This is a genomic window from Alkalibacterium psychrotolerans, assembly GCF_054784355.1.
On the sequence record NZ_BAAGPH010000030.1, the window covers coordinates 1 to 57,671 of the forward strand.

The window sequence follows — 57,671 nt, forward strand, 5'->3', positions numbered from 1 at the left end:
TAAAAAAAGCTTCGGCTACGCCTTCGCCCTTTTGGGATAGTGCGTAGCCATTACTTTTTCAGTTCTGAATTATCGTAGACGATACCGTGAATACTCTTATAGTAAACAGGAACCATCTCATTTCCACATCTTTCACAACTAAATTTAGGTGGATCCATTGGGTCTCCACCATCTAGAACATCAAATTGTTTGACTATATCCTTTGGAATCTCCTCTATCTCTTGACACGTGCGACAGATAAATTCAACGTTTTTTATTGCTTTCTTTTTCGAGTTTATCCCAGCTGAACCGATATTTTTCAATAGCTTTTCGCGTTGCTTCTTTTTTCTTATATTCATATGTTTTCGACTCAATGTAATCAATCTCCCGATTAATATAGTTTTTAGCTTGTCTATCATTCGCAAATTGAAGGGTTAGACGCCCATTTTTGCGCACAGCTATCCCTCTAAACTCCATTACATTGCCACATTCCGAACATTCCAATGGATCTTCCCCAAATGATTCTATACGCCGCTTCCGCCAACCTAACGGTTTGATCATTTCCTTCGCATTGATTAACACTTTTTGTGTGTCAAGTTGAAATTGTTTGACCACTATCTTCATGAGTGTCTTAATACGACGAGAATACAAACCATAGTGGCGTACCATTTTAAACTGTTCATCTGGAATATGTCGGACAAGGCGTCCAATGAATTCCGCCACAGGTAGTTCCTCAACTTTCCATTCGCCATCCCGTTTATCTTGATAACTAAAGGCAACGACTTCACCGTCATACATAATGATGCGATGAAGAGCGATAGGTCCTCGCTTCATGTAGCGTCCAATATAACCGAGTAACCCTTTCACATGTGTTTTACTTCTCTTAGGCGCATGGATATAGAAACCATCTGGATTGTTTTTATACGCCGCTTGTAGCAAGGGCTGGACTTGCTTTTTGGCTCGCTCCGAAAGCACCTTTCGGATCAATTTTAAGACGACCGTCTGCCACTGTTTTCTTAGTTTGACGTAAGGAATATAGTCATATTGCTTCCATTTCCCATCCTTTGTCACCCCACCCATTGTCACAAGCATATGGATATGAGGGTTAAATTCTAGTTTAGATCCAAAGGTATGAAGAGCGGAGACAATACCAGGTGTGACACCTAACGATTCGAACCATTCATTCAAAAGCCGTCCGGCTTCGTCCATTAAGCCTTTTAATAGTTTTTTCCGATAATGACTAGTGAAAATGGGACGAAGCCCTTCATCAATGGTTAAAATCACATGGCGGTGAATACTACGGTACATGTCGTTTGATTGAATATCTGCCCATTTCTGTGCTTCTCCAACTGCGCAGGTGGGACAGAATTTCCCTTTACACCGAATCGGAACATGCTTAACATTTGGGCAAGCCTCACACTTATACACGCGGAATCCATTAGACAAATCCCCACAATGCAGAAACTTATCAACTTCTTTTCTAATAACTTGGCGTATCTTTCCTTTGTTATTTTTTAGAAAATTCTCCCAATTATTATTGTCCAGAAATATAGCTTTGAGTTTATTCATTTCTATGCGAATGCTTTTCTCTACCATACGTATAGTGTACCTTTAAATCCCCTCTCTTTTCAAATCAAGTGATAGTGATTAACGTTTGAGGTGATAGGCTTTCTAGCGGGTAAAACTTTATACTTTCCTATTCTACAAAAAAAAATACCACACGAATGTGGTATTTTATCTGTTTAAACTATTAAGATAACTGACAGCCTCGCTGAAATGATTAACCGCTACTATTTCCATATCAGTATCAATCGCTTCTGCAGTCTCTACAGCTGTCTGAAAATTAGATTGTATGGCTGGATAACTTAACAGTAAATCATCTTCAATTATGTCATCAGGCACAAAAAATATGTCTGCTCCTTCACGGTCAGCAGCCACAACTTTCTTGTCTATTCCACCTACTCGACCAACTTCACCCTGATCATTAATCGTGCCTGTTCCGGCTATCCTCAAGTCGTTGACGGGCTGATTAGTAACTTGCGAGTAAACTTCAAGGGCAAAAAGCAAGCCGGCAGACGGGCCACCAATATTGCCTGACTGGATAGATACAGAAGGATCTGTATCTACTTGAGAGCGCGTGACCAAGCTGATACCTATACCTGGTTGACCGGTTTCTTCCAATGTAATTAACTCTTCTTCAACAGACATTTCTTCAGAGTCTCTCTCAACTGTCAGTCGAATCGAATCTCCTTCTGCCTTGCTGCTGATTAAATCGATAAACTCTTCTGTATTCAGGAAAGACTGTCCATTAACTTCATGAATGCTGTCACCCGTTTCAAGTAAGTCTGAAAAGTTAGACTCTTCTGATACATTCATGACAAAGACACCTCGATAATCAATCTCATGAGGCAAGTCAGCTTCACTGAACGCCGCAGCTTTAGCCATATTAATGGAATTTTCCATGTAATAGCGCTGAAGTGTACGGTACTCAGAATAGTTCTCAAACTGTCCCAGCAATTGGTTTTCTCCAACGCCACTATGATAGGGTAAAAACTGAAAAAAAGCAGTAAAAGGTGTGGCTTTAAACAGTTCAATCGTGGTCAGCATCAGTTCTCCGTTACTTTCTTCGCTGACCCCTTCCACTTCTACCATCGGTCCAATCGATACTGCATTACCGGGTCGTTCTATATAGTATGGAAGAGGCAGAAAGAAAAAGGCATAGAGCAGCAACCCTGCCAATAAAATAGAGTAAAACCTCTTTTTAGTCAATTATTCAGGCCACCTTTTCGAGACATAGTCTTTCATCGCTTTCTCGACCGCTTCTGGTACCAGTTCACCGATTTCCCCATGATAAAAAGCAATTTCCTTTACCATAGACGAACTGATTGATCGGTATTTTTCATCGGCTATGAAAAATACTGTCTCAATTGACTGATTCTGGACTTTATTCAATGTAGCCACATCGACTTCGAATTCCATATCCTTGACGGAACGAATCCCTCTGATCAGCACATTGATTCCCAATTTTTCAGCAAGCTTAACCGTCAGACCGTCGTGAGTTAAGATGTTAATATTAGTAATTTTTTCATCTGCTAGAGTCGCCTCAATAAATGAAGCTCTCTCTTCTGCTGAAAACCAGTATTGTTTAGATGTGCTGGCGCTGACCACCACTGTGACTTCATCAAACAGCAGCGAAGCGCGCTTCAGGATATTAATATGTCCTTTTGTTACCGGGTCAAAACTCCCTACATACATCCCTTTATTCATTCAGAACCGTCCTTTCGAACAGGGATAACTTAGTCTGCCCATATATTTTTTCCTTGAACAAAATCAGTTCCGGATGATCACTAAGCACGTCACTGAATTTGTCCGTTTCACAGACAACTACTGCCCTGTCATCTAACAAGTCATTGGCTAACAATGCTTCAATTACTGACGTGAGATTCTGTTCTGCATAGGGTGGATCAAGAAAAACAAGGTCAAACTTAAGTCCTTTGCTGCTCAACTGACTGATAGCCAGCTGGTCTTTGCTTTTCATGACCGTAAATTTACTGTCTTCCTTAGTCATTTTTATGTTTTCAAGAATCACAGCTATCGCCTGAGGGTTTATGTCTATCAGGTAGGCCTCTGCCATTCCTCTGGATACTGCTTCAATTCCTAAAGCGCCACTGCCTGCATACAAATCAAGAGCCCTTCCCCCATCAAAATAAGGACCTATCATCTGAAACAGTGCTTCTTTAATTTTGTCCGTAGTAGGTCGTGTACTGTTACCTTTGACAGATTTTAAAGGTCTGCCGCCATATTCGCCAGATATCACTCTCATACATGCCAGTCCTTCTCTTAAATAATAGTTTCAAAGAAATCCTTTTCTTCTTTTTTCGGATTCAGCTGATCAACTTCATCCAGTACCCCATCAAATGTCTTAGGAATATCACACTGATGTCCCTCTTCAACTTTCCTCACGAAATGAAGCTTCGCGATTGTTTTTACCAGCTCATCTCTTTCTTCTCTATTTACATAGAGAATGACATAATTCATATTTTTTGATACATAATGCATCAGTCCATACCGTTTCAATTTGTTAACATATTTTGTTGTATACAGCCAGATTACTAAACCCGCTCTACCGCTTAACTGCTCTGTCATTTTATCCACCTTCATTTGTTTTTTTCATTATAACAAAAAACCCCCTCAGTGTGAGGGAGTTTTCAAATCAATTAATTATTTTTTAGACGTGTTAAATGCTTCAGAATAGACATCATTTAAGTGTTTTTCCAGCTTGCTTAACATGATTTGTCCTTCTTCTTCATCAATCATGCCCATAGCAGTAGCAAATTCCACTTTTTTAGAAAAGCCGAACATCTGAGTGTCGATTACTTCTTCGAATGCCGGGCAGGACACACAAAGGTGCTGCTGATTTTCAATGAGTGAAGAGATATGTTTGGCATCATCTTCGAGTATATCTTTTGCCAAAGCAACTTGTAACTGATCCATAGGCAATCCAGTCTCCTTTAATTTCGATTCACTATACTTTTATAAGTATATCATATAAAGATTGTGAATGTAACGCAATAGAAAAGAATTAATTACTTGATTTTTTTGCTGCTTTTTCACGCAAGTTTTTATTCAATATTTTCTTTCTCAGACGAATAGACTCTGGTGTTACTTCACAGTATTCGTCGTCTGCCAGAAATTCAAGAGACTCTTCAAGAGTCATGATTCTTGGACGCTTAATAACGTTGGTCTGATCTTTATTCGCAGAACGAATATTGGTCTTCTGTTTTTCTTTAGTCAGGTTAACTGCCAAGTCATTGTCTCTGTTATGCTGACCAACAATCATTCCTTCGTAAATTTCAGTTCCAGGATCAAGGAAAATGACACCACGGTCTTCAAGGTTCATAATACCATAAGTTGTTGCGACACCGTTCTCCATAGAAACAAGTGCACCATTACGTCTTTCACCCATCTGACCACCAATCATCGGTAAATATTGGTCAAATGTGTGGTTTAAGATTCCGTAACCACGCGTCATTGAAAGGAATTCATTGGTGAAACCGATTAGTCCTCTGGCTGGTGCCAGGAAAATCAGTCTAACTTGGCCGTTACCCGTGTGGATCATATCCTGCATTTCAGCTTTACGCGTACCCAGGTTCTCAATAACAGCTCCCATGTATTCTTCAGGAGTATCTATTTGAACTCTTTCAAACGGCTCAAATTTCTGTCCATCAATTTCTTTAATAATTACGACTGGTCTAGATACTTGCATTTCGTATCCTTCTCTTCTCATGTTTTCAATAAGAATAGACAAGTGTAATTCTCCACGACCTGAAACAATCCATTCGTCCGGAGATTCAGTGTTCTCAACTTTTAGTGAAACATCCGTCTGGAGCTGAAGCATCAGTCTTTCCTGAATTTTTCGTGATGTGACCCATTTTCCTTCTCTACCGGCAAAAGGAGAGTTATTAACCAGGAAAGTCATCTGCAGCGTTGGTTCATCAATGTGCAGGATTGGCAATGGATCAATATGGTCCACTGGCGTCACCGTTTCACCGACGAAGATGTCTTCGAAACCGGAAACCGCAATTAATTCACCTGCTTTAGCTGAATCAATTTCTACACGGTCCAATCCAAAGAAACCAAACAGTTTAGTAACTCGGAAGTTTTTAGTTGTGCCGTCAAGCTTACTTAAAGTAACACTGTCTCCGACTTTAATTTCTCCGCGGAAAACACGTCCGATTCCAATACGACCAACATAGTCGTTATAGTCAAGAAGTGAAACTTGAAACTGTAACGGTTCGTCACTATTGTCTATCGGAGCAGGAATTTCTTTCAGGATACTTTCAAATATCGGTTCCATCGTCTGCTGCTGACTTTCAAGGTCAACAGAGTAACTGCTGGTACCATTAATGGCAGAAGCATAAATAACTGGGAATTCCAGTTGCTCTTCGTCTGCATCCAGTTCAATCAACAGGTCCAGAACTTCATCTACTACCTCTTCCGGTCTAGCTGTTGGTTTGTCAATTTTGTTGACAACAACTAGCGGACGAAGCTTCATTTCAAGTGCTTTTTTTAGGACAAAACGTGTTTGAGGCATAGTTCCTTCATACGCATCGACAACCAGGACAACCCCGTCTACCATTTTCATAATACGTTCTACTTCACCACCAAAGTCTGCGTGACCAGGTGTATCCAGAATGTTAATACGGTGTTCTTTATAGTTAACTGCTGTGTTTTTAGCAAGAATGGTAATGCCACGTTCTTTTTCAATATCATTGGAGTCCATGGCACGTTCTCCCAGTTCTCCGTGAGCAGACAATGTATCTGACTGTTTCAACAATTCATCCACCAATGTCGTTTTCCCGTGGTCAACGTGGGCTATTATTGCTATATTTCTAATATCATCTCTTCTATTCATTTAATTCCTCCGTTATTCTTTCCTCTGATTGTTTATATACAATCATCAATGCAATGATTAAGTTTTCATGCTACTTTCATATACTGTCATAAAAAAAACACTTATCCTTAAGTAAAACTCAAAGATAAATGTTCCCCAGATATCCTGTCTTGTTGCAGTAAACATTATATCAGTAATGGACATGCTAGTACAATGTTTTTTTATATTTCTTTGAGTAGTTCCACTATTTTCGCGTGAGCTTTATTAGTTGATAATAACAGGTTGTTGTTTGACAGCAGATCAAGTGAATTGCCATTAAAATCAGTTGCTGTCATTCCCAGTTCGTTCATGAAGATTATTCCAGGCGCAATATCCCACGGCTTCAAATTAGAAGCCAAGTAAGCTACCACGTTTCCTTTTACCACTTCAAGTGTTTCCAGACCAGCAGAACCCAGCATTCTGACACCCATACTAGTATCGGCAATAGCCTTTAAACCGCTCGTATGATTTCTTATCATGAGGGCCGAACTGGAAGCAATTAAACCTTCTGACAAGTCCAAGTCTTGAGGCGATTGAATCTGTTTCCCATTACAACTAACACCTCCGCCTTTGATTGCTGCATACAAATTATTATGTGTTACGTCAAACACATATGCGAGTTGTCCAATGCCGTCTTCATAGACTGCAAGCATGACCGCAAAGTTTTCCTGCTGTTTGACGAAATTAAGAGTGCCGTCTATCGGGTCGATAATCCATACTCTTCCTTCCAGTGATGAAATATCGTCTCCGAATCCCTCTTCACCAACAATCTTATCTTCAGGAAAATACTTTCTAATATTCGCCACTAGACGCTCTTCGATGGTCTTATCCATCTCAGTTACTAAATCATTATCAGCTGTTTTTTGTTCGACATCCAGTGCTTTGTTTTTATTGGCTGAAAGGTATTCTTTAATGTCATAAAGCCATTCTTTAATTAGTTGATCTTGTTCTATTATATTCATTGTTACTCCTCATTTCTTTCCATTACTTATTCTTTATTTTATATAAAGTAAAGAATTAAAGCAAAAATCTATTTTATGTATGAAGAAAGACCTTTAGCTTTCAGACTAAAGGTCTTTCAATAAATTGACTTACATGTGGATTGGTAAACCTAACGCAGCTTCTGCAGCGTCCATTACAACTTCACTTAATGAAGGGTGACCATGAATAGTCAATGCAATATCTTCTGCATTCATGCCACTTTCAACAGCTAGTCCGATTTCTGCAATCACATCAGATGCACTGATTCCGGCTACTTGTCCACCGACAATTACATTATCTTCTTTAGTTGTAACTAAGCGTACAAAACCTTCAGTAGCATTCAAGGATAGTGCACGGCCGTTTCCACCTAGTGGGAACTTAGTGACTTTAACATCCATTCCTTGATCTTTTGCTTCTTTTTCAGTTAACCCGACAGAAGCAATTTCAGGATCTGTAAAGGCTACGGCAGGAAGTGCGCGGTAATCCACGGCTACCTTCTTGCCTGAGATAGCTTCAGCTGCGATTTTAGCTTCATAGCTAGCTTTGTGAGCTAAGGCAGGTCCAGGTACAACATCTCCGATACCCCAGATGCTTGAAACGTTTGTGCGCCCCTGGTTATCTACTTTAATCAAGCCACGTTCGCCCATTTCAACTCCAGCCTGTTCAAGGCCTAGTTCATCAGTATTTGGACGGCGCCCAACTGTTACCAATACATAATCTACATCAAGAGACTGTTCTTCTCCTTTAGCTTCATATTTAACCGTTACACCATTATCATTAACAACAGCTTCTTTAGCCATTGCATCAGTTACAATGTTTACGCCACGTGATTTGAAGCTTTTCTCAACAAGCTTAACCATATCTTTATCGAAACCGTTAAGAATTGAAGGCAAACCTTCAAGAATAGTGATTTCAGTACCTAAGTTAGCATATACACCAGCTAATTCAGAACCGATGTATCCGCCACCTACAATAGCCATTTTCTTAGGAATTTCAGTCAGGTTCAATGCACCCGTTGAATCAAGCACGCGATTGCTGAACTTGAATCCTGGGATTTCAACCGGGCGGCTTCCTGTAGCAACAATAGCATTGTTGAAAGAATACGTTTGAGCATTGTCTTCACCCATAACACGAAGCGTATTTTCATCTACGAAAAATGCTTCTCCATCAAGGATTTCAACTTTATTCTTTTTAAGAAGGCCTTCTACACCTTTAGTCAGTTTAGAAACAACCTGGTTGTTTTTCCATTCCTGAGTTTTAGCAAAGTCAATTGTCACGTTTTCTGTAGAAACTCCAAAAGCTGAAGAATCCAATGAGTCCTGATACTTGTGACCGGCAGCGATTAGCGCTTTAGATGGAATACATCCAACGTTCAAGCATACGCCCCCAATGTGTTCTTTCTCAACAATAGCAACTTTCTGACCCATTTGGGCTGCACGAATTGCTGCAACGTATCCACCAGGGCCAGCACCAATTACTACTGTATCTAATTCAATTGCGAAATCTCCTACTACCATTTAAGATTCACCTTATCCTTCCATTAATAATAATTCAGGATCTGCTAATAGACGTTTAAGTTCGTTCATAGCTTTCTGACCTGTTGCTCCATCGATTACACGGTGGTCGAATACTAGTGACAATGCAAGCATTGGAGCCGCTACAACTTCGCCTTCATCATTTACGATTGCTTTTTTCGCAATACGTCCAACGCCTAAAATAGCAACTTCCGGGTGGTTAATGATTGGTGTGAACCAACCGCCGCCGACAGAACCGATGTTTGAGATAGAAATAGATCCATCTGCCATATCGTTAGATTTCAATTTACCTTCGTGAGCTTTTGCTCCCAGTTCAGAAATTTCTGAAGCAATATCAAACATTGATTTTTTGTCTGCATCTGAAACAACCGGTACATATAGTCCCTGTTCAGTATCTGCAGCAATACCGATATTGAAGTAGTTCTTGTAGACAACTTCATCAGTCGTGTCATCGATAGATGAGTTCAATGCTGGGAATTTCTTCATTACTGAGATAATTGCCTTAACAACGTAAGGTAGGAATGTCAGTTTAACATCCTGCTCTGCAGCAACCGTCTTGAATTTAGTACGGTGAGCCATCAGTTTAGTTACATCAACTTCATCAAACAGTGAAACTGAAGGAATAGTTAATGAACTGTTGACCATAGCTTTAGAGATAGCTTTACGTGTGGTAGACATTTTTTCTCTTGTTTCTTCATCAGAACGACCTGATTTGAATGGTTTAACGTTAGTAGACACTGCAGAAGAAGTACCTGTAGACTCAGAAGCTGCTTTCTCTTCTGTCTTCTCTTCAGATGTTGAAGCAGCACTTTCGCCTCCACCTTGCAGGAAGTTATCGATATCGTCACGAGTTGTGCGGCCACCTTTACCAGTTGCCTCAACTAAGCTGATATCTACATCTTTTTCACGAGCATATTGTCTAACCGACGGCATAGCCAGTACGCGCTTATTCGGATCAGACGTTTGAACGACTTCACCTGAAGCTTTTCCTTCAGAACCAGCCGGGTCTGTTTCATCAGTTCCAGCAGTAGCTGCTTCTTCTGATGACATTTCGGATTCAGATGCTTCTTTTTCAGTGTCAGCTTCCTCTTCCTCAGAACCTGCATCGCCTTCTGCGTCGATTTCCACAATTGGATCTCCTACAGAAGCTACAGTACCTGGTTCAACTAAGAATTTTTTGATTGTTCCATCAACCGGAGAAGCAAGTTCCTCAACTGATTTATCGTTTTGGATTTCTGCTATCGAATCGCCTTCTTCAACTGTGTCTCCCTCAGAAACTAACCAGCTTACGATTTCGCCTTCAGCCATACCTTCCCCAACATCAGGGAGTTTAAATGTAAAAGCCATTATTTTTCTTCCCTTCTATAATGATTTCATTTTAGAAATTAACTTTACTCAATAAGGAACAATCTTTCTATTCTCTTATATCGAGTTAAAAAGAGTGTTCCTTTTGAGTTTATGCTATATTTTTTTTAAAATTCAACTGTTTCTTTGATTACGCCAGTTATATCCTTAGCATTTGGCAACCATTCATTTTCAGCCTGTCCAAATGGATAAACTGTATCTGGTGAAGCCACAAAACCGATTGGTGCTTCAAGAGATAGAATAGCGCGCTGAGATACTTCAGAAATGACAGTGTTACCTACACCAGCCATACGCTGAGCTTCTTGAACCATAACCATACGGCCAGTTTTCTCAACAGACTTGATAACTGTCTCATAGTCAATAGGAGAAACAGTACGCAGGTCAACAACTTCTACAGATACGTTATCTTTTTCAAGTTCTTCAGCTGCTTTCAGTGCTTCACGAACCATGTAACCATAAGCTACAACAGTCACGTCAGAACCTTCTTTAGCAACTGCAGCTTTACCTAGAGGAACAGTGTACTGTTCTTCTGGAACTTCATCACGGAAAGAACGGTAAAGTTTCATGTGCTCTAGGAATACAACCGGATCTTCGTCACGAATAGCTGAAGTCATAAGACCTTTAGCATCATAAGGGTTTGAAGGAATAACTACTTTCAGTCCAGGAGACTGAGCCATTAATCCTTCCAAGCTGTCTGCGTGCATTTCAGGAGTATGAACGCCACCACCAAATGGTGAACGAATAACTGCAGGCAAGTGCATTTTTCCGCCCATACGGTAGCTAGTACGAGCCATTTGGCCAACGATTGAGTCCATTACTTCGAATACAAATCCGAAGAACTGGATTTCCATAACTGGACGGAAACCTTGAACAGCTAAACCGAATGCCATACCACCGATACCAGACTCAGCAAGTGGAGTATCACTGACGCGATCTTCACCATATTTGTCGAAAAGCCCTTGAGTAGCACGGAAAACTCCGCCGTTTTTACCTACGTCTTCACCGAAAATCAAGACTTTTTCGTCACGGGCCATTTCTAAATCAAGTGCTTCCGTGATTGCTTGAATCATTGTAAGATTCGCCATGATTATTTACTCTCCTTTGCTTCGTATTTCTCAATCTGCTCAACAATGTTCTGACCTGGCTCCTGGTACATGTTTTTCAGGAAGTCTGAAATTTTCATTTTAGGTGCCTGGTCTGCTTCTTTAGCAGCTTGTTTGATTTCTTCTTTAGTTTGTTCAATCAGTTCTTCTTCCTGTTCAGTTGTCCATAGTCCTTTTTCTTCAAGGAACTTACGGAAACGAATTAGAGGATCTCTTTGCTCCCAGTAATCAAATGATTCCTGTTCACGGTAACGTGTAGGATCATCACCTGATGTTGAGTGAGGTCCGAAACGGGAAGTAATTGTTTCAATCAATACAGGACCGTTTCCAGCAGCTGCCCACTCACGAGCCTGCTTAGTTACTGCATATACTGCCAATGGATCCATTCCGTCAACCTGGATTCCTGGAATCCCAGCTGCGGCAGCCTTTTGTGCCAATGTTGTAGCTGCAGATTGCTTCTCACGAGGAGTAGAAATCGCATAGCCGTTGTTTTGAATGAAGAAGACAATCGGCGCTTTGTAACGTCCAGCAAAGTTCATACCTTCATAAACATCACCCTGTGAAGATCCACCGTCACCAGTGTAAGTGAATGTTACTTCATCTTCTTTTCCAGCCATTTTCTGGCCTACTGCGTTACCCATTCCCTGGATAAACTGCGCTCCAATGATGATTTGAGGTGGAATTGCGTTTAAATCATCTGGATAGTTGTTACCTTCCACATGTCCACGAGACCATAGGAAAGCCTGTGATACTGGTAAGCCATGTTGAATAAGTTGAGGGACATCTCTATATCCCGGGTATAACCAATCCTGCTTTTTAAATGCAAAATGACTGGCTAATTGAGAAGCTTCCTGCCCCATAGTTGGTGCATAGAAACCTAGTCTTCCTTGACGTGCTAACGCCATAGAACGGTCGTGAAGGACACGTGACCATACCATTCTTCTCATTAATTCTACTAATTCATCGTCAGATAACTCGGGCATGATATCGTTATTAACGACATTCCCGTCTTTATCTAAAATTTGAACCATCGGGAACGAAGCTTCGATAGAGCTTAATAATGCTTCGTAATCAACTGGTTGCTTTGCCATAGAATACCCATTCCTCTCTGTTTTATAATTCATTGCAACAGTTATTTTCTTCTGTTACATTTTACTACATTCCTTTTTAAATTTATCATGATTACTCACTAAATGCAAGCTATACGGCCAGTCTGTTTTGTTAAGAAATACTGATATAGAAGGAATCCAGCCCTATTGTGATGTTTAGAGCAATGACGCTGTATTACTTGTTTATCTCCATTATTTTTAAATCAAGTTCTATTAAAGTAATACAGTGAAAAAAACTGTTATATAAAAGTCTTCTGTCCCCTGATTTTGTACCATTAAGTTTCTTGTCTCTTGAATCTTTGTGAATTACATAACTTTACTTCATGAGAAGACTTTAACCTAATTAAATTTTTAAGATGCGGCTTTCTAAAAAAACTGGTAAAATAGATAGGACCATAACAAGGAGGAATACTATGATTACAATGAAAGATGTTATTAGAGAAGGACATCCTACTTTACGGATGACTGCAGAGGCTCTCACTTTTCCTCTGGAATCTGAAACCATCGAATTAGCCGAAGATATGCTTGAATTTTTGAAAAACAGTCAAAACCCTGACATCGCCGAACAATATGACCTGCGTCCCGGTGTTGGCATTGCTGCTCCCCAGGTAGACCGATCAATACGATTGATTGCAGTACATGTTCCTTCAAGTGACGAAGAAGATGACACCCCCGATTTCAGCTCGGTTTTAGTGAATCCTAAAATTTTGAGTCACTCTGTCCAGCAGACCTGTCTATCTGACGGAGAAGGCTGTCTCTCAGTCGACAGAGAAGTTCCGGGTATCGTTCCCCGTCATAAGCGCATTACTGTTGAGTTTTATGATCTTGAGGGAAACAAGCAGAAAAAAAGACTGAGAGATTTCCCTGCTATCGTTGTGCAGCATGAAATTGATCATTTAAATGGTGTCATGTTCTATGACCGAATAGATAATGATAACCCATTAGCCCTGCCGGACGGTATTGATGTACTGGGAGCAGAGCCTTCAGAAGATTAGTTAAAAAAATACGGTCAATTCAAGCAGGATAGCCTCTTGAACTGACCGTATTTTTTCATTTAAGCTCATAAGCTAGTTAATTAACTGACTTTCGTCAACACTATGACACAAAGACTAACTCAGTATCATACTCTTCAACGTGTTATAGCTATTATTAAAGATAGTACCAGCTTACTGTCTATATATCTTTCAGTTTGGTTAATCTTACGTGGTGATGTTAGCTATACTAAAATAGTGACTCAGTCAAACATAACTAGCTGACCAACACGACTTATATAAAAACACTGGACAGCCGATTGAATAAACTCGGTTGTCCAGTGTTTTTATGTGCTGAGGACTAGATATTTCCCAGTACGTTATTAATCTTCTACTTTGATTACTTCTGCCGGATCGACCGGTTCTCTCATTTCTTTTCTCTTCTGCTGCTGATACTGTACAGCTTCAAGCAGTGGAATCATAATTGCTGCCACAAAACCGCCGGCAAACCCGTTATTATATAAGTTAATTCCGCCATGTAAGTAGCCGGTGTTTGAAACGACACTTAAATGAAGTGCTCCAGCTAAAATCCCTATCAGTGTGCCGTATCTTCCAGCAATAGGTGCAATCGTCGTACCAAACAGTCCGGCGATAACAACTGATGTTGAACTCATATCGTAGCCATTCAAGTAGCCCATCAATGAAACGCCTATCAGAATAGGCAATACATTTCTCACATGTTTACCGAAAGCTCCGAAACCAACCACGGTCAGAATACCACCTATGGCTGGGCCGTTAATCTCGCCTCCATGAAAGAGTACATAAAAAGTCGAAATATAGCCAAGGAACGCCATGTTAATAAGTGTGGCACTAAAGCCATTTGTTTTAAGAAAGTCTGTGGATAGTTGTCCTGAATGCTTTATTAAAGCTCCATAATTATTTAACGTCCAGGAGTTTAAATACAATCCGCCAATCAGCATCAGCGTGAATAGTGTCAGAAAAATAATTGTAAACGCCTGATTGTTTCCACTTGAAATCATGTTTACTGGTTCAATGTTTCTTCCGGTACTTCTTAATAGTGAAGTAAACATAGTACCAACTATCCCACTGGTAAAGCCGACATTGTAAACACTGAATCCTTTCGTAAAGCCGACAAAATGTTTGGCTAAAGGCGGTAGAATAAAGCCGGCAATAAAGCCAAATAGGTAACCGTAAAATACGCCTATTGGAAAAGAAAGGCCAATATTAAATGTTATTTCACTGACAAGGGGCCCTAACGCTGTCCCGAACAGTGCAGCCAATAATGATCGTTCTGCAGGAACCTCAGTAACCTTAGCGTATGCAAATGCGCCAAGAACGATAGGCATTGAATTGTACAAGTTTTTTCCGAAGAAAGAAAAGGCTGCGACTGTGAAGACTGCCGCAATAATTGGACCATTAACTTTAGCCTTGGTCATTCGGATGACGCCTATCGAATGAGCGGTTAATAAAGCTGAATTAAAGAGCGTTGCTCCGACGTTGGAAAGTGCAAAATAGTCTGTCGTAAGATTTGCAGGCGATGTCAGGATGGTTATTTGACCTGAAATGATTTCCTGAGGAGTATTGAAGACAAAAGCAAGAGAGGCAAAGAAAATAGCAATACTCAGCAGAAACCCATACTTTATATTCTGGGAAATGACATTATACTGTGTAATATGCAGTTGATTTTCTGAAATCAAAAATATATCCTCTTTTCTTTTTTTATGTCTGTTAAAATTTTTGTTTTTTATGGAGATAATCGGGCTCGAACCGACGACCTCTTCGCTGCCAGCGAAGCGCTCTCCCAACTGAGCTATATCCCCTTAACGGCACTTATATATTATTACGTATAGTAAGTAAAAAGTCTACCGTTTTCAGCGAAAAATTAAACGACACTCGTTTTTTTCACAGTTTTGACACAATCTTTCTTGCCTATTTTAAATGAAATTCAAGTTTTTCAAGGCAGAGTATATGCCCTCTTCGCCGTTTCTAGCCGTTACAAAATCGGCCACTTTTTTAACTTCTTCCTCGGCGTTCCCCATGGCAACCCCTGTACCGACATGTCTAATCATTTCAATGTCATTGAATCCGTCACCAAATGCAATAATATTCTGATTATCTACACCAATGTGATGGGCCAGTCGCGTAATCGTCTCGTATTTTGAGCCGTCTGCAGGCAGTACATCTACTCCAGCATCATGCCAGCGCACAAACCTGAACTGACTGAATAGATTGTTTTCGTAAAGCTCTGCCTCTTCTCGAGTATAAAACAGTAGACACTGGACCAGAGACTGTTCTTTATAATACTCTCTATCGTAGTCTGGCACAGGAAAACCGACATGGTGCATGCCGTTTATCATTCTATTGTTTGGTTCGCTGCTGCGTCTTCTTAAGTCGTCCACCGTTTCATATATCATCTGATGGCCGTTATCATCCGCCATTTGAATGAGCTGATTCAGTTCTTTCTTATCCAGTGAGTTAGTGTAAATAGAATCATTTTGATAATAAGCAGCTGCTCCATTACATACAATGTAGTTACTGATTCCCAGCTCTTTAATCACTTCCATAGCCATCGAACGGTTTCGACCGGTAGCGATAGCTACTTCATGGTTTTTCATTAAACTGGATACAGCCTCTTTCGTGCTTTCGGCTAAATTCTTATTATCATCCAGTAATGTCCCATCAATATCAAATACAAATAGCTTTTTTTTAGTCATTACATCACTTCCTCATTTATTTTCTTAACCCAGTATATATGAAACTCAGTTTTTCTCAATGAGAATAAGAAGTTCAATTTTAACTAACTACTGATAAATTACCTTTCCTATACTTATTATTTTCATTATGGTAAAATAATTCTATCAGTGGACTGTGCCCACTATAATGATCGGATAACATTACGAAATAAAGTAATTAAGACTAGCACTGGATTTCAAAAATACAAGGAGATAAAACATGAAACCAAATATAAAGAATAACGAAACGGCCGTGTACGCACTCGGCGGTTTAAATGAAGTAGGAAAAAACACATACGCCGTACAGTTTCAGGATGAAATTATCATCATTGATGCCGGCATTAAGTTCCCCGAGGACGATCTGTTAGGAATCGATTATGTTATTCCAGATTACACTTACCTTGTAGAAAACAAGGATAAAATTAAAGGTCTGTTTATTACTCACGGCCACGAAGATCACGTGGGTGGCATACCGTTTCTACTGAAACAAATAAACATTCCGATTTATGCCAACAAACTGGCACTTGCTTTAATCCGCAATAAACTGAACGAACACAATCTGCTTCGTTCAGCTACCTTGCATGAGGTCGGAGAAGATTCCGTCATCAAATTCCGTAAAACTACTATCTCGTTTTTCAGAACGACACACAGTGTTCCGGAATCCTACGGAATCGTTGTTAAAACACCAAATGGTAACATTGTTCAGACTGGCGATTTTAAATTTGACTTCACGCCTGTTGGAGAACCGGCTAATCTTCACAAAATGGCTCAGATTGGAGAAGAAGGCGTTCTTGCACTGTTATCTGACAGTACGAATGCTGAAGTTCCTAATTTCACCAAATCGGAACAAGTAGTCGGAGAATCCATCCGCAACCTTCTGAAAAAGATAGATGGCCGTATCATATTCGCTACTTTCGCTTCCAATATATCCAGAGTTCAGCAAGTAGTAGAAGCTGCAAATAAAACCGGTAGAAAAATAGCTGTTTTTGGACGTAGTATGGTAACTGCCATGGAAACTGGTCAGGAATTAGGTTACATTAGAGCCGAAGAAGGCACATTTATAAAAGCGAATGAATTGAAACGCTATAAGGATAACGAAGTACTCATACTCTGTACAGGTTCTCAAGGAGAGCCTATGGCGGCACTGAGTCGAATTGCTAATGGCACACACCGCCAGATTTCCATTCAACCTGGAGATGCCGTTGTCTTTTCCAGTTCACCAATCCCTGGTAACACAGTGAGTGTGAACCGCGTTATTAACCAGCTGCTTGAAGCCGGTGCTAATGTAATTCACGGTAAAGTAAACAATATACACACTTCCGGTCACGGAGGTCAGGAAGAACAGAAACTGATGCTTCAGTTGATGAAACCTAAATATTTTGTACCCATTCACGGTGAACACCGTATGCAGAGAATTCACTCTGGTCTAGCACAGAAAACAGGTGTGCCGGAAGAAAATTGCTTTGTACTGGATAATGGAGAGATCGTTGCCTTTACTGAAAACAGTGCACGTAGAGCGGGAGAGTTTGATGCTAGAGATGTCTACATTGACGGAAGCGGAATTGGAGACATTGGTAACGTAGTCCTGCGTGATCGTAAAACACTGTCAGACAATGGCCTTGTGGTAGTTGTTGCCACTATCGATACAAATAAACGTGAGGTTCTGGCCGGACCTGACATCATTTCCAGAGGATTTATTTATATGAGAGAGTCTGAAGAGCTCATACAAAATGCTCAGAAAGTTGCCTTCAAGAGTATCCAGAAATCTTTCGGTCACAAGCAAATAAACGAATTCAAAATGAGAAATGACTTGATAGAAGACGTCAAACAGTTCCTCTTTGCAGAAACTGAAAGAAAACCGATTATTCTCCCGGTCATTTTAACTAACTGATTGCAGAACTAAACTATAAACACAAAAGCGATTATCCCCTCAACCAGGGATAATCGCTTTTTATTATGCATGAAACAAAAAACTGTTACTCATCCTCGACTAAATCATGCCGAAATGCGTAGATTGCCACTTGGGTACGGTCCTCTACTTCCAATTTGGACAATATATTTGATACATGTGTTTTAACAGTCTTTAAGGTAATAAACAGTTCGTCCGCTATTTCCTGATTGGTATAGCCTCTCGAAATCAACTGAACCACTTCGTTTTCCCGGCTTGTCAAGCGTTCATGCAGATCATGCCGGTCTTTATTTTCTCTTTTTTCTTCTAATATCGTGCTGACTTCATCTTCAATATAGTTTTTACCATTGAAAGTGCTTCTAACTGCATCGGCAATTTCCTGAGCTGATGAGGTCTTTAGAATATAGCCGCATGCTCCCGCCTGCATAGCTGGGTATACTTTTTCATCATCAATGAAACTGGTGAGAATCATAATTTTTGCTTCAGGCCACTTTTTTATAATTTCTTCGGTTGCCTGAGTCCCGTCCATGACTTCCATCACTAGGTCCATTAAAATAATATCCGGTTTCAGCTCAAGAGCAAGCTCGACACCCTTTTGACCATTTTCAGCTTCTCCGACTACTTCAATATCCTTTTGTACAGAGAAAAAAGATGACAGCCCTAACCTGACCATCTGATGATCATCAACTAACAGTAATTTTATCATAGACTCATCCTCCCGAATTATACGGGACAGATATTTCAATACGTGTCCCTATATCTTTTAACGATATTATTTTGACTTGACCGCCTAGGCCTTCAATTCTTTCTTTGATGTTATGTAACCCATAGCTGCCTGATCTTGACTCTGACGCATCAAATCCTACCCCGTCATCAATTATACTTAACTGTATCAGCTTTTCCTGTTTTCTAAGATACATTTCAAGCTCTTTCGCTTTGGCATGCCTCAATACATTAGATAATAACTCCTGGATGATTCTAAACAAATCGTCTTCAATGCCATGAGAAAGGGTAAGGGCCTCAATCTGATAATGAATACTGATATCAGTTTTTGAAGACAGTTCTTTAAGAAGTTGTTCAATCCCCTGTTTAAGGGATTTTCCATCAAGCTGCACAGGCCGTAAATGAAGAAGCAAGGCACGCATTTCGGTTTGAGAAGCATTGATGGCTTCTTCTACCATATTCAGTTGCCGAACGACATTATCCGGGCAGTCCTGAATCTGATGGTTGGCTGCTGACAGAAGCATTGAAGCAGCAAATAACTGCTGACTGACCGAATCATGCAGTTCACGAGCTATTCGTCGTCTTTCATTTTCAAGAATTTCTTCACGTGATTCACCAGATACACCTTTTGACTCTTGAGCGTACTTTAAAGCCTGGTCTGCCATAAACATTAATTTTTCATGTAACTTTAAAAATTGCCTATCAACATCTTCATTTATCTGAAGAGGCGTATCAAGGGAATACATATCCATAAAGATTGAGGCAGAATAATGCCCTTGACTCATCATCTTGAGTCCTTCTTCAACTTTTCTCAACTTCTTTTTTTCAAATGCTCTCAAATAGGCTACAGTCAGTAGGGCCAGACCAAGCGAAAAAAGCAGCAAATAGAGGATAAGTGAAATTCCGATGAAGTTTACCTGATAAAGGGCAGTAAGCCTTTGATTTTCTGACAACGAAAGAAGAATGAATACTGAAATAAATAGTAAGACAAACAGATATAGGAAAAAATACCGGAAGAAAATGGGTAGTCTCCGCTTCATAGATGTACCACCTCTATCTCTCCCACTAATGTGCTTGTTACAATTTTCAATTTTCTCATAGATGTGGAATAGTCAGATGAATACCATTTAACTGTTTCGTTCTTTAATGTGTATTCTTCCTTGTCAATAACAAGCTTACCTAACCCCATACTGACATCTACTGAAAGGGCTGTGTCTCGGGGCACTATAATTTTCGTGTCACCCAGACCTTTCCGTATCAGGATAATATTTTCTCGCTTTGGCAGGATTGTGTTACCCAAATCAAAAAAAGTATCGCCTAATATTTTTATGAAGTTTTTATCTTCCCACTGAAAGACTTCTTTGCCAACCGAATCGTCCCCGAACCATTTATGTCTTGAAAACTGCAATTCGCTGACATCATAATTATCCCAGTTCACACTGATATATTCTTTTTCCTGCCAGTACTGTCTTTTCTTGAATAAAGGATCTCTGACCGTTCGGGACAGACGACTGTTGCTGTTAAACTCAACTACGAGAAAGACACCGAGTATTGCCCAGAAAGCACTGGTAAAGACTAAAGACAGTAAAAGCAGACCAATTGCAGTCCACAGATAACTAGATGTTTTCTCTTCTTCCTTGCCCGATCCTCTGTAAAGCAGGAAAGAGAAAATAGCACCAATTAAGAGAAGCAGCAGAAACATATTATTGAAAATCTGATAAAACAACCAGACAAACAGGAGTATCATAGCCGTTCGGTAGAGAGATGAATTCATGAGTGACACCTCCTTTAAATATACTACCAGTATAGCTAATTATACGCTTAATAGCACTAGTTCCTATTAAAAATCGGTCTCAGGAACTAGAAAAAGGTTAAAGAAAGAATTACTCTTTCTTTAACCTTTAGCTTTAAAATACGTTTGTAATTTCAACTTCCATGCTTCCGCCTGGTGTGTTGATAGAAACTTTGTCGCCAATTGTCTTGCCGATAAGTGCCTGAGCAATTGGTGATTCATTGGAAATTTTTCCTGAGAAAGGATCTGCTTCCGCTTTTCCAACAATTGTATACTCTTCTTCAATTCCATCGGGCAATTCCTTGAAGATTACTGAGCGACCAAGCGTCACTTCTCCTTCTTTGGAATTAGAGCTGTCAATGATTTGAGCATTTTGAAGCATATTTTCAATCGTGCTGATTCGTCCTTCTACAAAAGCCTGCTCGTCTTTAGCAGATTCGTATTCTGAATTCTCAGATAGATCGCCAAACCCTCGAGCAATCTTAATGCGTTCAACAACTTCCTTACGCTTAACTGATTTCAACTGCTTTAATTCATTTTCCAATTTTTCTTTACCTTCTAAAGTCATTGGATAAACTTTTTCTGTCATCAATATTTCCACCTCATAATTAGTAATCAGTAATATGTTAATAAAGTTAAAAAAAATAAGATTTAGATAATCTCTAAATTCTCAATGGAACAAAGATACCACGAACATTTCATTATGTAAAGCGTTTTTATAAATTAAAGATGACAAATTACAAAGAACGCTCTTCAAAAATTGTGTTAATCTTAGTTGTCATTAGATCAATGGCAACCTGATTTCTGCCGCCTTCTGGAATAATTATATCAGCATATTTTTTTGTTGGTTCAATAAACTGACTATGCATCGGCTTAACTACTTGCAGGTACTGTTCGATGACATTATCTAGCGTACGTCCGCGCTCTTCGATATCTCTTTTAATCCGTCTGATAATTCGAATATCATCATCCGTATCCACGTAGACTTTAATATCCATTAAATCTCTTAACCGCGCATCTTCCAGGATAAGAATGCCTTCCAGAATGATAACGTCTTTAGGCATTTGAGAAATGGTTTCTTCACTTCTCGTGTGTTTTGTATAATCATACACGGGCTTCTCAATGCTTTCGTAATTCAGTAAATCATTCAAATGGGAAATAAGCAATTCTGTATCAAATGCAAAAGGATGGTCATAATTTGTTTTCAGGCGTTCCTCGAAACTTAAATGATCCTGATTCTTGTAATAGGAATCCTGTTCAAGCATCATAATGGATTTCCCTGGGAAGAAATTGTAAATCGACTGGCTGACGCTGGTCTTTCCACTACCGGAACCTCCTGTCACTCCTATAACTATTGGTTTATGTCTTTCGCTCATACTTCATTTTCCTCTCAGATTTATTCATTCAAATTCTTAATAAAAGCACTGAGTCCGGTTATGGACTCAATGCTTCTTTCTAGCGCAGGTATTCATTTTGATATTCTAAGTGCTGTTCGTATGTCTCAGAGAAGTAAATATTTCGTGTAGATAAGTCTGCAAGAAAATACATATAGTCTGTTTCAGCCGGATACATACTTGCTCGAATGGACTCTTCATCAGGATTATTAACTGGACCTGGTCCTAACCCACGATGTTTATAAAGATTATACGGCGAATCGACTTCCAGGTCATCATAAGTAATGCGTTCCTGATGTTCGCCTAGAGCGTATGTCACACTGACATCAGTCTGCAGAGGCATATCTATTGCCAGTCTGTTATAAAAGACGCCCGATATCAACTCTCTGTCTTCATATGTGATGCCTTCTCTTTCAATGAAGGACGCCATAGTTAAAATATTGTGAACAGTCGTGTCCATTTCATCTATTTCATCATAGTAATCATTCATCACAGAATTCATTCTGGAAATCATTTGCGTCACAAGTTCATCTAAGCTCGTATCATCAAAGTACTCATACGTTGCCGGATATAAATAGCCTTCCAGCGTATACAGTGTTTCTTCTCTCAACTCAAATGCTTCTTCCAGAAGTTCGGGAAATTCATCTGCCTTAGCCTCTAGAAACTCTTCGCTTTCAACTAAATCAAAAAACTCTTCAATAGTGTAGTCCGTCTGATTGTCAATGACAATCGCTACCTGTTCAATTGTATAGCCTTCAGGAATCGTTAAACGACCAGTAGACTCCTCAGTAATGGGCGTGCCGCCCTCCTGCAGCATCCATACAATCTCATCGGTGGACATCGAAGGTGAGAACAGATAGTACCCAGCCTGAAAGCCTTCTTCTCCGGTAAACCGCAGATGGTAATTAAATACAAAAGCACTTCTGATAATATCGTTTTCTTCTAAAATCCTGGCTATGTCTGTTCGCGATGATCCAATTGGAATCTCCACAGGCACATCCTCATTACTTTCCGGTTCCAATGGTTCCAGTGAAGTTGTGTAGTAATGATAGCCGGACACTACAAGTATAATGACTAATATAATTAATATAGAAACAATACTCAGAACTATTTTTCTTACGGTTTGAGTCGATTGTCTGTTGGGCATAAACTGTCCATCCTTTTTCCGTTGAAGTTATCTCTATCATTATACACAAATAGCCTTATGTGTGAAAGCACTATTTAACCTGTTAAAAATTCAGCTCACCAGAATTATCTTTAAATACTGACAGTTAGAATCTATCAAGCGCATCGGTGGGCGGCCCATAAAAAAAAGACGGAAAATTGCTCCGTCTTTTTTTAAAAGATTTATTCTTCTTCGCTGATAAAAGTGTTTAAGACTTCTTCAATCATTTCCCATTCTTCATCAGTTTCGATGGCACTCAATGTACCTTCAAGACCGCCATCTGATTCCGTATAAGAAAAGGCAGACAGTTCAACTTCTTCTCCCTCGCTTGTGCCTGAAGGGAAAACCAGTACATAAGACTTATCGAAATCTTCAGAGTCGAAAGTGAAAAGAATTTCGTATAATTCTTCATTACCTTCTTCATCTATGATTGTAATATAGTCGTGTTCGTGCTCTTCCTCATGGTTATGGTCATGATCGTGATTATGGTCTTTTGTCATTATAAAAACTCCTTGTATAAAATATTTATTTGTTTGACTGCTGATCGAGATAATTCTGAAGAATCATAACAGCAGCCAGTTTATCGATTACTTTTTTGCGTTTTTTTCTGGATGTATTGCCTTCTTCTATCAGCATCCGTGTGGCCTGCATAGTGGTCAATCGTTCATCCTGATAGATGACCGGTAATGAGAAGAGCTCCTCAAGCTTTTCACCGTATGAGAGTGAAATTTCAGCCCGGTTGCCAATTGAACCATCCATATTTTTAGGCAGTCCAACAACGATTGATTCAACTTCATACTCCTCAATCAGTTCTCTTAAGCGGTCAAACCCTAGTTCTTCGCGCGCTTCATTGATTTGGATTGTTTCTATACCCTGAGCAGTCCAGCCAAACAAGTCACTGACTGCCACACCTACTGTTTTAGAGCCGACATCCAGCCCCATTATTCGCATACTAACTTTCTCTCTTTAAATAATGAGTAACCAGTTCTTCAAGTACTTCATCACGTTCATGACGTTTGATTAAATTACGGGCATCATTGTGTCTTGGAATATAAGCGGGATCGCCCGACAGTAGATAGCCAACAATCTGATTGATCGGATTGTAGCCCTTCTCTTCCAGGGCTTTGTATACAAGTGTGAGCGTTTCTTCTACATTATGTTCGTCCATGTTTTCTACACTAAAACGAACGGTATGGTCATTTGAAGTCATAAGTCTGTTCCCTCCATACATTTTCCGTCAAAAACTCGCAGTTTCAATGTGCAAGTTCAAGTTAGTTATATTTTACTAGAAATGTAACGAAAGTACAATCTAATCTGAACAGGATTTCCCTTTTATACAACAGGAAGACCATGAGAGCAGTCTATAGCACGTTTTCCAAATATGAACTTACTGCTTCCAGGGCCTGTGGCAGCCCGTCAGGATTTTTCCCGCCGGCCTGAGCAAAGTCAGGACGACCGCCTCCACCGCCTTTGACAAATGGCGAAATGTGTTTAATGACATCGCCTGCCTTAAGTCCTTTTTCGATAGCCTCTTTATTCATTGACACAATCAGGTTCACTTTCTCATCACCCCGAAGTCCCAGCACTAGAATATCAGAGACATTCAGCTGTTTCCATTTATCAGCGAGCTGTCTTAACTGATTCATATCCTTTGCTTTGATTTCTTCGGCAATAAAGGTTACCCCTTTGACTGATTTCACTTGTGTAAATACTTCGTCTGCTTGAGCATTGGCTAATTTTGCATGAAGTGATTCATTGACTTGAGTGATTTCCTTCAATTCTTTCAATAGTCCTTCGACTTTAAGCGGGACTTCGTGAGGAGCCTGCACTTTCATCAACTTGGATGCTTCCTTCAGGATACGCAGCTGGTCTTCCATCCATCGGTATGCTCCTTCGCTTGATCGGGCTGTAATACGTCTCACTCCCGCACCAATTCCAGCTTCAGAAGTGATTTTAAACAAGCCTATTTCAGCCGTACTGTTTACATGGGTTCCCCCGCAGAGCTCTTTGGAGTAATCACCGACCATAACTACACGAACATTCTTGCCATATTTTTCACCAAACAGAGCCATAGCTCCCAGCTTCTTAGCCTCGTCTAGAGTTGTATTCAGCGTTTCCACTCTAAAGTTTTCCTGGATTTTTTCATTGACGCGCTGTTCCATCTCAGCCAGTTCTGTTTCACTAACCTGTCCGAAATGAGTAAAGTCAAAGCGGAGGTGATCTTCTTCAACCAATGAACCGGCCTGATTTGCATGGTCCCCCAGCACATCTTTTAAAGCCTGGTGGAGCAAATGAGTCGCTGTATGATTGCGTTCAATCAGTCTTCTTCTTTTTCTGTCAATAACTAAGGTATAGTCTTTATCTATACTTATCGGCTTTCTTACTAGCGCTTCGTGTATAGACTGACCATCCGGTCCAGGTTTAACGGTCGTCACTTCTGCCATTACTGTCTGGTTCTCATCAAGAATCAAGCCAGTATCACCCGCTTGTCCACCCTTTTCTGCATAAAAAGGTGTTTCTTCGAACAACACCTTTACAGTGTCTCCTTCTGTTGCTTCCTGTACAAATTCCTCATCTTTAATTATTTTTGCTAGTGTGCTGACTGTTTCATCTTCTTCGTATCCCTTAAATTCACTCTTAACAGCAAGACTATTTAGGAGTGAAGACTGGACAGCCATCGATCCTTCTGCCTGACGGGCCGAGCGGGCACGTTCTCTCTGTTTTTCCATTTCTTTTGAAAAACCTTCATAGTCGATCTCTATTGCTTCTTCGCTGACCAGTTCTTCAGTCAGTTCAACCGGGAAACCGAAGGTATCGTATAGTTGGAAAACATACTCCCCTGATATAACGTTCTGACCAGTTGCTTTCAGCTCTGAAATAATTTCATTGGCCCGCTCTATACCGGCAGCCAGTGTTTCCAGGAAGCGTTCTTCTTCATTTAAAATAACTTTAGCGGCAAATTCCTGCTTGCCTGAGACTTCGGGATAGTGTTCCTGCATAATCTCTGCGACAACCGGAACTAATTCTGATAGGAACGGTTTTTCAATAGAGAGTCTGCGTCCATGCATGACGCTTCTTCTAAGCAGTCGTCTCAAGACATAGCCACGTCCCTCATTTGAAGGAAGAGCACCGTCACTGATAGCAAACGCCAATGTTCTGACGTGATCAGCTATCACTTTGAAGCTGACTTTCTTCTCTTTATTCTCAGAATAGCTAATTCCTGATTTTTGTTCAATTTTCTCAATAATCGGCATAAACAAATCTGTTTCAAAGTTTGTCGGTGCATCCTGGATAATCGACAGGACTCTTTCCAGTCCCATCCCAGTATCAATATTCTTGTTCGGCAGCGGGTCATATGAATTATCAGGCTTGTGGTTGAATTGAGAAAAAACTAAGTTCCAAATTTCAAGCCAGCGTTCATTTTCGCCTCCGGGATAGTTTTCTTCGTGCCCTTCCGGCAGGTCATTGTATTCTTCTCCACGGTCATAGAAAATTTCCGAGTTAGGTCCGCATGGTCCTTCCCCGATATCCCAGAAGTTTCCTTCTTCTTTAACAATATGCGAAGCGTCCAGACCGATATCGTCCTTCCAGATGGTATAGGCTTCCTCGTCATCAGGATAAACTGTGACAAAGAGTTTATCTTCATCCATATCCATCCATTCAGGACTGGTCAAGAATTCCCATGCCCATTCGATCGCTTCTTTTTTAAAGTAATCGCCGATGGAGAAATTCCCAAGCATTTCAAAAAGTGTATGGTGACGTGCTGTAACTCCTACATTTTCAATATCGTTAGTCCGAATGCTTTTTTGTGAGCTGGCAATCTTAGGGTTTTCAGGTTTTACAGTACCATCAAAATATTTTTTCATCGTCGCCACACCGGAATTGATCCATAACAGCGTCGGGTCTTCTACAGGTACTAATGAGGCACTTTTTTCAATCTTATGTCCCTTTTCTTCAAAAAAATCTAAAAAGAGCTGTCTGAATTCACTACTTGATAATTTCTTCATGTTCATCATCCTATCTTATTTGTATTTACATCAAAAAAACTGAATAAATCGCTGCTTACAAGGACGTGTATACGCGGTACCACCTTGTTTGCAACGACTTATTCAGTCAGTCATTACCTCTTCAGTCTTGTTAACGCCAAGAAACGGCACAATTTCTTATGCAGAAATAAAAGGGAGCACTTAAGGTTTCTGATGTTCTTTCACCGCTAGGAACATCTCTCTTTAAAACTTACCGTCAGTATGGCCTTTTATGAATGATAAAAGTATAGCGCAGTTTTGCTCTGTAGTCAATCTTTAGTGTTGACTGTGCGTCTCATTGTTATCTATCAAGTCTTCCTCATCTGTCCACTCAGTCTCGTGGTGAATAAAGTATTTACTCATTGAGAACCCTCTACCCAGTACTTCACTCGCCGGCATGGCTACTACAAAGGCATCTGAATCGGCTTTTAGTACCACTTCCTTCAAGAGCGTAAATTCTCTTTCCTGAATGACCGCCATAAGCATATCTTTATCTGTGTTGCCGTAACCGCCTCTAATCCCCAGATTCGTCACGCCTCTTTGCATAGTATGCAGAATCTCATCACGAATATCTTGTGGACTGTCGGAAATGATAAAAACATTTTTATTTCGGTTGAATCCAAGCTGTACAAGGTCAATTGTTCTGGAAATAATGAACAAGGCTATCAATGAATACATGACTGTTTCCACATCAAAAGCCAGTAAGGCAACCATGATAATGAAGCCGTCTACTATCATGGTGCTTAATCCTAATTGCAGATGGAGAAACTGGTACAGAATTTGAACAATGATGCTCGTTCCGCCTGTGGAAGCTTTAGCGCGGAATACTATACCTAATCCCAGTCCAGTTATTCCGCCTCCAAATATGGCAGCCAGGAGCGGATCAAAGGTCGCAGCTGGAAAATGGCCGATAAACATCAGGAAGAAAGGTAAAAGCAGGCTACCCAAAATAGATTTATATCCGGCGGCCTTACCAAGCACAACAAATGATAAGATTAAAAGTGGGATATTGATACTGTATTGAAATAAGGCAGGATCAAAGCCAAATAAATCATTGGCGACAATAGATAATCCTGAGATGCCCCCAGAAACAATGTTGTTGGGAAGTAAAAAGACCTGGAATGCTATGGCCGTCAGAAACGAGCCGAATACAATATAGACATAATCCACCGCACTTAATGTATATCGTTTAGCTACTTGTAACATACTTTTCCTCCTTCAGATTAAATCTTTTTTTATTCATTACTAATTATTGCAACTGGTCTATTCTAACACTTTATTTCAGCTTAAAACAACCCAAAAGAGGTAAAAATATAAGTATAGTTTGGTTAAGTCGTACTTTTAATAAAATTGAAATACAGTATACTATATCTATACATAAAAGGTGTGGTGATTAAATGTCGTATTCTTATTCTCGCTATTTATTTATTGTCAATGAATATTCCCGTAAAGGTAGACATATCAAAGAAAAGATAGAGACCTTAATGGCAGAGCATCCTGTAAGCTTTGAACTGGTTACAACTAATTATAAAAGACACGCGTCTGAACTGGCTAAATACTATGCTGATACAATCTCGAATGATACCCTGCTGATTGCTGTCGGGGGTGACGGAACATTAAACGAAGTGGTACAAGGTATTCATGAATCTGGAAGAAACCATCCGGTTGCCTACATCCCTACTGGCTCCGGAAACGACTTCGCACGTTCACATGACTTGTCCAAGTCTATTGACATGTCTCTGAAACGCATACTCACATTAACCACTTCGAAGGAACTGGATATACTTACAGCTAAATCATACCATAACCACATGGTCGCAGTGAACAGCATCGGTTTTGGCATAGATGGCATGGTGATATCAAAACTGGATGAAACCACGAACAAACAGACCATCGGTAAATCCTCCTATTTACTGTCTGTTCTTTCAGCTTATTTCTCACAAAAAGAATTTTCACTTACGCTTAAAGGTGCGGATGACGTTATTACGTTCGAAAACGCCCTTCTTGTCGTCTTTGCCAATCATAAGTTTTTTGGAGGGGGGATTCCTATTCATCCACTCGCGAACCCCACCGACTCATATATCGATATAGTCGTGGCTGAAAAAATTTCTTTTCTGGAACTGCTCGATATACTGTACCGCATACTGACAAATGAAAGCCATCTCTCTCATAAAAAAGTGCATTCCTACAGATTCAAGTCCTGTTCAGTCACCATTGATCCCCCTCAGTTTGGTCAGCATGACGGTGAGCTGATTGAACGAAACGTCAAGTCCATGACGCTGTCTACTGACAAACAAGAATTCTGGATATAAAAAAGAGTACTCTGATGTGATTTCAGAGTACTCTTTTTATGGTTGAATGTTTTCCATGCCAATCATTGGGTCGATTGTCTGAGTCTGGACCAGGTCAGGAGTCAGTCGGTAATCTTTTACAGGAGGTAACTCCTCTGCTTTTTTCGTCTTATCAACTTCGTCTGTTTCTTCTCCCTCTTCGTCCGCCTCAGTCAGTCTGTATCCTAACGTCGTGTTCCTTTTTACTGTATCCTCTATAATACTCTTTTCAAATGCTGCTCGCTCTCCACATAACAGCAAGGTCTTGCTTGCCCGTGTGATTGCAGTATAGACAATGTCTTTCTTTAACATTCTACCGTAGCCGAATACAATGGGCAGAATGACCATGTCGTATTCACTGCCCTGTGATTTATGAATCGAACAGCAATAAGACAGCGTAATCTTATTCCATTCATTACGCCCATAGTTCACTTCGTTGCCGTCAAAATCGATGACCAGTTCTTCTGTATTCAGTTCAGACTCCTTGGCGGATAGGATGCCTGTGATGACACCCATATCTCCATTGAAGACAGACCGTTCCGGTTCATTAATCAGCTGGAGTATTTTGTCGCCTATGCGGTACGTGCTGTCCTGAAAGGTGACTTCTTTCTGTCGGGACTTTTTAGGATTGAAAAGTTCCTGCAGCAATTTATTCAGCTCATTTATACCGGCGGGTCCTCTATACATGGGAGCCAATACTTGAATGTCCTGAGCGGTATACCCTTTTTCAATAGCTTTTGTAACAAGCAGACTGACAACGTCCTTCACACTGCTGGTTCGGCAGGAGAAAAAATTCCGGTCTGCCTTTTTGTCATTAAAATCTTCAGGCAGTCTTCCCTGCTTCATTTCGTGAGCGAGCTTGATAATGGACGACTCTCCGTCCTGTCTGTATATTTCTGTCAGTTCTTTATAAGGAAGCATCTCGCTTTCAAGCAAATCCCTCAAAACCTGACCGGGCCCAACCGACGGCAGCTGATCTTTATCGCCAACTAGAATGACTTTCATATCCGTACGAACAGCCTTAAACAGCTGATACGCCAGCCAAGTATCAACCATGGACATTTCATCTATAATAAGCAGTGAGCCTTCAAGTGTTTTCTCCGTTTCCGGCAGATCATCGTCGTCTTCTGTTGCTGTCAGCCCCAGCAGCCGGTGTATGGTCGAGGCTGGCAAACCAGTTGTTTCCTTCATTCTTTTTGCCGCGCGTCCAGTCGGCGCTGCCAATTGCACTGGAAAGGGCTGACCGGAGTAGTCCATTGGATCAAGACTCAAATCATGCAGATCGGCATAGACGGAGACAATAACTTCGAGTACTGTTGTCTTTCCTGTTCCAGGACCACCCGTCAGTACAAAAAGAGGGGATTGCAGTGCTTCAATAACAGCCGCCTTTTGTGACTCCCCTAATTTGAAGCCGCGCTTTTTTTCAAATTGGCTAATTTTCTTTTTTATTTTCTTTTCATCTGGTACGGAATCGTCGTTAGTAAGCAGACGATCGATAGCACTGACAATTCCCCACTCAGATGCGAACAGAGAAGGAAGATAAAATCGGTTTTCATCTTTTATAATTTTATTTTCCCCAACCAGTTCCAGAATATTTTCTGCTATCAGGTCTGGATCTATCAAAAATGAACGGCTTTTCTCCAGTACCGTCAGCGTCTGCTTCAGCAGATAATCAGCCGATACATAGGTATCCCCACTGCTCAACGTCTTTTCTTCCAGGGCGTAAATCACACCGGCTTTAATACGCTGGGGGTTGTCTCCTTCAATACCCATCTCTTCTGCTATAGCATCAGCCCGGTTAAATCCTACCCCATCGATTTCCTCAATCAGAATATAGGGGTTCTTCTGAATCGTACTCAGCGTGTGTCCTTCAAATCTCTGGTAGACCTTATACGCCAGTTGATTGGACAAACCATAATTATTTAATGTGATAATGACTTTCTGCATTCCCTGCTCTTTTTCAAGCACGGATACCAGCTGCTCCTTCTTTTTATCATTCAAGACGGGTACAGTGTCTAAAACGGAGTCATCCTCGATTATTTTATCAATACAGTCCATGCCAAGGTAATCGACAACCGCCTGAGCCGTTTTCTTTCCGATACCCTTGAAGCGGGGGCTGGACAGGTATGTGATGATGGCCTCCTCACTGGACGGTTTTTCTTTCATGTATTTGGTCGCAGTGAACTGCACGCCGTATTTTGGGTGCTCTGTCCAGTTTCCAGAGAAATGATAATGGTCTCCAGTTTGAATCTGGCCAAAGTTACCTGTTATGACGATTTCGTCCTCTTTTAATTCTTTATCTGTTTCATCAATTTTGACAAGCATCACTTTGTAAAAATTAGAAGGATTAGAATAATAAATGGATAATACTTCTCCAATAATATAATGATTTTTCTCTTTGTTGCCTATTTCCACTTTCCATCCTCCTTTAATGCACATGCACGCTTCCCCTTTGACTAAGATGCTCTTCTGAAGTCAGATGGAGACAAAAGGGTGTAGCGTTTAAAATTTCTGTTAAATGTTCTCAAATTTGCAAAACCGCATATAAGTGCAATTTCCTTGACTGATAAATCAGTCTGTTTCAGGTGTTCAGCTGCTTGAGCGACTCGGTAACGGTTTAAGTACTCAGTAAATGTCAGTTTAGTATACTGATAAAAGGTTTTTGACAAGTAGGCGTAATCATACTGCAGACTCTGAGCGACAGTTTTGAGCGAACAGTCTTCATCAAAGTGCTTGTCAACATATAATAGAATATTCTGGACTACTTTTCTTTTTGAGGAAATAGTCACTTCGGCAAAGGTAGTCGCATTAATCAGGTCATTACAGTAACTGTACAGTAAACTTTTCTGAGCATATACGGACTCCAGATTTTCCGGCCGTATAATCGAAACATCTGACAATTTATTGTTCTCAGGTTCTTTATTTTTATAGTTTGCATAAAAGTGACTGATCATTTCAGGTGAAAAAATCAGCACGTCACATACAGATGCTTCCGGTGTCGTCAGCTGATGCAGCTGATTTGGAAAGACCAGAACGGCTTCATTCGGATGAAGGGTATAGCTTGTTTCTTCAATAGTAATGTTCATTTCACCTTCCAGCACATGAATAAATTCAAAGGCACGATGAAAGTGTAGAGGAAAAGTTGAGCCGTTTAAATGGAGGTGTTTCAATGTCTGTTTCTCTTCCAGACCATGGTCTTCAAAAAAATACATGGGCATCCCTTCCTGGAAAACTGTTTAGTTGCTTCATTCACTCTATATAAGAATAGCACGAACATTAAGTCAGTACTATATTACCAAATAAATTCACCAAACAACATAAAAATCCTGACCTTTTCGGGTCAGGATTTTGGATTATACATACTGAAGGATTTCAGATTCTTTAAAGGCTTTGTCAATCGTTCCGCCACCCAGACACTCGTCACCATCATACAGGACAATAGCCTGACCAGGTGTTATAGCCCGTGCGGGTTCGTCGAATTCAACTGTCGCTGTTTTATCTTCATTATTCAGGTGGACAGTGACTCCAACGTCTTTTTGACGGTATCGGAATTTAGCCGTACAGCTGAACGTTTCCGGAAATTCTCTGTCAACTGTAAATGTAAATTGACTGGCCGTTAAATGAGTGGCATATAAATGTTCATGGGTAAAGCCTTGCCCGACTATCAGCTCGTTCTCTGCAAGATTCTTGCCAATTACGAACCAGGGCTCGTTTGATGTTCCATTTCCACCTATCCCAAGGCCTTTTCTCTGACCGATAGTATAATACATCAGTCCGTCATGTCTGCCCATGACATCGCCCTCTTCTGTCACCATATTACCAGGCTGAGCGGGAAGATAATCCATTAGAAAATCTTTGAAGTCTCTTTCACCAATAAAGCAAATCCCAGTTGAGTCTTTTTTACCGGCTGTCGCCAGATCATGCTCTTCCGCAATCGCTCTCACTTCTTTCTTTTCCATTTCGCCTAAAGGAAAGAGAACTTTTGCTAGTTGTTCCTGAGAGAGCTGATTTAAGAAGTAGGTCTGATCCTTATTGTTATCCAGCCCTTTGAGTAAGTGAGCTGTGCCGTCTTCATCGCGTCGAATTCTTGCGTAGTGTCCTGTCGCCACGTATTCGGCTCCGAGACTCAAGGCATAATCAAGAAACGCTTTAAACTTGATTTCTTTGTTGCACATGACATCCGGATTCGGTGTGCGGCCTTTTTTATATTCTTCGAGAAAATAAGAAAAGACTTTGTCCCAGTATTCCTTTTCAAAGTTAATTGAATAATAGGGTATGCCTATTTTATTTGCTACCAATGCAACATCTTTGTAGTCTTCAGTCGCTGTACATACACCATTTTCGTCTGTATCGTCCCAGTTTTTCATGAAAACACCAACGACATCATAGCCTTGCTGCTTTAATAAAAGAGCAGTCACAGAGGAATCTACGCCTCCGCTCATGCCAACTACGACGCGTGTATTGCTATTCGTCATAATTTCACCATCATTTCTATAAAGTTCTGCACTCTGTACGAATTGAAGGTTCGTGAGTTCCAGTCTGTTCCATTATACTTACTAAATGAAAGAAATCAAGTTCCCTTTACATTTTTAATCAAAACTTAAAAAGCCTTCAAGAGGAAGATGGATACTCTCTCTTGAGGGCTCTTGCTTTATACTTAAATTTTAAAAAACTACTCAGCTTCGACAAGTACCTTGCCTTCAATTAGGCTTAATAAAATGTTTTCAGCAAATTCTCTTTCTTTTTGCAGTTCCTTGTTTTTATATAAATCAATCTTTTTTAACCCGTTGGGTGTCACTGCAGATATTTTCAGTTCATCAATATCTTTAGAAATAGTAATTTTCAGTTTAGGTGACTTTTTGTCCATCGCATGGGTACTTAACACTCTTTCATACTGAAATGAACCATTTTTAGTTTCAGTAAAGCCATTATCTCTCAACGTATAGCGTTTTGCTTCGTCACTAACTCTGTATGACTGGTTACTTCCGAGCAGTGAATCCTTCTTGTACGTCGCCAAAGTCAACATCCTCTCTTCAATTCATACTTCTATTATTTTATGTTTTCTTTAAAAAAGCAACCGCTTTTTTAATAACATTAACCATTTTTGCTATTTGCTCAGGCTCACTGCCGTAGCCGAAGCTGATTCTAATCGTTTCTGCTATAGCAGGGTGTTCTCTACTATAGAGAGCTTCCAGCACGTGACTCGGTTCCACATTGCCGGCTGAACAGGCAGACCCGATGGAGACGGCTATACCGGCAAGATCAAGGTGTATCAGCAGCTTTTCAGCAGAAACGTTTTTAATGTGCACACTTAAAATATGCGGCAGAGTAGTATCTAGAGAGCCATTAACGGCATAATCGATATCCGCTTCATTCAGCCTGTGGAGGGTTTCTCGTTTGAGGCTGATGTACTTTTCAGATAGCTCAGCTTTTGAAGCTTGTCTGAGTTCCACTGCCCGCTTAAAACCGACTATTGCCGGTATGTTTTCAGTACCTGCCCGGCGTTTATTTTCCTGCTCCCCGCCCATTATCAGACTTGGCAAGTTTAGATTTTTTTTCATGTATAAAAACCCTATGCCTTTGGGCCCGTTAATCTTGTGAGCTGAAACGGATAACAAATCAATACCCTGGTCCACTACATTGATTGACTCAGTGCCGTAAGCCTGTACAGCATCAGTATGAAAGACAACGTCGTGGTCCAGCTCATTCAGATAGTGGCCTATTTTTTTAATCGGCATAACGGACCCGATTTCATTGTTTCCGTAAATAATTGAGACGAGAATCGTGTCTTCTCTCACACTGTCTTTAACCTGTTCAAGTGTTATTGTCCCTTCTTCGTTAACCGGAAGCCAGGTCACTTCATACCCGTTTTTCTCAAGGTAATGAATGGGATTCCTGACTGCTGCGTGTTCTATATTGGTGGTGATAATATGTCTGCCTTTAGCTTTCATTTTTTCTGCTGTTTTTAACACTGCCATATTATCGCTTTCCGTGCCCCCGCTGGTTATAATGATTTCTTCAGGCAAGGCATGAATACTTTCAGCAAAGGTCTTTCTTGCTTCTTCAAGCAGGCCTTTACTTTCTCTCCCCAGCTGATGTGTGCTGGAAGCATTGCCATAGTGATTAGCCAATGCCGAAGCCATTACCTCAATCACCTCTGGGTGCATAGGTGTAGTGGCGGCATGATCAAAGTATAACTGCTTGTTCATGTCATTCTCCTTCATTTATGACGTCTCGATAGTTGGATACAGCATGCGGAGTATCTTTTGCGTTAAATTAACCCCCTGGCCATTTTGCAGAAAAGCATGCATATGCATCGCTGGGTTAAAGTTGGCTTCAATAAAGACATATCGGTCTTCATGTTTAGACACCGGTTTCGTTCGGTCAGGGATGATTAAATCGACACCGGTCACTTTAACTTCTAAAGCATTTGCAATCCGTGCAGCCAACTGTTTGTAGGATTCGTGCATGTCCTCAGTCAAGTCGATAGAGTCGCCACCAGTTGAAATATTCGAATTTTCTCTAAGCAGTGCCTGTTCACCGTTCTTCAGAACAGTTTCAAAGTTATAACCCTGCTCCTTAAGCATCAGCTCTTCAATTTTACCCATTTTAATTTTTTCCAGCGGGGCCCGGTGATTTTCTCCGCGGTAGGGGTGCTGATTCTTTTCGTCAATCAATTCTCTGATTGTCGCTATTCCGTCCCCGACCACATTAGCCGGTTTTCTCAGAAGAACCGCTTCTGTCTTTCCATTGATGACAAAAAAGCGATATTCCGTGCCTTCAGCAAATTCTTCAATCAGTACTTCAGAATCTTCTTCAAAAGCCAGTTCGAGTGCTTCTTTAAATGCTTCATATGAAGCTGGTTTTTTGAAAATAGAAATCCCAATGCCGTAATTGGTTGATTTAGGTTTGACAACTATTGGGCTGTTTTTGAAAAAAGAGTACTGATTCAAGGCCTGTTCCAGAGTCACATATCCTCTTCCCTCAGCAACTGTAAAACCGGCATCCTTCACTATTTTTTTGGTAACTGTTTTGTTAGCCATAATCCAATGAGAAATATACGTATCTTTAGCTGTCATATTCCCATTTTTTACATATTCTACTTTTCCATTGTGTTCTAATTTGAGAAACTGATCGTTTTCATCCAGAATAGTCGTATCAATGCCTAGTTTCAGACAATCCGAAAGCAGCAGCTGAGTGCTCATTTCCATGGTTTCAAACCCGCTCAATAAAAATGGTTTTTCAAAAGAATGCTGCTTGTATGTCTCGCCAAGCTTTATACCCAGCTTTATAAATGACCCTTCTTGTTCAATGTTTTTAACCACTCGTGCAGCTAGCGTTTTTTCAGGGTGATGAAATTCATCTATCGCCTGCTTTACAGCATCGCTATAGCTTTTATTTAGCTTTAACTCTTCGGCAGTTTCCATCATCACATTCAGTAACTCCAATCCTTCATCTAAATAGCGAGAAGAATCAAAGGGATTTTCCATTGCTGTCAGTTCATTCATTTCAGATCCTGTTTCAATATCTTTATCTGTGCTGTCGGAGTCCATCCAAACCATTGTCAGTAAAAACAGATGAGTGAAAAGAGACTGTTCTACTGAAAAGCCCAGCTTTTCGAATGGGTTCAGGTCAAAAGAACGAAACTCTACATAGCGTGTTCCACTGTTAATCAGATTACACACAGCTTTTCCTTTTCCTCTAAGACGAGAAGAACCATAGTATTCTCTTTCTTCGATTAAATCTCTGTCTTTAACCAGAGATTCAATATCTGTAACATATCTTTTTATATTCTCATATGAAACGCGGTGGCTGAAATTATTATGATAACCGATTGAACTGTTTCTGATACTTCTGAAATAAGTATAAGGTACTTCATTCCCAAGGAAACTTGCATCCCCAACTGGTGAAGCGCCAAACAAGTAAGTCAGAATCCACTGATAGCGGAGGTAGTTCCGCGACATCTTCAAATACAGATCGTTGCACCAGGCATTAAATTCCTGAGATGTCGTCATGTCCTTACCCATTTCAGATATAAAGGCTTCAGAAAAAGAAAAATTAAAGTGAACACCGCTGATCATCTGTTTTTTCTTCCCATATTTATCAGCCAGTTTCTGTCTGTACTCAATTTCTGATACTTCATCCACTTTAATGATGGGAATATCCTTTTCCTCAGGCAGTAAATTAGGCATGCTAAAAGGCCAGACAAATTCATCCTTGTCCAGTGTGCGGTTCACTACATCATGTAGGGCATCAAGCCACTTATACTGATTCTCGATTGAATCCTGAGGGGGTGTTACGAGTTCGAGTTGAGATTCACTGAAATCAGTTTGAATATAAGGATGATGATTCCTGCTTCCAAAGGCTGAGGGGTGTGGCGTTAAAGCCAGATAGCCATCAGCTGTCGTACGCAGCCCTTCCTTTTCCAAACCGAATGAACCTTCTTTAAAAAGTTCCTGTAAATCATTTTCAATTATCGTTTGCTTCATCGTCATCTCTATCTATCCTTACGTCAAATTTACTTACTTATTATCAAATACTATCTTATCATAAAGCAGTCATTCTACATAGACAAATGATAGGTTTACATCGAACGATTGTTCTGTTTTGTTTATAAAAATGTGTAAAAATGGTATACTTACTTTACTTAAAATCAGCAAAAAGGAGTCAATTATGGAAAAACCACTAGCCTACCGCATGCGGCCTACCTCAATTGATCAGATAGTCGGTCAGGAACATTTAGTAGGAGAAGGAAAAATCATCTGGCGAATGGTCAAAGCAAAACAGCTGTCTTCAATGATACTCTATGGTCCCCCTGGGATTGGCAAGACGAGTATTGCCAGTGCAATAGCCGGCTCGACACAATATGCCTTTCGTATGCTTAATGCTGCAACGGATACAAAAAAAGACCTGCAGATTGTGGTGGAAGAAGCCAAGATGAGCGGCACAGTCGTTCTTCTTCTAGATGAGGTCCATCGCCTCGATAAGCCAAAACAGGATTTTCTGCTCCCTCACCTTGAAAATGGGCGTATCGTTTTAATCGGAGCGACAACTGAAAACCCCTATATTGCCATTCATCCCGCCGTAAGAAGTCGGTCTCAGATATTTGAGCTGCATTCGTTAACTGACGATCAAATCAGCCAGTCACTCATGCGCGCAATAGAAGATAAGGAAAAAGGACTGGGAAATTACGCCCTCGATATAGAGCCTACTGTGTTAAATTATTTTGCCCGGTCCACAAATGGTGATTTAAGAAGTGCTCTAAATGCGCTGGAGCTGGCTGTCAAGTCTACTGAAGAAAACGATGAAGGCGTGATTCACCTGACACAGGCCATAGCTGAAGAGTGTCTTCAGCGGAAGTCTTTAACTCATGATAAAGACGGCGACGCGCATTATAATGTGATATCTGCTTTTCAAAAATCCATTCGCGGAAGTGACGTTCACGCCGCTCTGCACTATCTTGCGCGTCTTCTGGAAGCTGGAGAAATTAAAGTCATTATTAGGAGACTGATTGTCACTGCCTATGAAGACATCGGTCTTGCCAATCCCGCCGGCGTCTCAAGAGTCATGGAGGCCGTGGAGGCAGCCGAGAAAATTGGCCTGCCTGAAGCACGGATCCCCTTGGCCAATGCAGTCATTGAAATGTGTCTCTCGCCTAAATCAAACAGTGCGATAACAGCCATCGACCAAGCGCTGAAAGATGTCAGAGACGGCAAATCAGGCGATGTCCCCGCTCATTTAAAAGACACCCATTACAAGGGTGCGGATAAGCTAGGAAGCGGCGTCGGTTACAAGTATCCCCATAGTTATGATGAACACTGGACACCCCAGCAGTATCTGCCGAATACTATAAAGAATAAAAAGTATTACACTCCTGTACTGACGTCTAAATTTGAAGATGCCTTAAACAGACAATTGAACAAGTTTAGTCCCTAACGGTTGTCTCCTGACTGCGAGTTATCGGAATTGACTAAACTGAATCTCTGTGCTACTATAAGGATAAGAATTCTGAGGTGTACGCGATGCCAAACTACTGTGTTGACCGAACATTTTTATTAAAACAATGGGATTCTAAAGGAAAAATTGATGACATGCCTTATCACTTGGAAGTCAAATATTTTTCTGGTGAAGCCCACCTGCCAATAGCGGGTTCAACCTAAACTGGCGTTCTACCGGCACCATCGGATTTCTTATACTTAGTAGTTAATTAGAGTCGAGACAGCTGTCTCGACTCTTTTTTTGTTTCAAGTTGCTTCCATTAGCATTTTCAAAGGTATTTTTAGTATACTTAAGATAAGATAATCAGGAAGGAAGTGCTTTATAATGTTGCAGGAATATAAATCAATACTCGTAGCAGTGGATGGTTCCAATCAGGCGGAGAAGGCATTTAAGAAAGCGGTTGAGGTAGCGAAAAGAAACAACGCTGTGCTGGTACTCGCACACGTCATTGACACTAGAGCCTATCAGTCATTCTCTACTTTCGACGGTTCCATAGCGGACAACGCGAGAGTTGAAGCGAAAAACACCCTGTTGGAGTATAAAGAATACGCAGTCAAAGAAGGTGTCGGCGAGGTAAAAATTGTCCTTGAATACGGTTCGCCAAAAGTCATGATTGCTAAACAGATTCCAGAATCAGAAAAGATTGATTTGATCATGCTGGGGGCCACAGGTCTTAATGCCGTTGAACGAATATTTGTTGGTTCCGTTTCTGAATACGTCATCAGACAAGCCAAGTGCGACGTTATGATTGTACGTACTGACCTGGAAAACAAACCGGAATAATTTTTACAGCTAAATATAAACACGCCGCAAGAAATCTTAAGTTCCAGATTTCTTGTGGCGTGTATTTTATTCTTCTTTTAGAAAATCTGAATTAGCTGTTTCTAAATTTTTCTACGTCTCGAGCAATCATAACTTCTTCATCAGTAGGAATCAGGTAAACTTTAACCTTAGAATTCTCAGCTGATAAGTCTCTTTCCTTGCCACGGACGTTATTCTTTTCATCGTCAATTTCTGCACCAAGGAATGTTAGACCATCGATGACATTCTTACGTGTATCTGATCCGTTCTCACCAATACCCGCAGTGAAGACAATAGCATCTACACCGTTCATTGTAGCAGCATATGAACCGATATATTTACGAACTCGGTCTTCGAAGATGCGCAGAGCCAGTTCTGCTCGTTCGTTAGTTGTTTCGACATCTTCCAAGTCTCTCATGTCACTGGAAATACCAGACAGGCCTTTCAAACCAGATTCGTTATTTAAAATATAAATCATGTCATTAATTGAATCAATGCCTTCTTTTTCCATCAGGAAAGGAAGTAATGATGGATCAATATCGCCTGCACGTGTACCCATTGTCACTCCAGCAAGCGGCGTGAAGCCCATGGATGTATCCACAGATTTTCCACCGTCAACAGCAGTAATGGATGCACCATTACCCAGGTGACATGTAATAATTTTAGTTTCTTCAATCGGTTTTCCTAAAAGCTCTGCTGCACGCTGTGACACATATTTGTGACTGGTTCCGTGCGCTCCGTAACGACGGGCATTGTGTTTTTCATAATACTCCATAGGAATGCTGTACAGGTAGTTAACCTTAGGCATTGTCTGATGGAAAGATGTATCGAAAACAGCCACACTAGTAATATCAGGCAAGATTTTACGGAAGGCTTTAATTCCAGTTGCATTTGCAGGGTTGTGAAGCGGTGCAAACTCAGATAAATCTTCAATCTGCTGAATTACTTCGTCTGTGACTAAAGCTGAATCTTTGAATAGTTCTCCACCGGCAACCACTCGGTGACCTACGCCTGTGATTTCGTTATAGTCGCTTAAGATATTTAATTCTTTTAATTGTTTAAGAAGCATTTCTACAGCAACTTCGTGGTCGTCAATATCGACTGTCTGCTTGAATTTTTCACCGTCATTGTATTTAATAGTGAAAATAGAATCTTTCAAGCCAATACGTTCAACAATACCGGAAGCAAGAACTTCTTCCTGGGGCATGGTGTACAAGCTCCATTTTAGACTTGATGATCCCGCGTTAATTGCAATTGTTTTACTCATATTATTTTCTCCTTTTTATTAAAAATTTAAATCTCTTGTTCTTCTTTCCAGCTTTTAATTTCCATTAAGAAATTCTGGAACGCTTCCCTGTCCGATAGACTCGGAGACGTGGCAACGAGTACTTCTTGAGCCTGTTTACTTTCGGCTCCCTTTTTCTGTAAAACGAGAATGGATTTTCTTGACTGCTCATTCTTGAACCATTCATTCGGTAGATGAATAATGCCCTGTACATAGCCTACAGTATTAATATGTGCCAGAAGGGTTTTCACTTCTTCCGATTCAAATGTCTGGGTCGGTAGCAAGTAAAAGGCCAGTCCCGCATCTTTCAAGTATTTCAGTCCTTGTTCTATCAGTAGAAAATGACTATAGGAATAGCCCTCTTGTACAGCCGTATTAAATGTACCCTCTTGAAGAGGTACTGGATAATACCCCACAGGTAAATCTGACAGGATAATATCAATCGGGTTGATTAAGAGAGGCTGTAAAGCATCCTGGTGCAGCAGCTCTACTGGAATATCTAGTAAGGCCGATAACGTGCTGGTAAGCGATATAAGCAGCTCGTCATTCTCCACACCTGTAAAGCTGTGTTTCACTTCACCCTTTTGTCTAGATAAGTAGGAATAAAATGTATATAACAAATTACCTGTGCCAATGGACAAATCAGCTATGTGAGCCGGTTTTGAAAAATCGACAAACAGTTCTGCGAGATAACTCATCAGCAGACCAATAGCGTCTGGTGTAGGCTGATGATTGGGCTGCAGCATATCTTCTTTAACAGCCTTTATAAGTATGAGCTGTATAGCCTGTTTTTTCTCATCGAGACTGAATGAAGCCAAATCAACTGACTCATACAGTTTTCTCAATTCAGCCTGTGTGCTCTGAGTCGGCAGACCGTTTTCGATATTTATGTTACCCTTATCCAGAATATTCTCCCCTGATTCAATCAATGCTTCAAGAAAAGTCGAATCCAGATCTTTTTTTATCAGCATTGAAGATTCAAGCAGGACATTATAGAGTTTTTCCGCATGCGATGTCTCCAAAGAACTAACCCTTTCATTTTAAAGATGAGCTTACTGGCAATATCTGTGTCACTTTGCTTCGTAAGCTTTCCTTCCTATTTTAACCTATTCACCGACTATTCACAAGATTAACGACTAAGTGACGGCTATAAAATGACACCCTGTCATTTTATCAGAGAAATAAAAAAGGAATCATCACTTAAGGTTCTGATTCCTTTTTTCTTATGAAATTAGTTAGCTACAGGGTAAACTGAAACTTGCTTTTTGTTTTTCCCTTTACGTTCGAAACGTACAACACCATCAACTTTTGCGTATAAAGTGTCGTCTCCTCCGCGTCCAACGTTTTCACCTGGATAAATTTTTGTTCCTCTTTGACGGAATAAAATAGATCCACCTGTTACAACTTGGCCATCGCCACGTTTAGCACCTAAACGCTTGGATTGAGAATCACGTCCGTTGGATGTTGATCCTCCACCTTTTTTAGTAGCAAAGAATTGTAAATTCATTTTCAACATTGTTATTGCACCTCCATCATTTCCTGTGTGAGGAATTAATCTGTAAATACTCTCCATATTCTTCTTCCGTCTGTTTCAAGGAAAGATGCAAACTGGATAAAAGTATTTGAGCTGTTTCCATCTGCTTGTAATCTAATTGGTCCGGTAAAGAGAACTTTAAGTAGCCGCCCTGTTCATCAGCTGAAACTACATCAAGAGGAATACCGGCTAATTCAATAAGAGAATTGACCGTTCCTATACTCAATGCTGAAACAGCAGCACAGACAATATCCTGTCCATACGCTCCAGATTCAGCATGTCCTGACATCTCAACTGAAATGATCGTTTCTTTATCAAAACTGAAGCGAATGTCGATCATCAGAGCATCTCTTCCTTACATAGATTAGTTAGTTTTAATTGATTTGATTGAAACTTTTGTATACGGCTGACGGTGACCTTTTTTAGTGTGAGAGTCTTTTCTACGACGGTATTTGTAAGTCGTTACTTTTTTAGCACGGCCTTGTTTCTCGATTACCGCTTCAACAGAAGCTCCATCGATGAACGGGCTGCCGACAACTGTGTTGTCTCCACCAACAAACAATACTTCTCCAAATGTTACTGTATCGCCTGCTTCGCCGTCTAATTTCTCAACAAAGATATCTTGACCTTCTTCAACTCTAAACTGTTTACCACCTGTTTTGATGATTGCATACATACTTGTTGCACCTCCTTTAAATTTTGAATAAAATAGCAACTATTTTATTCTTGCACTTAGACTCGCCGTTATAAGTGGCCGTAAGGCGCTTCAAAACTTATTTACGAGCGGTTGCAGCTGTGGTGCGGCACAAATACAACATTAGTATCATACCAAATCTAGCCTGCAGAGTCAATTTTTTCTTCTAAATAATTTCTTCCATAAAGGAACTTTTTCTTCCTTGACTGTCATGAGAGGAACGTTTTCCCCTAATATTCTTCTGGCAATATTACGGTAGCCTTGTGAAGAAACATGGTTTGGATCCAGTACGACCGGATTCCCTCTATTAGATGAACGAACAACTTCATCATCTTCAAAGACAATCCCCAGTAAATCAATTGACAAGTGGCGAGTGATTTCATCAATATCCATCACATCTCCCTGCTGCATCATTGATTTACGGATTCGGTTAATAATCAATCTAGGCGCTACAATCGGTGTCTGTTCAATCAAACCAATTATACGGTCAGCGTCACGGATAGCTGAAATTTCCGGAGTGGTTACCAGTATGGCATCATCTGCAGCTGCAATGGAGTTTTTAAAGCCCTGTTCGATACCAGCCGGACAGTCAATCAGCACATAATCGTAATCTTCTTTTAGTTCTCCGACGAGATCAATCATTTGTTGTTCGTTGATGGCATTCTTATCCGCATGCTGGGCAGCCGGCAACAGGAACAGCTGATCGTTGAAACGCTTGTCTTTGATGATAGCCTGGTGCAGTTTCGCTCTGCCTTCCACGACATCAATCACATCATAAATAATTCTGTTCTCAAGTCCTAAGATAACATCCAGGTTACGAAGGCCAATATCCATATCCATCAGACACACTTTTTTACCTTGAAGTGCCAATGCTGTACCAATATTAGCGGTAGACGTTGTTTTTCCTACTCCACCTTTACCCGATGTCACTACAATTGCTTTTCCCATTAAAATATACCTCCTGAGTCTTTAGCTATTTCTGGTCGAATCCTTTTTAAATCATGCAAAGGAGATACTTCAATAATATGTAAGTCGTTTACATATACAAATTCTATAGTATCTGACTGATTAAACTGAGATTCTTCTTTTTCATCCACTACGTGAACATTTCCACCGACTCTAACCTGAGAATTATAACGGAAATTGGCTACGACTACAGCACTTTCTTTTCCTGAAAATCCTGCATGAGCAATGCCTTTTAATTCTCCAATGATAAAGATGCTGCCTGTGGCTCTGACCATGCCTCCAGGATGTACTTCTCCAATAAGGAGCAAGTCTCCTTCAGCTTCGATAATTTGTCCGCTTCTTACTGTTCTGACTTCCATCCGAGGCCGAGACTGTTCATGCCTTCGACGTGCTTCTGACAGTGTAATAACATCCGCTTCAAAGGAAACGACTTTAAAAAATTCATCTTCCAATATCGCTTTAGTTTTATGCTGTTCATCTTCGGTCAGTACTCGGTTTCCTGTCAGAATGAAAAACTTCAATACATGATCGGCCTTGGTATCGTTCTTGAGTTGCCGTTTCAGCTCTTCAATTTCTTCAAAAACTGTTTCCATCGCTGCCTGCGCATCAATGATTAGCTGAAACCCTTCTTTTCTCCCCTTTAAAGTGACTGCCTTGTTCATCTGTTCACCCCTATAAATTATCTGTACGTTGCACGCGACTTAGACTGCGCTGACTTTTCTTTCGATTTAAGTGTTGTTAGCTTAACACTGTACTTCAGCGGTAAAGCTAATACTACTATCGCTATTGTATTGAATAGCAGAGAAGCTGAGAGACGCATGGCTATAAACTCCTGAGTGCTGAATGATGTCAAATCGATTACGCGGTATATTCCAAATATCAGAAATTCCAGCAGTGTCAGCATAATGACAGCAACCAGTACAATCGTCAGATAATTCGGTTCCAGGATATTTCTCAGCTGAATGATGAAATAGCTGATAATCATCAGAGCAGCTATATATATACCTAAAATACCGGAATAATAGCTGTCATAAATAAAGCCGAATACGATAGACAAGATGTACATGTGTCTGGGTTCAAGGAAAAAAGCCAGGACAATAACTGTCAAGACAAATAGACGCGGGGTCATGAAGCCAATGGAAATATCCAGACTGTCATAAAAAAGCGACACAATTACCCCGTCCAGCAGGAGAAAAAAGAAAAGCAAAACAATAGGGATAATAACTCTTCGCCATTGCTCCATTTTTACTCACCACTTTCTGCGAGTCTATTAATAATAGTAACGTAACGCAAATTATCAAAATCTGCTGCCGGTCTAACATAAACCTGCTGAGCCAGACCATGAGCATCCATACTGACCTCTTCTACCTCACCGATGACTAACCCCCTAGGAATCATGCCACCAAGCCCTGATGTCGTAATGAGTTCACCTTCACTAATTTCGAGCGTAGATGTAATTTGAGACATGACGAGTCGGTCGTTTGAAGAATCATACCCACTAATGAGTCCGTAGATAATTTCTTCTTCGAGAACAATCTCTGATGAAACCTGATTGGCTGTCTGCTCAATGTTTGTCAGAAGTACTATTTTAGAACTGGTAGGATTGACCTCAGAAATTCTGCCTATCAGACCGTTTCCTGCCATAACAGGCATCCCAACGGCTACCCCGTCCTGACTCCCTCTGTCTACAACAATCTGATCTACCCAGTTGTCAGGGTTTCTTGAAATTACTGTGCCGGAAATAGTCTGAAAATCTGTTAAAGAATTCTGAAGTTCCAGTTCTTCTCCCAGACGAAAATTCTCATCTCTCAGTACATTTATTTCAGCCTGTCGTTCATATAATTTATCGATTTCCACTTTTAAGCGCTGGTTTTCTTCATACGTATTCTGCAGATTATTAACGGATTCAAATACATTGGTTACCGTATTTGCCGGACCTGAAAAAGCACGTCCCATTACTGCTGTTATGTCATTTGACGCCTGCTGCAGGAACGGTGTTGAGCTACCTGTTCGTAGCGACAGCGAAAGAAGAGACACAAACACAATGACACTAATCAGCAGAATAATCATTTTTTTATTTGTAAAAAACTGGTTCAATTAAGACACCTCTTATAATTTAACTTTGCTTATTTTACCACACATCCAGAATCAATCGTAGAGGTAGTTTAGTCTATTAATCAACATTATTCTGACTATTTTTTAAGCGTATACTCAATAAATAAGCGGGAAGTTAGCCTCCCCGCTCTTACTTTATCGTGATTGTTTTTTATACAAATCCATGTGGTTCAAAGCTTCGCCGGTACCGATGGCTACACAATCAAGCGGATTGCTTGCAACAAAAACCGGTACTTCCGTCTCATTAGCAATGACGTCACTTAAATTATTTAAAAGTGCGCCCCCACCAGTAAGCACTATACCTCTGTCAATAACATCTGCTGATATCTCAGGTGATGTATCTTCCAGTGTTGCCTTCACCGCAATAATAATGCCGTCGATTACTTCTCTAATGGCTTCTGCTACATCAACAGCTGGAATCGAGATAGTTTTAGGCAAACCTGTCAGTAAATCTCTTCCTCGAATATCCATGCTTTCCATTGTTTCTGCCGCTTCTATTGATGCACTACCCAGCTGCATTTTAACAGCTTCTGCGGTGCGTTCACCGATTAACAGATTATACTTGTTTCTAATATAGTGAATAATGGATTGATCCATCTGATCGCCTGCCATTTTAATCGTACGGCTGCTGACAATTCCACCTAAAGAAATAGTCGCTACATCTGTCGTTCCGCCACCAATATCCACTATCATGCTACCTGTCGGCTCATTAACCGGCAAGCCGGCACCGATAGCAGCTGCGAATGGTTCTTCAATCAGATAGGCTTCTCTCGCTCCTGCCATTCGTGCAGCATCCAGTATCGCACGCTTTTCAACTTCAGTCCCGCCTCCGGGTACACAAACGACCACATTAGGCTTGGTTGAACGCTTGCCCACAGATTTTTTGATGAAATATTCCATCATTGCAGATGTCGTATCAAAGTCAGCTATCACGCCATCTTTCATTGGACGAATAGCCACAATACTGCCGGGTGTTCGACCAATCATTTTTTGTGCATCTTCACCTACGGCCACTACCTCATCCGTCTGCTTGTCTTTAGCAACCACTGATGGCTCCCCAAGAACGATACCTTTACCTTCTAAATATACATTAGTATTTGCTGTACCTAAATCAATACCAATCCCTTTTTTTCTAAACCAAAACACTAAGAAAATCTCCTTTCGAATGTTGAACCAATCTTATAACCTTTTAAAATTGAATAGTCTTGTATTCATTATACTATTGTACCTTTTTACGGCACAATATGCACTACCTTGCTTTTACTTTATTTTAATTTTAATATTTGAAACGATTCGTTACATGATTTTTAGACATTAAAAAACCGAGTAAGCGATTAGGCTTACTCGGTTGAAAATTTAAAATTAAAGTTAATTAAGCTTTTTCTACGTTAGCAGCTTGAGGTCCGCGTGCGCCTTCTTCGATATCGAAAGTTACAGCTTGTCCTTCTTCTAATGATTTGAATCCTTCTTCGTTAATAGCTGAGAAGTGTACAAATACGTCGTCAGCACCTTCGCGCTCGATAAATCCAAATCCTTTTTCTGCGTTAAACCATTTTACTGTACCGTTTTCCATCTTACATTTCCTCCTCGTGCCTTGTGCACATATTATTTCACATTATTGCTATAGGTACGAATCGGAATGTTGTTACACATTACTTTTTTCTTTCCCTAACAAAATGCTAATTACATAGTATCACGGAAAATTCATAATTGCAAGCTATATAATGAAAAAGTTTATATAATCCAATATAACAGGAATTATTCAAGTTTTCCCAATTCTTTAAGACTCACAAAAGAATCCTCTCCAATAATAAAGTGATCCAGCAGTTCAATTCCTATAAGTTTTCCCGCTTCACTCATGCGTCTGGTGAAGGACAAGTCAGCTTCTGACGGTTCCGGATTTCCTGAGGGATGGTTATGCGCAATGATGATACGCGCAGAGGAATACTTTATAGCTGCACGGTAAATTTCTCTTGGATGTGCGACACTTGAATTAAGCGATCCAATAAATATCGTTTCTTTTTTGATGATTTCGTTTTTAGTGTTCAGAAACAGTCCCACCACTATTTCCTGATGCAAGCCCTGCAATTCGTTCATCAGCAATTTACCAGCAAATTGACTAGACGTGACCGTTCCCTCTTTGAGAAGAGGCGTTCGAGCCATGCGCTTGCCTAATTCAATTGAAGCCAGTAGTTCAATCGCTTTCGTCTTTCCTATGCCGGGAAGAGCCATCAGTTCTTCCATCGAGGCATTCTTCAGCATGAACAAGTCATCAAAATGCGAAAAAACCTGCATGCTTAACTGGATGACATTATAATCTTTTGTACCTGTTCGAAGCATGATGGCTAACAGTTCATGATTAGCCAAAGCTGACGGTCCAAATTCCGCAAGGCGTTCTCTTGGTCGTGATTGAGTGGGTACTTCTATGAATTTTTGAGTATGCATAGTATCCTCCTGAAAATAGAATAAAGAGGAAGACAAGTGTCTCCCCCTTCTATACATTACCCATTAAATTAATTTCTCACTTTTTATTTTTCTAAGAACTTCATGAAGATCATGGCAGACATCTAATGTAAGTTCCCTTACATTATCATCCGGTTCTATCAAGTCAGGAACCATTACTACCGGAAAGCCCGCTGCATTGGCTGCTTTTATGCCATTGAGTGAATCTTCAAGGACAAGCACATCACTGGTATCTTCTCCTGCCAATTCTTTTGCTTTTATAAATATTTCCGGATCAGGTTTAGAATGCTTCACTTCATCCCCACCTACTATTCCGTTAAAGAACTTATGAATGCCGGCATTTTCAAGCAGCTGCCTGACGATTGCTCTTTCCGAACTAGATGCCACAACCGCTTTATACCCTTCTTCATTAATATAAGTGAGCAAGTCGGTAAGCCCTTTTTTCAATACGGGAGCAGAAGCGAACAGGGCTTCTTTCAAATCCCTGCCACTTTCCGCAATGAATTGCGTTACTTTCTCCTCATCAAACTGGCGATACATCGCATCGAAAAAGTCCTGATCGCTCGACCCTATAAACTGCTTGTAGAAAGTATAATCAAACGGGATTCCCACTTTTTCTGCGGTCTTCATATTCGCTTTGAAATAAAGAGGTTCCGTATCAAACATGAGACCATCCATATCAAAAATAACTAGCTTAGTCACTCTTAACCCTCTTTCAGTTTGCTCATTTTTTCCAACTGATTTTTAACAGACTGATAATTCTCCTGGTACTGCTTTCCTTTTTGACGCTCTTCTTCTACAATCGCATCCGGTGCATTCGCCACAAATTTTTCATTGGACAGCTTTTTCTCTACACGATTAATTTCATTGAGCCATTTTTCTTCTTCTTTCTTAAGTCGCTCAATTTCTTCACCAATATCTACTAGACCAGCCAGAGGAATGAAAATCTCAGCCCCTTTAACGACGGCAGTCTTAACCTCATCAGGTGCATTAATGTCTGTTTCGATAGTCAGCTGTTCCGGGTTACAGAAGCGTGAAATATATGATTGGTTTTCAATAAGGAAGACCTTCTCCTTATCTGATTTTGCCTTAATCAGTAAATCAATCGTCTTGGATAACGGACGGTTGGCTTCCGAACGAATCGTTCTGACCGAACGGATGACTTCAATCAACATCTCCATGTTGCTGACTGCTTCCTCATCTCTAAAGTCTGAATTGACAACTGGATAAGCAGCGGTTACCAGCGAATCACCTTCGTGAGGGATATGCTCCCATATTTCTTCAGTCACGAATGGCATGATAGGGTGGAGAAGCTTTAAGGTCTGGTCAAGTACATGGACCAGTACAGATTTCGTTGACTGCTTCTGACTGTCTGTTCCCTGTGTCAGCTGTTCTTTACTCATTTCGATATACCAGTCACAGTAGTCATCCCAGATAAAGCGGTAGAGTTGTCTTCCAGCTTCACCAAATTCAAATTTTTCGAACAGTTCGGTGACCTGAGCTACCGTTTCATTTAATCGGGCTAAAATCCATTTATCTGCGATAGACTTCTCCAAATTCAAATCGATATCTTCTATTGAAAAGTCGCCCAGGTTCATTATTACATAACGGCTGGCATTCCAGATTTTGTTGATGAAGTTCCAGGAAGCGTCCATTTTCTCATAGCTGAAGCGGACATCCTGACCTGGTGCCGACCCGTTAGACAAGAACCATCTCAGCGCATCTGCCCCATACTGGTCAATAACTTCCATCGGATCAATCCCGTTACCCAGCGACTTACTCATTTTACGTCCCTGTTCATCTCTAATCAGTCCGTGAATCAGTACATTTTTAAATGGTGCTTTGCCTGTAAACTCCAGGCTCTGGAATATCATACGGCTGACCCAGAAGAAGATGATGTCATAACCGGTAACCAGTGTGCTTGTCGGGAAGTACTTCTGGAAGTCAGCATTGTCCGTATCCGGCCAGCCCATTGTGGAAAACGGCCACAATGCAGAACTGAACCAGGTGTCCAGGACATCTGCATCCTGCTCCCAGTTTTCATCATCGGATGGAGCTGTTTCACCCACATACAGTTCGCCTGTTTCTTTGTGATACCAGGCAGGTATGCGGTGTCCCCACCAGAGCTGTCTGGATATAACCCAGTCATGGACATTTTCCATCCAATTATGATAGGTCTTCTCAAATCGTTCCGGCACAAAATTAACTTTATCATCTGTCTTCTGATGATCCAGTGCCTGCTCTGAGAGAGGGCCCATTTTTACAAACCACTGGGTAGACAATCTCGGTTCAACGATAACTCCTGTTCGTTCTGAATGGCCGACACTGTGAGTCATTTCTTCAATCTTAATAAGGTAGCCTTGTTCTTTTAAATCAGCCACAAGTGCTTTTCTGGCTTTAAAACGGTCCATACCTTCGTATTTTCCAGCGTGCTGATTCATGCTGCCATCATTATTCATAACATTCAGCTGTTCAAGATTATGGCGTTTCCCAATCTCAAAGTCATTCGGATCATGAGCCGGTGTAATTTTTACGACACCTGTTCCGAATTCCATATCGACATAGTCATCAGCGACGACTTCCAGTTCACGGTTAACTACCGGAAGAAGCACTTTCTTCCCGATTAAATGCTGGTATCGTTCGTCGTCCGGATGAACGGCAACAGCGGTATCCCCCAGCATCGTTTCCGGACGTGTGGTTGCCAGCTCAACGGATCCCTCTCCGTCAACAATTGGGTAGGAGATGTGATAAAATGCACCATTTATATCCTTATGGTCAACCTCAATATCAGACAGGGCTGTTTGAGCTTTGGGATCCCAGTTAATGATATACTCTCCGCGGTAAATGAGGCCTTTATTGTATAAGTCAACGAAAACCTTGTTGACTGCTTTATTCAGACCTTCATCCAGTGTAAATCGTTCTCTGGAGTAATCGACAGACAGGCCGACTTTGGCCCACTGACTTCGAATATTTTCTGCGTATTCCTCTTTCCAGTCCCACACTTTTTCAAGAAACTTCTCCCGACCTAAATCATGACGGGAAATACCTTCCTGAGCCAGTTTCTCTTCAACTTTCGCCTGGGTCGCGATTCCCGCATGATCCATCCCTGGCAACCATAGGGTATCGTAGCCCTGCATGCGTTTTTGACGAATGATAATATCTTGCAGCGTGGTATCCCAGGCATGCCCAAGGTGAAGACGGCCGGTTACGTTGGGAGGAGGAATGACGACTGAATAAGGCTCAGTCCCATTCGGGTTAGGTTTGAACAAGTCTTTTTCAAGCCAGTTATCGTATTTGTTTTGTTCAACTTGTATAGGGTTGTATTTAGTTGACATTTCAGTATTTTCCATGGTTTACACCTCATTAAATTTTTCTAAAAAAAAAGCACTCCTCCTATATGTTAGGACGAATGCTTCGCGGTACCACCTATTTTACTGCACTCTAATAAACAAGCGCAGCCTCTCAGTAACAGTGTTAACGGTCTGTTCTTCCGGTCTCAAGTACTCTATTTCCCCAAGACAGTTTTTCCCAAACTACTTCCTCGGTTAAATTATCAGGGATTCACACCAACCACACCCATTCTCTTAGATAATTATATGCCAAGTACTCCTTTTGGTCCTAACTCGTTTTATTTATTATTCAGTTAAATTAATTCAGTTCAGCCTCTTCATGCCGTGCAGCTGACAGAGCAGATTCAAAATCTGGGTTATTAGACATCTCTTTGACAATTTCTCTATAGACAATTTGTCCATTCCGGTTCAAGACAAATACCGCACGAGCTATCTTGTCCAAGTCTTCAATGTACAGGCCGTATTCTTTAGAAAAACTACGGTCTTCATCATGCAGGAGTTCGGAAGCCATAACTTTCGACTCACACCATTGTTTCTGCTGATCCACTGTATTTGCAGACAGTGAGATAATTTTCGTATTTTTCAATTCTTTAGCTTTTTCGTTGAATGTGTCTGTCTGTCTGGAACACGTACTCGTTTCTATATCAGGAAATGTGCTTAAAATAACCACATCGCCTGTATAATCAGATAATTTAACCGTCTCACCATTCAAGTCCAGCGCACTAAAAGAAGGAGCCTCTTCTCCTACTTGAGGGGGTTGACCGTTCGTTTGGAATTGTTCACCTTTGAGTGTTACGTCCATACTATTCCCTTCTTTCCTTTAAGTTATCTCTAGTGTACTTTTCAACGTGAGACTTTGCAACTATTAACTTTAAAACAAGGACTGGAACTCCGAGTTATTAAGGGCTTCAGATGAATCCTTTTGAGTAATTGAACTGATTACAATTCCAGCTAAGGCATTGTCTACCAGTGTGTTTATATCAAGATCTTCTTCCAGCTCGCGCACTTTCTTAAGTTTAGGTTTAGTTTTGGGCTTGGATGGAGCAAATACCGTACAGCAGTCTTCGTATGGTTGAATTGCCAGCTCGAATGTATCGATTTCCTGAGCAATTGATATGATATCATTTTTATCCATCGAGATGAGAGGTCTTAGGACGGGAACCGCTGTTACCTCATTTATCGCCATCATACTTTCGAGTGTCTGAGAAGCTACTTGCCCAAGGGATTCTCCATTCATTATTGCCAATCCATTTCTGTCAGCCCTAATCCGGTCAGTCAGTCTTAACATCATTCTCCGGGTGATGGTCATAGAATAGCTTTCCGGGACATGTTTTTTGATGGCTTCCTGAATTTCGGTGAAGGGTACTTCTATAAATTTGATTTCATCTGTATAACGAGCCAGTTTAGCTGTCAAATCTTTCGCTTTTTGAAGGGCCTTAGGGCTCGTATATGGCGGACTGTGAAAGTGAACGGCTTCAATTTCCACACCGCGTTTCATCGAGAGGTAGCCAGCTACTGGAGAATCAATCCCTCCAGACAGCATAAGCATCCCTTTCCCAGCCGTACCTATTGGTAAGCCGCCTGCTCCTAATAGGGTATCAACCGAAATGAAGATGCCATCCAGACGAACTTCCACTCGTACATTGAGATCGGGCTGCTTCATCTTAACGGAAACGGGCTGAAAGGTCTTCTCTACTTCTGCTCCTAATATTCTGTTAAGTTCATTCGTGTCATACTCAAAATTATGATCTGCTCGTCGCGTCGTAATTTTGAATGTCATGTTTTCTTTAAAATGATTACCGACTAAATGTATGACTGCTTTTTTCGCTTCTTCAACTGATTTATCCACCTTAACCACAGGCGAAAAATTCTGAATACCGAAAATGTCTTTCAATTCTTCCATTACACTTTCTGGATCTTCTTCGTTCAAAGTAATATGCAGACGGTCTCTATTGGCAACAATTTTTAATGTCGAATATCTTTTCAGCTTTCTGCGTGTATTTCTCTGCAGCTTTTTTATAAAATACTTTCTATTCTTTCCTTTTGTGGATAATTCTCCGTACCGAACTAGAATTTCTGAAATTTGCATGCTGTTCTCCTTAATCTATTTCTCTTAACTGATTATAAATAGTGTCAAACTCTCTCTTGAATTCTTCTACTTCACTTAATGTATTCTCATGGCTGATACTAATTCTAACAGCCGATTCAGCTTCGTCTTTCGTATAGCCCATATCGCGTACTGAGGGCTGTTTCAGCTTTCTTTTACTGGAACAGGCACTAGTTGTAGAAACAATAATCCCTTTTTGCTCAAGAGCATGGACGACTATTTCTCCCTTTATACCAGAAACGCCAAAGCAGATAATATGAGGGGCACTTTTATCCGGAGTAAATACTTGAACCTTTTCTTTCGTTTTCAGAAAATCAGAAATGGCTGTCTTGCAAGCCAGCATCTGCCTTTGTTTTTCATGACTGTTTTCAAGAATCAGCCTCAACGCCTTGGCCAACGCCACATTTCCGGGTACATTTTCGGTTCCGCTTCTTTTACCGCTCTCCTGACCGCCACCGCTCATTAGGGGAGCCAGTTTTCTCCCTTTTTTGAGATAAATAAACCCTGTTCCTTTAGGAGCGTGGAATTTGTGTCCTGAAAAAACAGCCATATCAATTCTTGAATTTTTAAGGTTCAAGTCAATTTTTCCGATTGCCTGCACAGCGTCGACATGGAAGTGGATGGAAGGATAGTCTTTCAGCACCGCTGAAATTTCTTCTATGGGAAGGACACTGCCTGTTTCATTATTGACAGCCATCACAGAAACAAGGACAGTCTCTTTTCTGATGGCCTTTTTTAAATCCTCAACATTGATTTGACCCGTCTCGTCAACCGGCAGATACGTTACTTGCCAGCCAAGACTCTCCAATTGTTTCATCGAGTTCATGACAGCCGGGTGTTCGATGGCAGAAGTTATCATATGTCTGCCGTAACTCTTTTTTTCAATGGCAGTTCCTTTAATCGCCCAGTTGTCACCTTCTGTCCCCCCACTGGTAAAGTAGATTTCTTCCTCAGTCACTTTTAACAGAGAGGCTATTTGCTTTCTGGCTTGTTTTAACAGATGGTTCGTTTCTTCTCCAAGGGAATGTAAACTCGAAGGGTTCCCATAATAGGACTTGCTCGCGGCTAAGAAAGACTCGAGTACTTGGCTGTTGACTTCTGTAGTTGCTGAATTATCAAAATATATCATACTTATTCCTTTCTAAACCTGCTCAGTTCAAACTTTATCTATTATATCAAAATAGTTAAAGGATTCAACTTAAGTTACGTTCTATCTTTAAACCGCGAAAAAAGCCAGTTCTCAGACTGACTTTTCGCTGTTATACAGTATAGGTTTTTTCTTTCTGATAGTGACTCAGTACTTCCTGATAGGCACCCGGTTCAATAGACTCCAATTTTTCTCTAACCATCTTAAGAGAGGTATCATAATCAAAATCTTCCAGAAACAGATTTTCACTGTATCTTATCGTTTCAATTACCTCTGGGTGTTCTTCGCGGTGTCTATATAGGCGTTGACTCGTTACTTCCGTTAAGAGTGCATGATCGACCAGTTCGTCAGTGCGATCTGCCAGCTTTTCAATATCTTCTTCACACATCTCGTGCAGGGTCAGAACTTCCTCAAAATCCAGTTTTGGTCGAGTCAGTTCTTTAGCTAGTGTTTCCAAGTGATCGGTAGTATAAAAGAAAAACTGCAGATAGTCTTTCGGGAGACCTGGCAGATGCTTGGTTTCAACGTAGCGCTTCATTTCTCTCAAAGCCAGCTCCATTTCGTCTATATCGCTTTTTATCTCTTTTTCCTTACTGCGGTAAGAATGCAGTGTCTCTGATAGTGACTGAAGAGCGGCTGACAATTCCTCAGCCTGAGTAAACGCAGTATCAAGAGACTGACTGGCATCGGAATAAGCAAGTACGTTATTGGAAAGATCACTTTCTACAGTTTGGACTATGCTTTTCACCTGAGCTATTGAAGATTGAATTTTTTTGTAGTCCTGCTCTTCATTCTGATACAATTTGTAACTTTGACTGATACGGTCAATTTCAAAGCCAAGCTCTTTCTCCTGATTCTGCAAATACAGAACAATTTTACGAAGCTGCTGCTGCAGCCTGCTTGTTTCAGCTTTTGCTTCAATTTCAGTTTCCATGCTATCGTAAAGCTTGTCTATTTGAGTTTCAATCACAACGGTCATGTTATCTGCAGAAGCAAGATCAAGCTGTTTTAAGGCTTCTTTCAGTTGTTCAATCTGGTCAATCAACAAACTGACTTCATCATCAAATTCAAAGGTGTCTGGGAAGACATAATCCTGACTGGTTAATGTCTGGTAGCCTTCCTTTATTTCTTCCAGCTGCGTCAGGTAGTCCTTCTTGATAGTTGAATGATACTCGGGTATTTTTGACATCAGCTTTTCCATCTGGTCCATTTCTTTTTCTAGTCTATTGACTACTTTTTTCGCTTCTTCATGGTCACCAGATGCTGTTAAGTCAGAAAATGACGTAAAGTCACTTTCAATTTCTCCAAGCTTGTCTTCCAGACTATCAATTGATTCTCCAAATGAAAAACTACTGGCCAGCAGTTCTTTTCTGAGTTTGTGATACCGTTTTTTGATGGAATCAATTTTTTTCAAATTGGCTTCTTCTCTCTGAAGCAATTCATCAATTGTCAGTATGGTCTGATCAAGTGTCTCATTGATAAATTTCAGCGCATCTTTAGCCTTATCCTGTTTGTCAGTCGCTTGCTTGAAACGGTATCGGTCTGTTGACTCTTCTGCCTCAAAAAGCAAGGATTCGATTTCAGGTAAAGCTGCTGCCTCAATTTCATTAATTTTATTCACAGTCTGATCGGCTAAAATTCTG

At 40.6% G+C, this 57,671-nt stretch carries 54 protein-coding genes, 1 tRNA gene, 1 other RNA gene and 2 other annotated features (1 of these 58 running past the window's edge); of the genes, 6 read left to right on the forward strand and 50 right to left on the reverse strand.

The genetic code is table 11. From position 1 onward, the window contains the following. Positions 1-243 precede the first annotated feature (243 nt). The 12 genes from ACYVLS_RS05100 to pdhA form a co-directional block, all read right to left on the reverse strand. Positions 244-1,554 carry an IS91 family transposase gene (locus tag ACYVLS_RS05100; protein WP_460322135.1) on the reverse strand — a complete coding sequence of 437 codons (1,311 nt, stop codon included), beginning with the start codon at positions 1,552-1,554 and terminating at the stop codon, positions 244-246. Positions 1,555-1,713: 159 nt separating this feature from the next. Next, positions 1,714-2,748, reverse strand: a complete 1,035-nt coding sequence (locus ACYVLS_RS05105; RefSeq protein ID WP_460321987.1) for a SepM family pheromone-processing serine protease — start codon at positions 2,746-2,748, stop codon at positions 1,714-1,716. Then, positions 2,749-3,246 carry a pantetheine-phosphate adenylyltransferase gene (gene coaD, locus ACYVLS_RS05110; protein WP_460321990.1) on the reverse strand — a complete coding sequence of 166 codons (498 nt, stop codon included), beginning with the start codon at positions 3,244-3,246 and terminating at the stop codon, positions 2,749-2,751. It lies immediately after the preceding gene. Beyond that, entirely contained in the window at positions 3,239-3,802 is a 564-nt protein-coding gene (rsmD, locus tag ACYVLS_RS05115) for a 16S rRNA (guanine(966)-N(2))-methyltransferase RsmD (RefSeq protein WP_460321992.1), read from the reverse strand. Before rsmD ends, coaD begins: the two co-directional genes overlap by 8 nt. A 17-nt stretch (positions 3,803-3,819) precedes the next feature. Next, positions 3,820-4,125 carry a YlbG family protein gene (locus ACYVLS_RS05120; RefSeq protein ID WP_460321994.1) on the reverse strand — a complete coding sequence of 102 codons (306 nt, stop codon included), beginning with the start codon at positions 4,123-4,125 and terminating at the stop codon, positions 3,820-3,822. 75 nt (positions 4,126-4,200) lie between these two features. Continuing rightward, the gene (locus ACYVLS_RS05125) at positions 4,201-4,473 is read right to left on the reverse strand and encodes a DUF1507 family protein (RefSeq protein WP_460321996.1); all 273 of its coding nucleotides are present in this window, start codon (positions 4,471-4,473) and stop codon (positions 4,201-4,203) included. An 88-nt stretch (positions 4,474-4,561) separates the two neighbouring features. After that, on the reverse strand, positions 4,562-6,394 hold the full coding sequence (gene typA / locus ACYVLS_RS05130; RefSeq protein ID WP_460321998.1) for a translational GTPase TypA: 1,833 nt from the start codon (positions 6,392-6,394) through the stop codon (positions 4,562-4,564). Positions 6,395-6,594: 200 nt separating this feature from the next. Beyond that, a complete protein-coding gene (locus ACYVLS_RS05135; RefSeq protein ID WP_460322000.1) occupies positions 6,595-7,374 on the reverse strand; it encodes an inositol monophosphatase family protein in 780 nt (259 codons plus the stop codon). 129 nt (positions 7,375-7,503) lie between these two features. After that, the gene (gene lpdA / locus ACYVLS_RS05140; protein ID WP_460322002.1) at positions 7,504-8,910 is read right to left on the reverse strand and encodes a dihydrolipoyl dehydrogenase; all 1,407 of its coding nucleotides are present in this window, start codon (positions 8,908-8,910) and stop codon (positions 7,504-7,506) included. 12 nt (positions 8,911-8,922) lie between these two features. Then, positions 8,923-10,275 (reverse strand): 2-oxo acid dehydrogenase subunit E2, encoded by a 1,353-nt coding sequence (locus tag ACYVLS_RS05145; protein ID WP_460322004.1) that lies wholly within the window; start codon positions 10,273-10,275, stop codon positions 8,923-8,925. Between the two features lie 125 nt (positions 10,276-10,400). After that, positions 10,401-11,378, reverse strand: a complete 978-nt coding sequence (locus ACYVLS_RS05150) for an alpha-ketoacid dehydrogenase subunit beta (RefSeq protein WP_460322006.1) — start codon at positions 11,376-11,378, stop codon at positions 10,401-10,403. 2 nt (positions 11,379-11,380) lie between these two features. After that, positions 11,381-12,487, reverse strand: a complete 1,107-nt coding sequence (gene pdhA, locus ACYVLS_RS05155) for a pyruvate dehydrogenase (acetyl-transferring) E1 component subunit alpha (RefSeq protein ID WP_460322008.1) — start codon at positions 12,485-12,487, stop codon at positions 11,381-11,383. A gap of 431 nt (positions 12,488-12,918) precedes the next feature. Here pdhA and def point away from each other — a divergent pair, with 431 nt between their 5' ends. Further along, a complete protein-coding gene (gene def / locus ACYVLS_RS05160; protein ID WP_460322011.1) occupies positions 12,919-13,500 on the forward strand; it encodes a peptide deformylase in 582 nt (193 codons plus the stop codon). 359 nt (positions 13,501-13,859) lie between these two features. On the opposite strand, the gene ACYVLS_RS05165 is transcribed toward def, so the two are convergent. From ACYVLS_RS05165 to ACYVLS_RS05175, 3 genes are all read right to left on the reverse strand, one after another. Continuing rightward, positions 13,860-15,194, reverse strand: coding sequence for a DUF1576 domain-containing protein (locus tag ACYVLS_RS05165; protein WP_460322013.1), 1,335 nt, complete (start codon positions 15,192-15,194; stop codon positions 13,860-13,862). A gap of 50 nt (positions 15,195-15,244) precedes the next feature. Further along, positions 15,245-15,317: transfer RNA gene (locus ACYVLS_RS05170), tRNA-Ala, on the reverse strand. Positions 15,318-15,431: 114 nt separating this feature from the next. Next, positions 15,432-16,211: a Cof-type HAD-IIB family hydrolase gene (locus tag ACYVLS_RS05175; protein WP_460322015.1), complete on the reverse strand. Its 780-nt coding sequence runs from the start codon at positions 16,209-16,211 to the stop codon at positions 15,432-15,434. A 238-nt stretch (positions 16,212-16,449) separates the two neighbouring features. Here ACYVLS_RS05175 and rnjA point away from each other — a divergent pair, with 238 nt between their 5' ends. Beyond that, a complete protein-coding gene (gene rnjA / locus ACYVLS_RS05180; RefSeq protein ID WP_460322018.1) occupies positions 16,450-18,120 on the forward strand; it encodes a ribonuclease J1 in 1,671 nt (556 codons plus the stop codon). A gap of 85 nt (positions 18,121-18,205) precedes the next feature. Here the strand turns inward: rnjA and ACYVLS_RS05185 are convergent, their stop codons facing one another. From ACYVLS_RS05185 to ACYVLS_RS05235, 11 genes are all read right to left on the reverse strand, one after another. Further along, on the reverse strand, positions 18,206-18,844 hold the full coding sequence (locus tag ACYVLS_RS05185) for a response regulator transcription factor (RefSeq protein WP_460322020.1): 639 nt from the start codon (positions 18,842-18,844) through the stop codon (positions 18,206-18,208). Between the two features lie 4 nt (positions 18,845-18,848). Beyond that, positions 18,849-19,901 (reverse strand): sensor histidine kinase, encoded by a 1,053-nt coding sequence (locus tag ACYVLS_RS05190; RefSeq protein ID WP_460322022.1) that lies wholly within the window; start codon positions 19,899-19,901, stop codon positions 18,849-18,851. After that, the gene (gene liaF, locus ACYVLS_RS05195) at positions 19,898-20,635 is read right to left on the reverse strand and encodes a cell wall-active antibiotics response protein LiaF (RefSeq protein WP_460322024.1); all 738 of its coding nucleotides are present in this window, start codon (positions 20,633-20,635) and stop codon (positions 19,898-19,900) included. Before liaF ends, ACYVLS_RS05190 begins: the two co-directional genes overlap by 4 nt. Positions 20,636-20,768: 133 nt before the next feature. Continuing rightward, positions 20,769-21,242: a transcription elongation factor GreA gene (gene greA, locus ACYVLS_RS05200; RefSeq protein ID WP_460322026.1), complete on the reverse strand. Its 474-nt coding sequence runs from the start codon at positions 21,240-21,242 to the stop codon at positions 20,769-20,771. 148 nt (positions 21,243-21,390) lie between these two features. After that, positions 21,391-22,029, reverse strand: a complete 639-nt coding sequence (udk, locus tag ACYVLS_RS05205; protein ID WP_460322029.1) for a uridine kinase — start codon at positions 22,027-22,029, stop codon at positions 21,391-21,393. A 79-nt stretch (positions 22,030-22,108) separates the two neighbouring features. Continuing rightward, positions 22,109-23,194 (reverse strand): endolytic transglycosylase MltG, encoded by a 1,086-nt coding sequence (gene mltG / locus ACYVLS_RS05210; RefSeq protein ID WP_460322031.1) that lies wholly within the window; start codon positions 23,192-23,194, stop codon positions 22,109-22,111. A gap of 200 nt (positions 23,195-23,394) precedes the next feature. Continuing rightward, the gene (locus ACYVLS_RS05215) at positions 23,395-23,712 is read right to left on the reverse strand and encodes a DUF1292 domain-containing protein (protein ID WP_460322034.1); all 318 of its coding nucleotides are present in this window, start codon (positions 23,710-23,712) and stop codon (positions 23,395-23,397) included. A gap of 25 nt (positions 23,713-23,737) precedes the next feature. Next, positions 23,738-24,163: a Holliday junction resolvase RuvX gene (ruvX, locus tag ACYVLS_RS05220; protein ID WP_460322036.1), complete on the reverse strand. Its 426-nt coding sequence runs from the start codon at positions 24,161-24,163 to the stop codon at positions 23,738-23,740. Between the two features lies 1 nt (position 24,164). Next, the gene (locus tag ACYVLS_RS05225; RefSeq protein WP_460322038.1) at positions 24,165-24,422 is read right to left on the reverse strand and encodes an IreB family regulatory phosphoprotein; all 258 of its coding nucleotides are present in this window, start codon (positions 24,420-24,422) and stop codon (positions 24,165-24,167) included. Between the two features lie 151 nt (positions 24,423-24,573). Next, a complete protein-coding gene (alaS, locus tag ACYVLS_RS05230; RefSeq protein ID WP_460322041.1) occupies positions 24,574-27,219 on the reverse strand; it encodes an alanine--tRNA ligase in 2,646 nt (881 codons plus the stop codon). A 294-nt stretch (positions 27,220-27,513) separates the two neighbouring features. Next, positions 27,514-28,443: a YitT family protein gene (locus ACYVLS_RS05235; protein ID WP_460322044.1), complete on the reverse strand. Its 930-nt coding sequence runs from the start codon at positions 28,441-28,443 to the stop codon at positions 27,514-27,516. Positions 28,444-28,634: 191 nt separating this feature from the next. Between ACYVLS_RS05235 and ACYVLS_RS05240 the strand changes: the two genes are divergently transcribed. Further along, a complete protein-coding gene (locus tag ACYVLS_RS05240; RefSeq protein ID WP_460322047.1) occupies positions 28,635-29,549 on the forward strand; it encodes a diacylglycerol/lipid kinase family protein in 915 nt (304 codons plus the stop codon). Positions 29,550-29,585: 36 nt separating this feature from the next. On the opposite strand, the gene recD2 is transcribed toward ACYVLS_RS05240, so the two are convergent. From recD2 to gshAB, 6 genes are all read right to left on the reverse strand, one after another. Beyond that, positions 29,586-32,006: an SF1B family DNA helicase RecD2 gene (gene recD2, locus ACYVLS_RS05245; protein ID WP_460322050.1), complete on the reverse strand. Its 2,421-nt coding sequence runs from the start codon at positions 32,004-32,006 to the stop codon at positions 29,586-29,588. 17 nt (positions 32,007-32,023) lie between these two features. After that, positions 32,024-32,779, reverse strand: a complete 756-nt coding sequence (locus tag ACYVLS_RS05250) for a helix-turn-helix transcriptional regulator (protein ID WP_460322052.1) — start codon at positions 32,777-32,779, stop codon at positions 32,024-32,026. 141 nt (positions 32,780-32,920) lie between these two features. Beyond that, positions 32,921-34,045, reverse strand: coding sequence for a tRNA 2-thiouridine(34) synthase MnmA (mnmA, locus tag ACYVLS_RS05255; RefSeq protein WP_460322138.1), 1,125 nt, complete (start codon positions 34,043-34,045; stop codon positions 32,921-32,923). Positions 34,046-34,239: 194 nt separating this feature from the next. Then, positions 34,240-34,584 (reverse strand): hypothetical protein, encoded by a 345-nt coding sequence (locus ACYVLS_RS05260; protein WP_460322055.1) that lies wholly within the window; start codon positions 34,582-34,584, stop codon positions 34,240-34,242. Positions 34,585-34,621: 37 nt separating this feature from the next. After that, entirely contained in the window at positions 34,622-35,776 is a 1,155-nt protein-coding gene (locus tag ACYVLS_RS05265) for a cysteine desulfurase family protein (protein WP_460322057.1), read from the reverse strand. Between the two features lie 15 nt (positions 35,777-35,791). Continuing rightward, entirely contained in the window at positions 35,792-38,062 is a 2,271-nt protein-coding gene (gene gshAB / locus ACYVLS_RS05270; RefSeq protein ID WP_460322060.1) for a bifunctional glutamate--cysteine ligase GshA/glutathione synthetase GshB, read from the reverse strand. 178 nt (positions 38,063-38,240) lie between these two features. Here gshAB and ACYVLS_RS05275 point away from each other — a divergent pair, with 178 nt between their 5' ends. The 3 genes from ACYVLS_RS05275 (at position 38,241) to ACYVLS_RS05285 (ending at position 40,349) form a co-directional block, all read left to right on the forward strand. Next, the gene (locus ACYVLS_RS05275; RefSeq protein WP_460322063.1) at positions 38,241-39,503 is read left to right on the forward strand and encodes a replication-associated recombination protein A; all 1,263 of its coding nucleotides are present in this window, start codon (positions 38,241-38,243) and stop codon (positions 39,501-39,503) included. Between the two features lie 66 nt (positions 39,504-39,569). Then, a non-coding RNA gene (gene ssrS / locus ACYVLS_RS05280) (6S RNA) lies at positions 39,570-39,759 on the forward strand. A 131-nt stretch (positions 39,760-39,890) separates the two neighbouring features. Then, the gene (locus tag ACYVLS_RS05285) at positions 39,891-40,349 is read left to right on the forward strand and encodes a universal stress protein (RefSeq protein WP_460322065.1); all 459 of its coding nucleotides are present in this window, start codon (positions 39,891-39,893) and stop codon (positions 40,347-40,349) included. Between the two features lie 91 nt (positions 40,350-40,440). Here the strand turns inward: ACYVLS_RS05285 and ACYVLS_RS05290 are convergent, their stop codons facing one another. From ACYVLS_RS05290 to ACYVLS_RS05375, 18 genes are all read right to left on the reverse strand, one after another. Next, entirely contained in the window at positions 40,441-41,634 is a 1,194-nt protein-coding gene (locus ACYVLS_RS05290; RefSeq protein WP_460322067.1) for an acetate/propionate family kinase, read from the reverse strand. 26 nt (positions 41,635-41,660) lie between these two features. After that, positions 41,661-42,674 carry a class I SAM-dependent methyltransferase gene (locus ACYVLS_RS05295; RefSeq protein ID WP_460322070.1) on the reverse strand — a complete coding sequence of 338 codons (1,014 nt, stop codon included), beginning with the start codon at positions 42,672-42,674 and terminating at the stop codon, positions 41,661-41,663. Between the two features lie 209 nt (positions 42,675-42,883). Beyond that, positions 42,884-43,168: a 50S ribosomal protein L27 gene (gene rpmA / locus ACYVLS_RS05300; protein ID WP_091267019.1), complete on the reverse strand. Its 285-nt coding sequence runs from the start codon at positions 43,166-43,168 to the stop codon at positions 42,884-42,886. Positions 43,169-43,184: 16 nt separating this feature from the next. Then, entirely contained in the window at positions 43,185-43,526 is a 342-nt protein-coding gene (locus tag ACYVLS_RS05305) for a ribosomal-processing cysteine protease Prp (RefSeq protein WP_460322073.1), read from the reverse strand. A 24-nt stretch (positions 43,527-43,550) separates the two neighbouring features. After that, positions 43,551-43,862: a 50S ribosomal protein L21 gene (gene rplU / locus ACYVLS_RS05310; protein WP_460322075.1), complete on the reverse strand. Its 312-nt coding sequence runs from the start codon at positions 43,860-43,862 to the stop codon at positions 43,551-43,553. Between the two features lie 48 nt (positions 43,863-43,910). After that, positions 43,911-43,985, reverse strand: a sequence feature (ribosomal protein L21 leader region). 48 nt (positions 43,986-44,033) lie between these two features. Next, positions 44,034-44,828 (reverse strand): septum site-determining protein MinD, encoded by a 795-nt coding sequence (minD, locus tag ACYVLS_RS05315; protein WP_460322077.1) that lies wholly within the window; start codon positions 44,826-44,828, stop codon positions 44,034-44,036. Continuing rightward, the gene (locus tag ACYVLS_RS05320; RefSeq protein WP_460322080.1) at positions 44,828-45,508 is read right to left on the reverse strand and encodes a septum site-determining protein MinC; all 681 of its coding nucleotides are present in this window, start codon (positions 45,506-45,508) and stop codon (positions 44,828-44,830) included. The genes minD and ACYVLS_RS05320 overlap by 1 nt, the downstream gene beginning before the upstream one ends. A gap of 17 nt (positions 45,509-45,525) precedes the next feature. Continuing rightward, a complete protein-coding gene (mreD, locus tag ACYVLS_RS05325; RefSeq protein ID WP_460322083.1) occupies positions 45,526-46,089 on the reverse strand; it encodes a rod shape-determining protein MreD in 564 nt (187 codons plus the stop codon). Positions 46,090-46,091: 2 nt separating this feature from the next. After that, entirely contained in the window at positions 46,092-46,943 is an 852-nt protein-coding gene (gene mreC, locus ACYVLS_RS05330) for a rod shape-determining protein MreC (protein WP_460322085.1), read from the reverse strand. A gap of 153 nt (positions 46,944-47,096) precedes the next feature. Then, positions 47,097-48,107, reverse strand: coding sequence for a rod shape-determining protein (locus ACYVLS_RS05335; protein ID WP_460322087.1), 1,011 nt, complete (start codon positions 48,105-48,107; stop codon positions 47,097-47,099). Positions 48,108-48,333: 226 nt separating this feature from the next. Beyond that, positions 48,334-48,534 carry a cold-shock protein gene (locus tag ACYVLS_RS05340; protein WP_034302391.1) on the reverse strand — a complete coding sequence of 67 codons (201 nt, stop codon included), beginning with the start codon at positions 48,532-48,534 and terminating at the stop codon, positions 48,334-48,336. Positions 48,535-48,719: 185 nt separating this feature from the next. Next, on the reverse strand, positions 48,720-49,406 hold the full coding sequence (gene radC, locus ACYVLS_RS05345; protein ID WP_460322089.1) for a RadC family protein: 687 nt from the start codon (positions 49,404-49,406) through the stop codon (positions 48,720-48,722). Between the two features lie 63 nt (positions 49,407-49,469). Continuing rightward, positions 49,470-50,126, reverse strand: coding sequence for an HAD family hydrolase (locus tag ACYVLS_RS05350; protein WP_460322091.1), 657 nt, complete (start codon positions 50,124-50,126; stop codon positions 49,470-49,472). Positions 50,127-50,128: 2 nt separating this feature from the next. Further along, positions 50,129-52,774 (reverse strand): valine--tRNA ligase, encoded by a 2,646-nt coding sequence (locus ACYVLS_RS05355; RefSeq protein ID WP_460322094.1) that lies wholly within the window; start codon positions 52,772-52,774, stop codon positions 50,129-50,131. 48 nt (positions 52,775-52,822) lie between these two features. Beyond that, positions 52,823-53,053 (reverse strand) — a binding site (T-box leader). Positions 53,054-53,072: 19 nt separating this feature from the next. After that, positions 53,073-53,576 carry a thiol peroxidase gene (tpx, locus tag ACYVLS_RS05360; RefSeq protein WP_460322095.1) on the reverse strand — a complete coding sequence of 168 codons (504 nt, stop codon included), beginning with the start codon at positions 53,574-53,576 and terminating at the stop codon, positions 53,073-53,075. Positions 53,577-53,645: 69 nt separating this feature from the next. Further along, positions 53,646-54,863: a tRNA uracil 4-sulfurtransferase ThiI gene (gene thiI, locus ACYVLS_RS05365; RefSeq protein ID WP_460322097.1), complete on the reverse strand. Its 1,218-nt coding sequence runs from the start codon at positions 54,861-54,863 to the stop codon at positions 53,646-53,648. A gap of 10 nt (positions 54,864-54,873) precedes the next feature. Further along, entirely contained in the window at positions 54,874-56,010 is a 1,137-nt protein-coding gene (locus tag ACYVLS_RS05370; protein ID WP_460322099.1) for a cysteine desulfurase family protein, read from the reverse strand. 130 nt (positions 56,011-56,140) lie between these two features. Further along, on the reverse strand, positions 56,141-57,671 hold the 3' portion of the coding sequence (locus ACYVLS_RS05375; RefSeq protein WP_460322101.1) for a septation ring formation regulator EzrA. Its footprint extends 191 nt past the window's final position; the window shows 1,531 of its 1,722 coding nt (coding positions 192-1,722); its start codon lies beyond the right edge, outside the window; it ends in the stop codon at positions 56,141-56,143.

Excerpts from the sequence above, each read along its gene's own strand:
- coaD (WP_460321990.1), bottom strand. The coding sequence starts at position 3,246 with ATGAATAAAGGGATGTATGTAGGGAGTTTTGACCCGGTAACAAAAGGA.
- rsmD (WP_460321992.1), bottom strand. The coding sequence starts at position 3,802 with ATGAGAGTGATATCTGGCGAATATGGCGGCAGACCTTTAAAATCTGTC.
- ACYVLS_RS05120 (WP_460321994.1), bottom strand. The coding sequence starts at position 4,125 with ATGACAGAGCAGTTAAGCGGTAGAGCGGGTTTAGTAATCTGGCTGTAT.
- ACYVLS_RS05125 (WP_460321996.1), bottom strand. The coding sequence starts at position 4,473 with ATGGATCAGTTACAAGTTGCTTTGGCAAAAGATATACTCGAAGATGAT.
- typA (WP_460321998.1), bottom strand. The coding sequence starts at position 6,394 with ATGAATAGAAGAGATGATATTAGAAATATAGCAATAATAGCCCACGTT.
- ACYVLS_RS05135 (WP_460322000.1), bottom strand. The coding sequence starts at position 7,374 with ATGAATATAATAGAACAAGATCAACTAATTAAAGAATGGCTTTATGAC.
- lpdA (WP_460322002.1), bottom strand. The coding sequence starts at position 8,910 with ATGGTAGTAGGAGATTTCGCAATTGAATTAGATACAGTAGTAATTGGT.
- ACYVLS_RS05145 (WP_460322004.1), bottom strand. The coding sequence starts at position 10,275 with ATGGCTTTTACATTTAAACTCCCTGATGTTGGGGAAGGTATGGCTGAA.
- ACYVLS_RS05150 (WP_460322006.1), bottom strand. The coding sequence starts at position 11,378 with ATGGCGAATCTTACAATGATTCAAGCAATCACGGAAGCACTTGATTTA.
- pdhA (WP_460322008.1), bottom strand. The coding sequence starts at position 12,487 with ATGGCAAAGCAACCAGTTGATTACGAAGCATTATTAAGCTCTATCGAA.
- def (WP_460322011.1), top strand. The coding sequence starts at position 12,919 with ATGATTACAATGAAAGATGTTATTAGAGAAGGACATCCTACTTTACGG.
- ACYVLS_RS05175 (WP_460322015.1), bottom strand. The coding sequence starts at position 16,211 with ATGACTAAAAAAAAGCTATTTGTATTTGATATTGATGGGACATTACTG.
- rnjA (WP_460322018.1), top strand. The coding sequence starts at position 16,450 with ATGAAACCAAATATAAAGAATAACGAAACGGCCGTGTACGCACTCGGC.
- ACYVLS_RS05185 (WP_460322020.1), bottom strand. The coding sequence starts at position 18,844 with ATGATAAAATTACTGTTAGTTGATGATCATCAGATGGTCAGGTTAGGG.
- ACYVLS_RS05190 (WP_460322022.1), bottom strand. The coding sequence starts at position 19,901 with ATGAAGCGGAGACTACCCATTTTCTTCCGGTATTTTTTCCTATATCTG.
- liaF (WP_460322024.1), bottom strand. The coding sequence starts at position 20,635 with ATGAATTCATCTCTCTACCGAACGGCTATGATACTCCTGTTTGTCTGG.
- greA (WP_460322026.1), bottom strand. The coding sequence starts at position 21,242 with ATGACAGAAAAAGTTTATCCAATGACTTTAGAAGGTAAAGAAAAATTG.
- udk (WP_460322029.1), bottom strand. The coding sequence starts at position 22,029 with ATGAGCGAAAGACATAAACCAATAGTTATAGGAGTGACAGGAGGTTCC.
- mltG (WP_460322031.1), bottom strand. The coding sequence starts at position 23,194 with ATGCCCAACAGACAATCGACTCAAACCGTAAGAAAAATAGTTCTGAGT.
- ACYVLS_RS05215 (WP_460322034.1), bottom strand. The coding sequence starts at position 23,712 with ATGACAAAAGACCATAATCACGATCATGACCATAACCATGAGGAAGAG.
- ruvX (WP_460322036.1), bottom strand. The coding sequence starts at position 24,163 with ATGCGAATAATGGGGCTGGATGTCGGCTCTAAAACAGTAGGTGTGGCA.
- ACYVLS_RS05225 (WP_460322038.1), bottom strand. The coding sequence starts at position 24,422 with ATGACTTCAAATGACCATACCGTTCGTTTTAGTGTAGAAAACATGGAC.
- alaS (WP_460322041.1), bottom strand. The coding sequence starts at position 27,219 with ATGAAGAAATTATCAAGTAGTGAATTCAGACAGCTCTTTTTAGATTTT.
- ACYVLS_RS05235 (WP_460322044.1), bottom strand. The coding sequence starts at position 28,443 with ATGTTACAAGTAGCTAAACGATATACATTAAGTGCGGTGGATTATGTC.
- ACYVLS_RS05240 (WP_460322047.1), top strand. The coding sequence starts at position 28,635 with ATGTCGTATTCTTATTCTCGCTATTTATTTATTGTCAATGAATATTCC.
- recD2 (WP_460322050.1), bottom strand. The coding sequence starts at position 32,006 with ATGTGCATTAAAGGAGGATGGAAAGTGGAAATAGGCAACAAAGAGAAA.
- ACYVLS_RS05250 (WP_460322052.1), bottom strand. The coding sequence starts at position 32,779 with ATGTATTTTTTTGAAGACCATGGTCTGGAAGAGAAACAGACATTGAAA.
- ACYVLS_RS05265 (WP_460322057.1), bottom strand. The coding sequence starts at position 35,776 with ATGAACAAGCAGTTATACTTTGATCATGCCGCCACTACACCTATGCAC.
- gshAB (WP_460322060.1), bottom strand. The coding sequence starts at position 38,062 with ATGACGATGAAGCAAACGATAATTGAAAATGATTTACAGGAACTTTTT.
- ACYVLS_RS05275 (WP_460322063.1), top strand. The coding sequence starts at position 38,241 with ATGGAAAAACCACTAGCCTACCGCATGCGGCCTACCTCAATTGATCAG.
- ACYVLS_RS05285 (WP_460322065.1), top strand. The coding sequence starts at position 39,891 with ATGTTGCAGGAATATAAATCAATACTCGTAGCAGTGGATGGTTCCAAT.
- ACYVLS_RS05290 (WP_460322067.1), bottom strand. The coding sequence starts at position 41,634 with ATGAGTAAAACAATTGCAATTAACGCGGGATCATCAAGTCTAAAATGG.
- rpmA (WP_091267019.1), bottom strand. The coding sequence starts at position 43,168 with ATGTTGAAAATGAATTTACAATTCTTTGCTACTAAAAAAGGTGGAGGA.
- ACYVLS_RS05305 (WP_460322073.1), bottom strand. The coding sequence starts at position 43,526 with ATGATCGACATTCGCTTCAGTTTTGATAAAGAAACGATCATTTCAGTT.
- rplU (WP_460322075.1), bottom strand. The coding sequence starts at position 43,862 with ATGTATGCAATCATCAAAACAGGTGGTAAACAGTTTAGAGTTGAAGAA.
- minD (WP_460322077.1), bottom strand. The coding sequence starts at position 44,828 with ATGGGAAAAGCAATTGTAGTGACATCGGGTAAAGGTGGAGTAGGAAAA.
- ACYVLS_RS05320 (WP_460322080.1), bottom strand. The coding sequence starts at position 45,508 with ATGAACAAGGCAGTCACTTTAAAGGGGAGAAAAGAAGGGTTTCAGCTA.
- mreD (WP_460322083.1), bottom strand. The coding sequence starts at position 46,089 with ATGGAGCAATGGCGAAGAGTTATTATCCCTATTGTTTTGCTTTTCTTT.
- ACYVLS_RS05340 (WP_034302391.1), bottom strand. The coding sequence starts at position 48,534 with ATGGAAAACGGTACAGTAAAATGGTTTAACGCAGAAAAAGGATTTGGA.
- radC (WP_460322089.1), bottom strand. The coding sequence starts at position 49,406 with ATGCATACTCAAAAATTCATAGAAGTACCCACTCAATCACGACCAAGA.
- ACYVLS_RS05355 (WP_460322094.1), bottom strand. The coding sequence starts at position 52,774 with ATGGAAAATACTGAAATGTCAACTAAATACAACCCTATACAAGTTGAA.
- tpx (WP_460322095.1), bottom strand. The coding sequence starts at position 53,576 with ATGGACGTAACACTCAAAGGTGAACAATTCCAAACGAACGGTCAACCC.
- thiI (WP_460322097.1), bottom strand. The coding sequence starts at position 54,863 with ATGCAAATTTCAGAAATTCTAGTTCGGTACGGAGAATTATCCACAAAA.
- ACYVLS_RS05370 (WP_460322099.1), bottom strand. The coding sequence starts at position 56,010 with ATGATATATTTTGATAATTCAGCAACTACAGAAGTCAACAGCCAAGTA.